Below are 55,201 nucleotides of genomic sequence, written 5' to 3'. Positions count from 1 at the left end.
GGCGCCAGCAGCGGCCCGTGTTCATCACGCTCGCCGTCGGCCTCGTCGTCAGCGTCGCCGCCATCCTGCTGTGGCGGGCGGGAATGCTCGCGGACCTCCGCGCGGGCAACCTCGAGGGCTGCGTCGTGAGGATCTTCGACGGCTGCGGGGGCAAGGCCGCCGACGAGTTCCAGGACGCCTGGTTCGACAAGCTGCACATCGCCATGGGCACGGTGCTCGCCGCGCCCGTCCTGATCGGCGTCTTCGTCGGCGCCCCGCTGTTCGCGCGGGAGTTCGAGCAGGGCACGCACGCGCTGGCGTTCACGCAGTCGGTCAGCCGGACGCGCTGGATGGCGACCAAGTTCCTCGTCGCGGCACTGCCCGCGCTGGCCGTGGTGCTCGTCTACCAGCTGGCCGTGCAGAGCTGGGTGGCCGTGGCGGGTGATCTCGGGCCGCTCTCGACGGGGAGGTTCTACTTCACGAGCTTCGAGTCGCAGGGCGTGTCACCGGTCGCCTACACGCTCTTCGCCTACACGCTCGGCATGTTCGCTGGTGCGTTGTTCCGCCGGACGCTCGTCGCGATGACGCTGACCCTCGGCCTGTTCGTCGCGGCACGGGTCGCGCTCAACGGCACGCGCGAGTCGCTGATCACGCCGACCCGCCGGATCACGGACGACCTGGACGGCAACGGCGTCATCCCCGGCCGCCCGCTCGTGGTGGAGTCGGGGTTCCTGGACGCCAAGGGTGCCGTGGTCGCCGATCCGACGCCGATGATGAACTGCGCCGACAAGGCGAACCCGCAGAAGATCCCGGACTGGGCCACCTGTTACCGGGAGAACGGCCTCGCGCAGCGGTACGCGGACATCATCCCCACCGAGCAGGCGACGACGCTGCACCTGCTGGAGGGGGCGATCTTCGCCGGGTTCGCGGTGCTCTTCGTGCTGGGCACGGTGTGGGCCGTGCGCAGGCAGGTGTGACCGGGAGTGGACGGGTGGGCACCTATGCTGGGCGGCGTGATCGAGTTTCGCATCGATCGGCACTCCGGGGTGTCCACCTATCTCCAGATCGCCGCACAGGTCAAGCAGGCCATGAGGATGGGGCTGCTCGGACCCGGCGACAAGCTGCCGACGGCACGGGAGGTCGTGGAGGCCACCAGGGTCAACCCCAACACCGTGCTGAAGGCGTACCGCGAGCTCGAGCACGAGGGGCTCGTGGAGGGCCGGCGGGGCATGGGCACGTTCGTCACGGCCTCGCTCGCCACCGACGCGGCGAAGGCGGACGCGCCGCTGCGGCAGGACCTGGAGCAGTGGATGGACCGCGCGGTCGACGAGGGGCTCAGCGGCGACGAGGTCGACGCGATCTACACCGACGTGCGGGGCACGCACTACTGATGTCCACTGTGGACGTGGGAGCACGATGAACGCCAGTCCCGTGCAGGCTCGCGACGTCGCGAAGCACTTCGGGCGCACGAAGGCCCTCGACGGGTGCTCGTTCACGTTGCCGGAGGGCAGCGTGACCGGGCTGGTCGGACCGAACGGCGCGGGCAAGACCACGCTGCTGTCGTTGATCGCGGGTCTTGCGAGGCCCACCGCCGGCGAGATCGCCGTGCACGGCACGGCGGTGCGCGGGCGGATGCACCCGGACGTGTCGCTGCTGACCCAGAAGAGGCCGCTGTACGACCAGTTCACCGTCCGGGAGGTGATGCGGGCGGGCGCGGCCATGAACGACCGCTGGTCGGCCGAGCGCGCGGACGAGGTGCTCGATCTCCTTGCGAGCGTGGACAAGGACGCGAAGGTGCGCACGTTGTCCGCCGGTGCGCGCACGCAGGTCGCGATCGCGCTGGCACTCGGCCGGCTGCCGAAGGTGTTGCTGCTCGACGAACCGTTGTCGGACCTGGATCCCCTGGCACGCGACGAGACGCTGCGGATCGTCATGACCGAGGTCGCCGAACGCGGCACGACGGTCCTGCTGTCCTCGCACCTGCTCACCGACCTCGGTGACGTGTGCGACCACCTGCTGCTGCTCGACGAGGGCCGCGTGCAGGTGTCGGGCGACATCGACGACATCCTGGCCGCGCACCACGTCGTGGTCGGGCCCGCCGGTCTGGAGCTGGGAGTGGACGGCGTGGTCGACTCCTCGCGCACGCCCCGCCAGACCACGGCGCTGGTGCGGGGCGGGACGGTGCCTTCCGGTTGGGAGAGCACGCATCCCGACCTGGAGGCGCTGGTGATGGGCTACCTGCGGGCGTCTCGCACCCGCAGGGCCGCCCGCGCTCAGTAGATCGCCTTGTTCAGCCCCTGGACCAGCGTCCTGTAGACCTCGCCGGCCGCACCCCACCGCGCGAGCGCCGCCCGTGCCGCGTTCGCGCCCGCCGCGCCGTGCACACCGCCGCCCGGCCACGCCGACGAACCCGTGAGGTAGAGCCGGTCGAACGGGGTGTCCGCGCGGCCGAGACCGGGCACGGGCCGGAAGACGAGCTGCTGGTGGATCGCCGCCGTGCCGCCGTTGACCGAGCCGATCTGGTCAGGGCCGAGCACCGAGCGCCCGATGACGCGGGAGCGGAAACCGGGCGCGCGTTCCTCGATCATCAGCTCCAGGCGGTCGGCGCGGCGCTTCAACCGGTCCGGCGTCCAGTTCCCGCCCAGCGGCACGTGCGTGTAGGCCCAGGCGGCCTCGGTGCCCGCGGGGGAGCGGGACGGGTCGGTCGTCGTCATCTGGCCGATGATCATGAACGGGTTGCGCGGCACCTTGCCGCACGCCAGCTCGTGGGCCACGCCGGCCAGCCCGTTGACGTCGCCGCCGAGGTGGACGGTGCCCGCCTGCGCGGCCTCCTGGTTGGTCCACGGGATCGGGCCCGACAGCGCCCAGTCGACCTTGATCGTGTCGCCGTCCCACTGGAACCGCTTCAGGTCCTCGGCGAGCTTCGCCGGCAGCGCGTCGCCGCCGATCAGGTCCAGGTAGAGCTTCGGGGCGGGCACGTCGGCGAGGACAGCACGCCGAGCGCGCACCACGGAACCGTCTTCCAGCCGCACACCAACGGCGACACCGCGCGCGTGCAGCACGTCGGTGACGCGAGCGCCGGTCTCGATGCGACCACCGAACCGGCGGACCAGGGACGCGGTCAGTTCGATGGCCCCGCCGCGGGGGACGGGGTTGCCGACGTCCTGGGCGAGCATCGCGAGCAGCCAGCCGAAGCCCGCGCCGCCGGCCTGGTCCGGGCCGAGGTCGGAGTGCATCGTGTTGCCCGCCAGCAACACGCGGGCGCCCTCGCCGGCGAAGAGCTCCTCGCCGAGCCGCCGCACGGGCTGCGTCAGCAGGCGCGTCAGCCGCAGCGTGTCGCCGAGACCGAGCGTGCGCAGCAACGACACCCCGCCGCGCACGGGCGGGAACGGGCGCAGCAGGCCGTTCAGCACGCCGTCGCGGACCTTGCGCCAGCGCGCGTACTCGGCCTGCCAGGCCTCGGCGTCGGAATGGGCGAACGAGCCGACGGACTTCGCGGTGACGTCGACGTCGCGGGAGAGCAGCGCAACGCGGTCGTCCGGCAGCACGTGGGCGAGCACGGCCGGTGCGTGCTGCCACTGCACGTCGAGGTTCAACGCGCCGATGACCGGCGAGCCGAGACCCAGGGGGTAGAACGCGCTGTAGACGTCGTTGGTGAAGCCGGGAGCGGTGATCTCGGCCGACGTCACGGCGCCACCGGGTGTGTCGCGCTGCTCCAGCACGAGCACGTCCCAGCCCGCGTCCGCCAGCAGGGTCGCGGCGACCAGCCCGTTCGGGCCGGAGCCGATGACGACCGCGTCGACCTCGTTCACGCACGTCCTCCCGTTGCCGTGACTACCCCACGAAGCAGATCACGTACGCGGTGTTCCAGGAAGGTGTCCCGTGGTGATGTCCCCGGTGATGACAGTGCGCGCACGTCCACTTGGGCGTCCTCGAACGGCAAATGGCGGCGCAGCGCGGCGCAGGCGTTCCCAGGCGCGCCCGTGACGACGATTTTCACATCTGTGGATACCCACGATGTGAGCGATCACGCGTATCTCATTTCGTTCGGCACCGAAGAGCTAGCACACTCCGTAGTGGAACGGTAGTCACATGAACCTAACAAGCCTGTGTTCCGTAGCACATAAGGGGCCATTAAACGGGCCGCCGCTCAATACTGAGCTACCGCTTAGTATGCCGAGATCATTTGGACAAGGACTGCTGCATGCCCCTCCGCCGTGTACTGCCCACCGCCGCCTTGGCGCTCGCCGTCCTCGTGGCCGGCTGCGGTGCCGAGACAGAGAAGGCCCAGGTCAAGACCGGGCCGGGCGTTACCGACGACACGATCTCGCTCGGCATCCTCACCGACATGACCGGCCCGTTCAAAGCCTCCGCGCTCACCCGCATGAAGGGCTACGAGCTGTACCTCAAGCAGGTCAACGACCGCGGCGGGATCTGCGGGCGCCGGGTCGAGCTCAAGCAGAAGGACCACGCGTACGACGTGCAGAAGGCACTCGACGCGTACTTCGACCTCGAACCCCAGGTCCTCGGGCTGCTGGAGCTCGCGGGCACGCCCATGACCGCCGCGATCGAGCCCGACATCATGCAGACCCGCACGCTGACCGCGCCCGCCTCGTGGGCCGCGTCGCTGCTCGGCAACCCGCACATGATGATCGTCGGCACCACGTACGACCTCGACGTCATCAACGGGCTCGACCACTACAAGCGCAAGGGCGTGATCAAGGACGGGGACACCGTCGGGCACGTCTACGCCAAGGGCAGCTACGGCGACAACGCCGTCGAGGGCAGCCGGTTCGTCGGCACGCAGTGGAACATGAAGATCGTCGAGCAGCCGATCAGCGAGACCGCCGTGGACCTCTCCCAGCAGATCGGCGCCCTGAAGGCCGCGGGAGCCAAGGCCGTCGTGCTGAGCACCACCCCCGCCCAGACCGCCGCCGCCGTCGGTGTGGCCGCGGCGCTGAAGTGGGAGGTGCCGTTCATGGTCAACGTGGTCGGCTTCGACACCGCGATCCTCGAGACGCCGGTCGGCCCGGCCGTGGAGAAGCAGGTGTCCGTGGTGACGTCGGTGGCGCCGTTCACCGGCAGCCAGCCGGGCCCGCGCGAGGTCGCGGCCGCGTTCAACAAGTACTACCCGAACGACAAGCCCGCGATCTACGTCGACCACGGCTACACCGTCGCGAAGGTGTTCCTCTCGGTCATCGAGAAGGCCTGCGAGAAGGGCGACCTCACGCGTGACGGCGTTCTGGACGCGTTCCACAACACCAACGGCCTGGACACCCAGGGCCTGACCAGCGCGCTGCACTACTCGCTCGTCGGCAGGCCGTCCGCCACGCAGTCGTACATCACGAAGGTCGACTCGAAGGTGCCCGGCGGTCTGACGACCGTGGAGGAGCTGTTCGAGTCCGAGCTCGTGAAGGCCAAGGGCACTCGGGCCAAATAGGCGCCAATTGAGAAACGGCCCCTCCCGCGTTCGGGAGGGGCCGTTCTTCGTTCTCCTACTTGCCGAAACCGGCCTTGCGGAGCGCGTCCGCCATCGAGCCGCTCGCGGGCGGCGGCGCGGTGCGCTGGCCGCCACCGCGCTGCTGGCCGCCACGCTGCTGCGGGCGGCCGCCGCGGTCACGGCCACCGCCGCCCCCGCCCTGCTGCTTCGGAGCGGGCTTGCCCGGCTCGTCGGTCAGGCGCAGCGTCAGGCCGATGCGCTTGCGGGCCTCGTCGACCTCCAGCACCTTCACCCGCACCACGTCGCCGGACTTCACGACGTCGCGCGGGTCCTTCACGTAGGTGTTGGACAGGGCCGAGATGTGCACGAGACCGTCCTGGTGCACGCCGATGTCGACGAACGCGCCGAACGCGGCCACGTTCGTCACGACGCCCTCCAGCACCATGCCGGGCTTGAGGTCGGCGATCTTCTCGACGCCGTCCGCGAAGGTCGCCGTCTTGAACGCCGGACGCGGGTCGCGGCCGGGCTTCTCCAGCTCGCGGAGGATGTCCGTGACGGTCGGCAGACCGAACTGCTCGTCCACGAACTGCTCGGGCCGCACCTTCGTGAGCACCGCCGTGTTGCCGATCAGCTCGGCACCGGCGGCCTCCTGGATGCGGCGCACGACCGGGTACGCCTCGGGGTGCACCGAGGACGCGTCGAGCGGCTCCTCGCCGTCGCGGATCTTGAGGAAGCCCGCGCACTGCTCGAACGCCTTCGGGCCCAGCCGCGCGACGTTCATCAACGCCTTGCGGGACTTGAAGGGACCGTGGGAGTCGCGGTGCAGCACGATGTTCTCCGCGAGACCGGCGGTGATGCCGGAGACGCGGCTCAGCAGCGGCACGGACGCCGTGTTGAGGTCGACGCCGACCGCGTTCACGCAGTCCTCGACCACCGCGTCGAGCGAGCGCGACAGCTTCGACTCCGCCAGGTCGTGCTGGTACTGGCCGACGCCGATGGACTTCGGGTCGATCTTCACGAGCTCGGCCAGCGGGTCCTGCAGGCGGCGCGCGATCGAGACGGCGCCGCGGATCGACACGTCGAGGCCCGGCAGCTCGGACGAGGCGTAGGCCGACGCCGAGTACACCGACGCGCCCGCCTCCGACACCACGATCTTGGTGAGGTTCAGCTCGGGGTGGCGCTTGATCAGGTCGGCGGCCAGCTTGTCGGTCTCGCGCGAGGCCGTGCCGTTGCCGATCGCGATCAGGTCGACGTTGTGCTGCTTGGACCACGCGGCGAGCTTCGCGATCGACTCGTCCCAGCGGTTCGCGGGCACGTGCGGCTGGATGACGCCGTGCGCGACGACCTTGCCGGTGGCGTCGACGATCGCGACCTTCACACCCGTGCGGTAGCCGGGGTCGAGGCCCATCGTGGCGCGCGTGCCGGCCGGGGCGGCCAGCAGCAGGTCGCGCAGGTTCGAGGCGAACACCTTGACGGCCTCGTCCTCGGCGAACGAGCGCAGCCGGCCGCGCAGGTCGATGCCCAGGTGCACGAGGATGCGCGTGCGCCACGCCCAGCGGACGGTGTCGGTGAGCCACTTGTCGCCGGGACGGCCGCGGTCGTCGATGCCGAAGCGGGACGCGATGCGCACCTCGAACGTCGAGGGGCCCTCCTCACGCGGCTCCTCCGGCTCCAGGACGAGGTCGAGGACCTCCTCCTTCTCGCCGCGGAACAGCGCCAGGATGCGGTGCGACGGCAGCTTCGCGAACGGCTCGTCGAACTCGAAGTAGTCGGAGAACTTCGCGCCTTCGGTCTCCTTGCCCTCGCGGACCTTGGAGACGATCCGGCCGCGCGTCCACATCTGCTCGCGCAGGTCGCCGATCAGGTCGCCGTCCTCGCCGAAGCGCTCGACCAGGATGGCCCGCGCGCCCTGCAGGGCGGCCGCGGCGTCCGCGACCTCCTTCGCCGGGTCGACGAACTTCGCGGCTTCTTCCTGAGGGTTCAGGCCAGGATCACCCAGAAGTGCGTCGGCCAGCGGTTCGAGACCGGCCTCCTTCGCGATCTGGGCCTTCGTGCGGCGCTTCTGCTTGTACGGCAGGTAGAGGTCCTCGAGCCGCGCCTTGGAGTCGGCTGCGCGGATCTGCGCTTCGAGGGCCTCGGTGAGCTTGCCCTGCTCCTGGATGGAGTTGAGGACGGCCGCGCGGCGCTCTTCCAGTTCGCGCAGGTAGCCGAGGCGTTCCTCGAGCGTGCGCAGCTGGGCGTCGTCGAGACCGCCGGTCGCCTCCTTGCGGTAGCGGGCGACGAACGGGACGGTCGCGCCACCGTCGAGCAGTTCGACAGCAGAGCCGACCTGGCCTGCGGCCACTCCGAGCTCGTCAGCGATCTTCTGGTGGATGAGCGTTGTCACAGCGCGCCATTCTGCCCGTTGTCCGATTCGACGTGGCACGGTGTCCTTCATGACCATCGCCGAGGTCGCCCCCTCACTGCTGTCGGGCCTGGACGTGCCGGGTGCCGACAACACGCTCGGCCTGCCAGCGGCCCGGCGTGTCGTCCTGCTGCTCGTCGACGGTCTGGGCCACGAGCTGCTGCGTGCTCACGCCTCGCACGCGCCGTTTCTGTCCTCGTTGTCCGATCGGCGCATCTCCGCGGGCTTCCCGTCCTCGACGGCCACGAGCCTCGCCTCGATCGGCACCGGGCTGCAGTCCGGTGAGCACGGCATCGTCGGCTACACGTTCGCCGTCGGCGACGAGGTGCTCAACTCGCTGACCTGGACGCGCGCCGGCGATCACCACCACGACCTGCGCAAGACGCTCGTGCCCGAGGTCGTGCAACCGCACCCGACGGTGTTCGAGCGCGCGGCGGCGGCCGGGGTCGCGGTCAGCACGGTCGCGCCGATGCTGCACCGGTCGTCCGGGCTGACGAGGGCGGTGCTGCGCGGCTCGTGGTTCCGCGGCGCGGCCGGGTTCGGCGACCTGGCGCTGGGCGCGGTCGCGGCGGTCCAGCAGGACCGGTCGTTCTGCTACGCCTACCACGCCGACCTCGACACGATCGGGCACTTCTACGGGCCCGGTTCCGAGGAGTGGTTGCTGCAGCTGGAGTTCGTGGACTCGCTGGCCGCCCGGATCGCCGCGCGCCTGCCGTCCGGCGCGGTCCTCGCCGTGACGGCGGACCACGGCATGATCACCGCGGGCGAGCGGATCGACTTCGACACCGAACCGCTGCTGTGGCAGGGGGTCCGGGTCATCGCCGGTGAGCCTCGGGTGCGGTACCTGCACACCGAGAGCGACGAGGTGCTGTCCGTGTGGCGGGAGTTCCTGGGCGACCGGGCGGACGTGCTGTCGCGCGAGGACGCCGTGGAGGCGGGGTGGTTCGGGCCGGTCAGCCCGCTCGCGGTCGACCGCATCGGGGACGTCGTGGTGGCGATGAGGGACGCGCACGTGGTGGTGCGCAGCCAGGCCGAGCCCGTGCTGAGCGGGCTGACCGGGTTCCACGGCTCGCGGACCCGGGCGGAGCTGGCGATCCCGTTGCTCATCCACTCAGTGACTTCAGTGTAGACTGAAACAAGCCCTTTCCGTTGTCTCGCTTTAGGATCACCGGACGTGACGATCGAACTGCCAGGACCAGTCGGGTTCGTGCTCGGGGGCGGGGGAAGCCTCGGTGCCGCGCAGGTCGGCATGTTGCGCGCGTTGCGGGAGCACGGCGTGACGCCCGATCTGGTCGTCGGCACGTCGGTCGGGTCGGTCAACGGCTCGTTGCTCGCCCTCGACCCGGACAAGGCGTTCGAACGGCTCGCGGTGCTGTGGGAGGGCATGACGCGGCAGCGGGTGTTCCCGGGCGGGCCGATCGCGCAGCTGAGGTCGTTGCGCACCAACAAGACCTATCTCTTCCCGAACACCGGCCTGGCGCACGTGCTGGCCGAGGGCCTCGACGGGTGTGCGTCCTTCGAGGACCTGACGCTGCCGTTCGGCGCGGTGTCGGTGAACGGCGTGACCGGCGAGGCCGTGAACATCACCGAGGGCGAGCTGGTCCCCGCGATCCTCGCCAGCGCGGCGATCCCGGGCGTCTACCCGCCGGTGCGCATCGGCGACCAGGTGCTCTACGACGGCGGTGTGCTCGCGAACGTGCCGATCCGCCAGGCGCTGGCGATGGGTGCGAAGTCGTTGGTGGTGCTGGACTGCGCGTTCCCCGGCCACCTGCCGACGGTGCCGGAGACGCTCGCCGAGACGTTGCTGTTCTGGGCGACGCTGGGCATGCGCAACCAGGCCGTGCTGGAGGTCGAGCTGGCGTCGCAGAGCGCGCCGGTGCTGTACCTGCCGGGCCCGCCGGTGCAGGCCGTGACGCCGCTGGACTTCTCGCACACCGCGGAACTGGTCGAGGCCTCCTACCAGGCCTCGACCGCGTTCCTCACGACGCTGGAGTTCGCCGGCGTGGGGCTGTACGGGCACCCGTCACACGGGTAGCGCCGCGAACTGGCTGACGGGGCGCTGGAGACCGTAGTGCTCGCGCAACGTCGTGCCGGTGTACTCGCTGCGGAACAGGCCGCGCCGGCGCAGGATCGGCAGGACCTCGTCCGCGAACCGCTCCAGCCCGGACGGCAGGACCGCGGGCATGATGTTGAACCCGTCCGCGGCGCCGGCCCGGTGCCACAGTTCGAGCTGGTCCGCGACCTGGTCCGCCGTGCCGGTGAAGGTCTTGTGGCCGCGACCGCCGCCGAGCCTGCCGATGAGCTGGCGGACGGTCAGCCGTTCGCGTCGCGCCAGCTCCACGATCAGCGTGTACCGGGACTTGGCGCCCTCGATCGCGGCCTCGTCGGGGAGGTCGGCGGGCAGCTCCTCGTCCAGTTCCAGGTGGTCGACCTTGAGCAGGCCCGCGAGCTGCTTCGCCGCGTGCTCCGGGACGATCAGCCGTTCCAGTTCGGCGTCGAGCTCGTGGGCCTCCTCTTCGGTGGAGCCGATCACCGGGACCAGTCCGGGCAGGATCTTGACCTCGTTCGGGTCGCGGCCGAACTCGATCGCCCGGCGCTTCACGTCCGCGTAGAACGCGACCGCGTCCTCCAGGGTCTGGTGGGCGGTGAAGACGGCCTCGGCGTGCCTCGCGGCGAAGTCCCTGCCGTCCTCGGAGCTGCCCGCCTGGACCAGCAGCGGGTAGCCCTGCGGTGAGCGCGGCACGTTGAGCGGGCCGCGGACCTTGAAGTGCGGGCCGACGTGGTCGATGGTGTGGACGCGGTCGTCCCGCGCGTGCACACCGCTCTCCTTGTCGGCGATGATCGCGTCGTCGTCCCAGGAGTCCCAGAGCTTCTTCGACACCTCGACGAACTCGGCCGCCCGGTCGTAGCGGGTGAGGTGGGCGGGCTGCGCGTCCAGGCCGAAGTTGCGGGCCGCGTCGTCGCCGGCGGTCGTGACGATGTTCCAGCCCGCGCGGCCGCCGCTGACGTGGTCGAGGCTCGCGAACCGGCGGGCGAGGTTGAAGGGGTCGTTGTAGGTGGTGGACGCCGTCGCGATCAGGCCGATCCTCGTGGTGACGGCGGCGATCGCGGTGAGCAGGATCGTCGGTTCGATCTTGCCGGACGGGCGGCGGCTCGGGTTTCCCCACAGCACGGGGGAGTCCGCGAGGAACACCGAGTCGAACTTGGCCTCCTCGGCGATCCGCGCGATCCGCTGGTGGTAGGCGATGTCGATGTGCGCCAGGGGTTCTGACTCGGGCAGTCGCCACGACGCCTCGTGGTGGCCGGTGTCGTGCAGGAAGAGGTTGAGGTGCAGCGTCATGCGGCTACTCCGATGCCGAGAGCGGACAGCAGGTGGGTTCGGTCGGCGTCGTGCGCCGGGAGGTCGAGGCCGATGCGGCCCTCCTGCAGGACGAGCACGCGGTCGGCGAGCTCGATGGCCTCGTCGACGTCGTGCGTGACCAGCAGGACGGCGGGCCGGTGCTTGGCGCACAGCTCGCGCAGCAGGTCGTGCATCTTGATGCGGGTCAACGCGTCCAGCGCGCCGAACGGTTCGTCGGCCAGCAGCAGCCGGGGTTCGCGGACGAGGCAGCGGGCGAGTGCGACCCGTTGCTGCTCGCCGCCGGACAGCTCCGCGGGCCACGCGCGTTCGCGGCCCTTGAGGCCGACCTCCTCCAGCGCCGCCCTGCCCCTGCCGGGCTTCACGCCCAGTTCGACGTTGTCGAGGACGCGCAGCCACGGCAGCAGCCGGGAGTCCTGGAACGCGACGGCGACCTCGTGCGGCACTTCGAGATCGCCGGAGCCGGTCACGTCGTGGTCGAGGCCCGCGATGGCCTTGAGCAGCGTCGACTTGCCGGAACCGCTGCGGCCCAGCAGGGCCACGAACTCGCCGGGCGCGATGGTGAGGTCGAGGTCGTCGAGGATCTTGCGGTCCTGGAACTGCCTCGTCAGCCCGCTCACCCGGACAGCGTGCGTCGCCATGCCAGCGCCCTCCGTTCGATGATCCGCAGCAGCGCGTCGGAGACGAACCCGAAGAGGCCGTAGACGACGAGGCCGACGACGATCACGTCGGTCTGGCCGTAGTTCTGGGCCTGGAACATCAGGTAGCCGATGCCGCTGGTCGCGTTGATCTGCTCCAGCACCACGAGCGACAGCCACGACGCGGTGACGGCGAGCCGCAGCCCGAGGAAGAAGCCGGGCAGCGCGCCGGGGAAGACGACCTTGCGCACGTACCGGGTGCGGGTGAGGCCGACGGCTTCGGCCAGTTCGACGTACCGGCTGTCGATGCTCGTCAGTGCCGCGTAGGTCTGCAGGTACATGATCGTCGCGATGGTCACGGCGATCACGACGATCTTGAACTCCTCGCCGATGCCGAGCCACAGGATCAGCAGCGGGATCAGGCCGAGCGACGGGATCGCGCGCTTGACCTGGATCGTGCCGTCGATCAGTGCCTCTCCCACACGGCTGAGCCCGGAAGCGATGGCGAGCAGCGTGCCCGCCGTGGCACCGAAGAAGAAGCCGAGTGCCGCCCGTTGGAGCGAGGTGAGGACGCTCTCGGGGAGCTTGCCGTTCCCGGTCAGCTCGATTCCTGTGTGGACGATCGTCCACGGCGCGGACAGGATGCGTGGATCCAGTGCGCCGGTCGCGGACGCGATGCTCCAGACGGCGATGACCAGTGCCGGTCCGAGGAGTCGTCCGTACGGGATCGGTCTGCCGAGTCCGAGGCGCCTGCGCCGGGCCGGGGTGGCGGGTGCGGCGAGGGCCGCGGGGCGTTCGAGGACCTGGGTCATGTCCGGCTCCGGTACTTGGCGTCGACGGCCTCGGCGGCGACCTTCTCGAACCGGCGGTCGAAGAGCTCCGTCACGTCGAACCTCTCGACGAACCCGCCCTCCGCCAGCAGGTCCGCGGTCTCCTGCTCCCACTGGATCGCGCGGTCCCAGTTCGTCGGGAACGTCAGCGGTGGCTGGGACTGCACGATCCGGTCGCCGTCGGCCTTGGAGACGTTCTGGTCCTTCACGTAGTAGGCGTCGACCCACTTGTCCGGGTTCTCGTAGCTCCACACGGTTCCGCGTGCCCAGAACGGGATGAACGCCGTGATCGCGGCGAGCTTGGCCGGGTCGTTGAGGACCTCGACCGGTGCCCACAGGACCGTGAGCAGGTCGACGGAGTTCATCTCGATCGCGGTGGCGTCGGGGTACTGGCCGAGGTACTTGGTGAGCTGCGGTTCGGCGAGCACGGCGACGTCGACCTGGCCGGCCTGCACGGCGGTGAGGAACTGGTTGCTGGTCAAGGGGATCAGCTCGACGTCGGTGAGCTTCAGGCCCAGCTCCTTGAGCGTGCGCAGGACGACGACGCCCTGCGCCTGGCCCTGGCTGAACGCGATCTTCTTGCCCTTGAAGTCCTCGAGCCTCTTGATCGGTGAGCCGGGCTTCGTGGCGTAGGTGTAGAGCGGCTTGTCGCGTTCGCCGACCGCGACGATCCTGGTGGCGAGGCGGGTGGCCTGCGCCTGGATCGGCGGGATGCCCGCGTTGGCGCCGAGGTCGACGGACTTCGCGCGGAACGCCTGGATCACGTCCGGCCCGGCCTGGATGTTCGGCCAGTCGCTGACCTGGAACGGCAGCTTGGCCAGCTCGCCGTTCGCCTCCAGCTGCTTGAGCGTGGTGCGGATGGAGATCGACAGCCTGGTGTCCGGGGGAGGGGGTGTCGTGGGCAGGTCGCCGAGGACCTGCTGCGTGGTGGTGCTGCCCGCGGAGCACCCCGCGGCACCGAGAGCCGCGAGGCCGAGCAACAGGGAACGCCGGGTCAGCATCAGTCCACCACCACGGCGTGGTCGGCGGTGAAGGGGCGGCCGGCGAGCAGCGTGGACTCGCGGCCGTCCGGGCCCACCGGGGTGTCGCCGATGAGCGTGACGCGGTGCAGCGTGCGCTGGACGTCGAGGTGCTCCAGATCGCGCGGCGCGAGGTGGGCGGTGGCGCGGTTGTCCCAGAACGCGACGCTGCCCGGCTCCCAGCGGAACCGCACGGTGTACTCGGGCCGGGTGATCTCCGCGTAGAGCAGGTCGAGGACCGCCTTGCTCTCCGCCGCGGAGACGCCGACGACGTGGCTCGTGAAGCCGGGGTTGACGAACAGGCCCTTCTCGCCGGTGACGGGGTGCACGCGCACGACCGGGTGTTCGGCGACGAGCAGGTTGTCGTTGACGCGCTTGGCGTACGCGCCTTCGCTCTTGGTCGAGCCGCCGTAGCGGTGCTCGGCCCGCAGGCCGTCCACAAAGGACCTGATCGGCTCGGAGAGGCCGTTGTAGGCGGCGACGAGGTTGGTCCACGTCGTGTCGCCGCCGATCTCGGGCACCACCTCGGCGCGCAGGATCGAGGCGGCGGGCGGGTTCACCGCGGCGGTGACGTCGGTGTGCCAGCCGGAGAAGTAGCTGTACTGGCGCTTCTGGACCTGCTTGAACTCCTTGCCGTAGCGCTCCTCGTAGCGGCGCGGGTCGATCGTGAAGATCTCCGGGAACCCGGTCGGCGGGGCGTCGTCGTGCGGGTGCGCGTAGGTGAGCTCGCCGAACTGGCGGCCGAACGCGATCTGGCTCGCGTGGTCCAGGTCCTGGTTTCGGAAGAAAATCACCTTGTGCGCGTGGAGCGCCTTCTGGACTGTGTCGAGCTCGGTCGCGCGGAGTGGCCGGGAAATGTCGATGTCCGAGATTTCCGCGCCGATGTGTCCTGCGATCGGCTTGACCGTGATGGTCTTCTCCTGAACTGAGGTCATGGAAAGATCGTGCAGTTCAGGGTCTTGCCGTGTCTATTTTCCGCTCAGGAAAAATAAGTCGGACCGCCGTAGATCTCGCTGAGCACGACACTTCCGGCGGCGACGCTGAGAACCTCGCTGCCGAAACTCGTCTGAATGACGTCGCTATTACGTCCGGCGATTTCCGATGTCAATTCCTCCCAGCATCCGGGAATGAGGATCGCGCCCGCCTCCACCACCACGAGCACGTCCGGGTTGATCACGTCGAGCAGCAGCCGCGCGGCCTGCCCGACGAGCCGCGACCGTCGCCGGAACAGCCCCACCGCCCGCGGGTCGCCGCGCTGCCCGGCCTCGATCAGCAGGTCCAGCGACGGCACCGCGGTGATCCCGAGCCGCGCGGCCCGTTCCGCGAGCGTCCGGTTCGACGTCGCGGCCTCCAGGCACCCGCGCCGGCCGCAGGGGCACGGCGTGTCGTCGTCGCGCAGCCGGAGGTGCGCGATCTCGCCCGCCGCACCACCCGGCCCGCTGTGCACCGCGCCGCCGGTGACGATGGCCGCGTCGACCACGTTGCCCACGAACAGGTGCACCAGGCTGGTGCGGGCTCTGGGGTCAGCCCCGAAGAGCTGCTCGGCCCGCGCGAGAGCTCTCGAGTGCGACTCGACGTGAACTGCGGTGTCGAGCGCGGTGGTCAGGAACTCCTCGGCACGCACGTCCTTCCAGCCGAGCTGGCTGTGCTCGACGATGGTGCCGCCGTCCACGCGTCCGCCGGTGGCGACCCCGACACCGATCGGCACGCGGTCGTGCCTGCGCAGGAACGCGGGCACCCGTTCGGCGATCCTCCGCAGCGCCTTGGCCGAGCTGGGCCTGTCGTGCGGCTCGCGTTCCTCGGCGAGCACCCGCCCGCGCAGGTCCACGAGCGCCAGAGTCGTGTGTCCGTAAGCGATGTGCACCCCGCACACCACGTGCCGGTCCACGTCGATGTCCACCGGCACGTGCGGCCGCCCGATCGTCACGCGCGGGATCCGGGTGTCGACCTCGCGCACCAGCCCGCGTTCGGCCAGCTCGGCGTACTGCTTCGTGACGGTGGCGGCGCTCAGCCCGGTCAGGCGGGCGATGGTGCTGCGCGCGACGGGCCCGTGGTCCAGCACGGACCTGAGCACGGTGGCGGCGGTGCGGCTCACGCGGTCCCTCCCCTTCTCGCAGGGGGTTCGTCTGATCTCCGGTCAGGCGAAGGCGGGCACGGCACAGATCGCGCTCGCCTGCCGACGGAGGTCGACGTGGCGGCGCGTGCTGAGCACGGATGCCTGGGACATGCCCCGACTCTGGCACCTGGCCCCGTCCTGGCCAAGGGTGTTCACGTGATGGGACGGCCTAGACGGCCAGCACCCGTTCCACGTTGTGCTCGGCGATCGCCCGCATCGCGTCCCGGTGCGGGAACTCGCCGTCGAGCAGCCGCAGCGGGCCTTCCACGAGGGAGAGGTGCTGTGCCAGGCGGTACAACGACATCCGCGCCGGGTCGAGGCCGGTGACCGGCCGGTAGTGCGGGCCGAAGCGCAGCTCCAGGAACACGTGTTCCCACTCGACGTCGAAGAACATCACGCCCTCGATGTCGATCAGCACCGGGCGTCCGCCGGCGACGAGCACGTGGTCGGGGCCCAGCTCGCCGTGGATCAGCCCGTACGTGGTGCGGGGTTCGATCGCCGCATGTCGTTGGCGCAGCTGGGTTTCCAGGCGGTCGCGTTCGGCGGCTATGCGCGGGACGCGCCGGCAGCACTCGGCGAGGTGGCCGAGAGCGCGCTCCAGCACCACGTCCGGGATCGGTGGCGCGTCCGGTGGTCGCGGTGCGCTCGGGCGGCCGTAGCGCGGGCTGGTGCGCCGGTGCATGGCCTCGAGGTCGTCCCACAACCGTTCCAGGGCCTCGGTGTCCTGGTCGAGCAGCTTCTCCAGGAACTCGGCACCGAGGTCCTCGACCACGATCACGTCGGTGTCGACCAGCACCAGCCGCGGCACGCCCATGCCGGCCTCGGACAGCGCGGTGTGCGCGGTGAGGAACAGGTCGCGCCCGCTCGCGTTGCCGAACAACGGGTCCGGCTCGTGCGTGGGCCAGTAGTCCTCCGAGGCGCGCCACACGTAGGCGACGCCCGTTGTGCCGTCGTCCAGTGTCAGGCGGTAGACGCCCTTCTTGCTGCCGCCGTGCAGGCGGGCCACGTCGCTCAGCTCACGGCCGTACGCCGCCTGCGCGATGCCCGCGAGGTCGGCCACCCCCAGATGTGCCACGCCGCACGACGTTAGTGACCGGCGCGTGAAACTGGTGCCAACACTTCCGGGGTGGGCGCGACCCCGGCGCTGAACGTCACTACCGATCGGTACGTTCAAGCGACATACTGGTTGGTATGACGACTGTGGCGAACTTCGGCGGCACCAGTCACCACGCGGACCTCGACGGGCCCGTGCACTGGGTCGACTTCGGCGGACCGGCGGACGGCCCGCGCATCGTGCTCGTGCACGGGCTGGGCGGCTCGCACCTCAACTGGGTGCTGCTGGCGCCGTTGCTCGCCCGCAGGGCGCGCGTCACGGCCGTCGACCTCGCCGGGCACGGCCTGACGAACCCCGAGGGGCGCCAGACCACCGTCCAGGCCAACACGAGGCTCCTGGGCCGGTTCCTGCGCGAGGTCGTGGGGGAGCCGTCGATCCTGGTCGGCAACTCGATGGGCGGGCTGATCTCGCTCTTCCAGACCGCCCACGACCCGGAGCTGGTCACGGGGCTGGTGCTGGTCGACCCGGCGCTCCCGATGGTGCTCGGGACGCGGCCCGACCCGACGATGCTCAGCACGTTCTTCCTGTACTCGGTGCCGGGGCTCGGCGAGCGGTTCCTCGCGCGGTCGCGGGCCGTGCCCGCCCGCCGGCAGGTCGACCGCCTGCTGGAGCTGGTCTGCGCGGACCCGTCCGGCATCCCCGAGGAGCTCAAGCTGGCCAGCGAGCACCTGATCGGCGAACGCGCCAAGGTCGACGGGCTCGACACGGCGTTCCTCGCGGCCGCGCGCAGCGTCGTGTTCACGACGTCCAAGCGCGGCGCCTACTACGCGGCGATGGCGAAGGTCCGCGTGCCGGTGTTCCTGATGAGCGGTGACCGGGACCGGCTGGTCAACGTCGCCGCCGCCCGGGCCGTGGCGCGGCGGTTCCCGCACTGGCGCTACGACGAGTACGCGAACGTCGGTCACGTGCCCCAGATGGAGATCCCCGACGTCGTGTCCGAGAGGGTCTTGGCCTGGATGGACGCGAACCGCCTGAGCACGTCCGCGAGCTGACCCAGCGTGAGCCGCTCCCGCAGCACGGGGGCGGCTCCGGTCAGCACGAAGTGGTCGTCGTGCTGCTCCACACCGGTCAGCTCGATGCCGCGCGGCAGTTCCGGCACCGCGAACACACGTGCGGGCAGCCACTTGTGCAGGCGCACGTGAAGCTCGGAGCCGACCAGCTGGACGGTCAGCGGGAACCAACTGACCGGTTGTAACTCCGGAATGTCGGCGAAGTCCACTTCGACGCGGAACTCGACCGGCGACGCCACCAGGACGGCGGGCGGGTTCACGTGCACGTCGTGGCAGACGACGGTCGCGCGGCGGGCACGCCAGCGCGACCACCGCACGTCCTCCAGCTCCACGCGGACGTCGTCGAGCTGGCCGAGGGCCAGTCCCAGGGCGCCCAGCCGCGCGTCGAGACCCACGACGGTCAGGAAGACCTCGTGCGCGCCGGCCCGGACCGTCAGATCGTGTCTCAGGCCTTCTTCTCCGGCTTCACACCGTTCGTGGCGGCCTTGGAGGTCGCACGCACGGCACGGGGCTTGGGAGCGGGCTTCCTGGCCGCGGCGGGCTTGGCGGCGACCCTCTGCGCGGTCTCGGTCTTCTCCGCGGCCTCGGCGGCCAGCGCCACCATCTCGTCGAAGCCCGCGCGGATGCCGTCCGCGAGCAGCTGGACGTCCGGCACGCCGTCGAAGTCCGCGTTGATGCCGAAGGTGAAGCGGTCGAGGTAGGAGAAGATGCCGACGGTGATCCGGATCGTCGAGGCGACCGGCACGTACGGGAACATCTCCACCAGCGGGCGCCCGAGCATGTAGAGCGGGATGCGCGGGCCCGGCACGTTCGTGGTGACGGTCTGCAGGATCTGTTGCGGGAACCGCATCGCCGTCCGCGAGCCCAGCGCCATCAGCGTCGGCGCGGCGAAGTTCGACAGGTTCGTGATGACGTCGGCACCGGCGGCCTGGCGCGAGCTCTTCAGGTCGTCCATCTGCGCGCGGATCGACGCGAGGCGCTTCACCGGGTCCGCCTCGCCCACGGGCAGGTTCACCAGCACGGCGCTCACGCGGTTGTTCAGCTCGTTGTGCTGATCCGCCTTGCGCATCGACACGGGGACCATGGTCCGCACGACCATGCCCTCGGTCAGTTCGCCGCGCTTCTCCAGCAGGTCCCGGAAACCGCGCGTGATCGCCGTCAGGATGACGTCGTTGACGGTGCCCCCGGCGGCCGTGCGGATCTGCTTGATCTCGGCCAGGTTCGCGCGCGCCCACACCCAGCGGCGGTGTGGCCCGATAGGACCGTTCAAAGAGGTCGCCGCGCGCGTGACCAGACGCTTGGCCGTACCGGGAAGTGAACCGAGAACGGTCTTGCCGAAGTCGAGGATCTCGCTGAAGGAGCGCACGTTCCGCGCGACGGCGGGCAACGCGGACAGGTGTTGCACCGGCGTCACGATGGCGTCACGCACGCCGTCGACGACGAGGTCGAGCGTCGAGGGCTGCGGCTGCGGCGTCCACTCCTTCGGTTCCGGCAGCACGCTGTCCTGCCTGAAGTCCAGGATGAGCTGCAGCATGTCCGAACCGGACACTCCGTCGATCATGCAGTGGTGGACCTTGGAGATGATCGCCCAGCGACCGCCTTCGAGCCCCTCGACGAGCCACGCCTCCCACATCGGCTTGGAGTCGTCGAGCTTCTGCGCGAAGATCCGGCCCGCGAGGTTGCGCAGCTGGTCCTCCCCGCCCGGCGACGGCACCGCGGTGTGGCGCACGTGGTAGAGGATGTTGAAGTGGTCGTCGTCGACCCAGACCGGACGGCCCACGTGGAACGGCAGCGCCTTCACCTTCTGGCGGTAGCGCGGCACCTGGTCCATGCGCGCCAGGAAGAGCCGGATCACATCGCCGTAGGACGGGACCGGCCCGTCGAAGACCAGGACGGAACCGACGTGCATGGGCACGTTCTCGTCCTCGATGAAGTAGAAGCTGGCGTCCAAACTGCTCATCCGATCCACTTGAAAAAGGGTAGAGGAGCTGTCCAGGTGAATCGACGTCCATGCAGGTGAGAGGCACTGCACAGCTGTGAGGTTGCCAACGCGTTACCTGCACGTGGCGAATCGAGACTCGAAAGTACTGGCGAAAAGATCGTTCACGAAACATCATGGACTCACTGGGCAGCGCCGCCCAGGGCGCCGGCTCGGGGTTGTCGACGTGTGGGGAGGCTCCTATGTCTGCCGTTCCATCGGACGAAGTCCTCGAAGCGCCTGCCGCTTCGCCCCTGCACCTCGTGAGAGGCAGCGCTCCCGGCCTCTTCTGGTACCTCACCGAGCCCACCCGCTGCGCGCTCGACGTCAGCGAGTTCGTGGCCACCAGGGCGATGCTGCGCGGCGCGCCGTCCGGTGACGGCCACCCGGTACTCGTCTTCCCCGGCCTCGGCGCCGCCGACTCGTCGACGGTGATGCTGCGCCGGTTCCTGGCCGGTCTCGGCTACCAGGTCAACCCGTGGGGCCTCGGCCGCAACATCGGGCCGACCCGCAAGGCCGTCGACGGCATGCACGCCTTGGTGAAGAAGGTCTCCGACGACTGCGGCGCGCCCGTCTCGATCGTGGGCTGGTCGCTGGGCGGGATCTTCGCGCGTGAGATGGCGCGCGACCACCCGCACCGCGTGCGTCAGGTGATCACGCTCGGCTCGCCGTACAACATGAGCGATCCCGTGCAGTCACGGGCGATGCCGGCCTTCTCCCTGTTGTCCCGCCTGCACATCCCGAAGGACGAGTTCCCGCCGCTGGAGTCGACCCGGCCGCCGATCCCGGTGCCCGCCACGTCGATCTACTCCAAGACGGACGGCATCGTCTCGTGGGAGTCGTGCGTCGAGGAACCGGGGCCGCGCCGGGAGAACGTCCAGGTGTCGTCCTCACATCTGGGCTACGGCTTCAACTCCAGCGTCCTGTGGGTCGTGGCGGACCGGCTGGCGCAGGCGGAGGGTACGTGGGCACCCTTCGCCGCGCCTCCGGGCATGGCCCGCCTGTACCCGCGTGCCGCTTAGCGGAAGGCGTTGCGGGTGTAGGTCAGGCTGAAGTCGCCCTTGCCGGAGAAGTACCGGTCGACCAGCGCGGCCGGATCGGTGGCCATGTACCCGCGGTAGATCGCGCCGTCGTTCTGGTCGTCCCAGCCCCACGGTGCGTGGGCGGCGTTGTCCTTGCCGTTGTCACCGCGGAACGTGCCGAACGACGCGAACGTCTCGGAGTTGTTGCGGCGCGCCCACAAGCCGTTGGTCTCGAGGGTGTTCACCAGGCGGTAGCCGACGCTGCGGTCGTTGCCGCCCGACGGCACCTCGCCGGTGGTGGCGGGGCGGTAGACCACGCCGTCGCCGCCGGGGAAGTCGGTGCCGTTCCAGCGGTACAGGCCGTGGCCCTTGGCCTCCTGGAAGGTGGTGGGGCGGCCGTCGGTCAGCAGCAGCGTGCCGTCGATGGTCTCCGCGCCGTTCTGGTACGGCGACCCGGCGGGCACGTAGGAGTAGAAGTCGCTGTGCGCCACGGTGACCGCGGCTTCGAGCTTGCCGAACCCGCTGTCCCTGCGGACGGCCAGAAGCACACCCTCCAGGTCGTTCTCGTGGGTGCGCTGCCCGAACGGGTCGGGCTGGTCGTCCCAGTCGCGCGGGTGGTAGAAGCCGTAGACGACGAACCAGTGCGTCGAGGTCTCGGTCACCGAGTAGTAGGCGGCGCCGGTGAGCTTGGCGAGCTGGGGCTGGTTCTCCCAGTTGTCCAGGGTGTTCCAGTCGCCGTCGAAGTCCACAGTGGACAGGTAGTCGGCGTCGGCGTCGGACGAGTCGGTGTCCTGGTGGTGCACCGGGGCCCAGTGCAGCGCCAGGTCGAAGTCCGACACGGCGGCCTGGGCCGGGGCGGTGAGGGCCGTGGTGAAGAGAGCGACGGCCAGCAGGGAGGCGCGGATCGTTTTCACGACGGCGCAATCTAGCTGTACAAGGTGACCGTCAGGCGGGGAGTCGAGCGAAAATCTGTCGACTCGTAGGCGACGCGCGCGAGTGGCATCGAGCCCGCCGCCGCGGTCAGCGTCGTCTCGATCTCGTGGCGCTCGTCCTCGGTCAGGTACGCCCAGAACGAGCTGTGCCAGATCACCGTGTAGGTGTTCCGGTCGTCGGGTGGCACGAGGTTCTCGCGCAGCCACCGTCCGGCGGGGGAGCGCGCGACCTTCACGCCGACCTGGGCGGCGAGCTCGATGGCGTCGTCGAGGTCCCAGCGCAGCGCGTCGTGCTCGGGCGGGATGAACGACTGCAGGATCATCGCGTGCTTGGGGTCGGCGGGGTCGCGCGGCTGCAGGTCGCAGCCGGCCCGGTCGACGATCTCGAGGTTCGGCGGCTGCGGTCCCATCGCGGCCAGGCGCACCGGCGAGTCCTTGTCGCCCCACTCCCAGCCGAGGCCGAACCAGCGGTAGTGGTCGAGGATCAGGTTCAGCCCCGCGCACGCGCCGAGCTCGAGCAGCCGGACCTTCGGCGCGCCGATCATCGTCAGGCCCCGGAGCAGGTACCCGGCGGTCTTGGGCTGGTGCTGCTGCACCGTCCGGTCGAGCGCCGCGAGGATCTCGCCGGGGTTCTCGACGATCGCGGTGCGCGCCGCGAGCCACGCCAGCAGCGCCGTCGAGTCGGACTCCCCGGCCATCGCGGCGGCGTGCGCGCTGGTGAACCGCTGGCTGAGCTCCGGTGCCCTGCCCGACAGCATCAGCAGCCGCACGCCCGCGAGCGCCTGGACGCCGAACAACGGGCTGTGCACGGCACTGTGCGAGCACAGCAGGTCGGCGACCGGCCCGCCCTTGTCGAGCTCGCTCGCGAGCTCGGAGAGGATGCGCGCGGACACCGGCGCGGTGGTGCGCAACCGCACTGCGAGCGTGCGCAGCGTGGCAGCACCGATGGCAGCAGCCGTCACGTGGTCCTCCTGGTCTTCGGCCAGGGGACCTTACTAGGACGTCGGTATCGTGCGGCGGGTGAGCGAGTTCCTGGAACTGTCCGCGGCCGGCCCGGTCGCCACGTTGACGATCAACCGACCGGCCAAGCGCAACGCCATGAGCTACGAGATGTGGTCGGCCCTGCCGGGGTTGCTGGGTCGCGTTTCCGCAGATGAGAGCGTTCGGGTGCTCGTGATCCGGGGAGGGGCGCACTTCTCCGCCGGTGCCGACATCGCCGAGTTCTCGACGCTGCGGCAGGGTGCGGAGGGCGCCGCGCACTACGGCGAAGCTGTCCACAAAGGCGAGCGCGCCATCGCGGAACTGGACAAGCCGACGATCGCCGCGGTCGCCGGCTTCTGCGTCGGCGGCGGCTGCGAGATCGCGCTCGCCTGCGACATGCGGGTGGCCTCGGCCGACGCCCGGTTCGGCATCACGCCCGCGAAGCTCGGCATCGTCTACAACTTCACCTCCACCAAGGCGCTGGTGGACGCGGTGGGCCCGGCGTGGGCGAAGCAGATCCTGTTCTCGGCCGACCTGATCGACGCGCCGACGGCGTTGCGGATCGGCCTGGTCAACGAGGTCGTGGAGTCGCTGGACGCTCGCGTGAAGGAGCTGTCCGAGCAGATCGCGGGCCGCGCGCAGGTCTCCGTGCGGGGCGCGAAGAAGATCATCAACTCGATCACGGACGGCGGGCACGAGGACGACTTCGTGCGCGCGCTGTACGCGGAGGCCGCCTCCAGCGCCGACTACGCCGAGGGCGTGACGGCGTTCCTGGAGAAGCGGCCTCCGCGGTTCTGACGCGTCAGAAGACCTCGGCGGCGATCGTCGTGTCGTCGCCGTGGCCCGTGTGCACCACGGTCTCGCCGGGCAGCGTCAGCAGCTTCTCCCGGATCGACGCCTCGATGGTCGGCCGGTCCGAGAACGAGCGGCCGGTCGCGCCGGGCCCGCCCTGGAACAGCGTGTCCCCGGTGAACACCGCGCCCAGCGACGGCACGTAGAAGCACACGGCGCCGGGCGAGTGGCCCGGCGTGTGCAGCACGTGGATCTCCTCGCCGGCGACGGTGATGACCTGGCCGTCCTCGAGCGCCTGGTGCGGGATGACGCCGGTGTGCGTCAGGTTCCACACCACGTGGTCGGCCTGGTGCAGGGCGAGCGGAGCGCCCGTCGCGTGCGCTAGGTCCGGTGCGACGCGGACGTGGTCGTCGTGGGCGTGCGTCAGCAGGATCGCCACGACCTTGCGGCCGTCGACGACCTTGAGGATCGCGTCCACGTCGTGCGGGGCGTCGATGACGACGCACTCACTGCTGTCACCGATCACCCAGACGTTGTTGTCGACGTCGAACGTCTCGCCGTCGAGCGAGAACGTGCCGGACGTGACGGCGTGGTCGACGCGAAGAGTCATCAGAACACCACCACCGAACGCAGGACGTCGCCGTGGTGCATCTTCTCGAACGCGCCCTCGACGCCGTCCAGCGCGATCTCCTCGGTGACGAACGCGTCGAGGTCGAAGCGGCCCTGCTGGTACAGGTCCACGAGCATCGGGAAGTCGCGCGAGGGCAGGCAGTCGCCGTACCACGAGGACTTCAGCGACCCGCCGCGGGAGAAGAAGTCGATCAGCGGCATCTCGAGCTTCATGTCCGGCGTCGGAACACCCACCAGGACAACGGTTCCGGCGAGGTCGCGGGCGTAGAACGCCTGCTTCCACGTCTCCGGGCGGCCGACCGCGTCGATCACGACGTCCGCGCCGAACGAGTCCGTCAGGTCCTGGATCGCCGTCACCACGTCGTCGACCTCGCGGGCGTTGACGGTGTGCGTGGCGCCGAAACCCTTGGCCCACTCCAGCTTCCGCGGGTCGGTGTCGACGGCGATGATCTTCGCGGCACCGGCGATGCGGGCGCCCGCGATGGCGCCGTCACCGACACCGCCGCAGCCGATCACGGCCACCGAGTCGCCACGGCCCACACCGCCGGTGTTGATGGCGGCACCGACGCCGGCCATCACGCCGCAACCCAGCAGGCCGACGGCCGCCGCGCGGGCGGACGGGTCGACCTTCGTGCACTGTCCGGAGTGGACCAGCGTCTTCTCGACGAACGCTCCGATGCCCAGCGCGGGCGAGAGCTTCGTGCCGTCCAGCAACGTCATCGGCTGCGAGGCGTTGAACGTCGAGAAGCAGTACCACGGCTTGCCGCGCTTGCAGGCGCGGCACGTGCCGCAGACCGCGCGCCAGTTCAGCACGACGAAGTCGCCGGGCTCCAGGTCCGTGACACCGGCGCCGACCGACTCCACGACACCCGCGGCCTCGTGGCCCAGCAGGAACGGGAACTCGTCGTTGATGCCGCCCTCGCGGTAGTGCAGGTCGGTGTGGCAGACGCCGCACGCCTGGATCTTCACCACTGCCTCGCCGGGGCCGGGATCGGGCACCAGCACCGAGGTCAGCTCGACGGGTTGTCCCTTGCCCCGGGCGACGATGCCCTTGACCTCTTGCGCCACTGCGACTCCGCTCTAGTTGATCAGTGTCGTGCCTTCGAACTCACCGAGGACCTCCCGGTAGAACTCAATCCCTACACCGTTGGGGTCGCGGATGTACAGGCTGTCCTCGACGCCGCGGTCGGGCCCCAGGTAGTCGATCCCGGCGTCGTCCAGCTTGGACTTGATCTCGTCGAACCGCTCGGGTGAGGTCGAGAGGGCGAGGTGCTGAACGGCACCGATCGTCTCGGAGAACGCCGGGTGGTCGTGGCCCGGGAAGTCGAAGAACCCCAGCAGGTTCTTGGCGCCGAGGTCGAAGAAGAAGTGGCTCGAGCCGTTGTAGTCGCGGTTCTCCACGAGCTCGACGAGCGGGAAGCCGAGGAACTCCTGGTAGAACTTGATCGTCTCCTCGACGTCCTTGCAGATCAGCGCGATGTGGTGGACCCCGCGGGTCGGCGAGCCGCCGCGCTGCGCGAGCGGCTTCACGTAGCGTTCGCGCAGCTCGTCTCGCTTCGAGCGGATGGCGGCGAGCTCTTCACCCTCTGGCTGTGGCATGCCGTCAGGGTAGTTGAGGGTTCAAAGATCCGCAGGGTCCGCCGCGTCAGTCTTCCTCGTCACCGGGCCATTCGCCGGTGAGCTTCTGGAAGCCCTTGGCGCCACCGCGGTCGATCGCGGCCTTGACCAGGCCGAAGATGGCGCCCTGGATGGCGGCGGCCGCCAGCACCTCGGTCCACGCCCGGTTGCGCATCGTGGCGCTGGGGGCTTCCTTGTCGCCCGCGACGAGCTTCCAGATCTGGCCGAAGATCGCGGTGGCGAGGAAACCGCCGAGCGCGCCGAACAGCATTCCCAGGGGACGGTAGAGCAGCTTCATCGGTTCCTCCGTGAGATCGCCCAGATCGCGACGATCAGCGCGATCAGCGCCGCCGCGATGGCACCGGGGTGGCGGCGCGCCTTCTCGACCTGCTCCGCGACGGGATCGGGCAGCGAGTCGATCGCCTGGTTGGTCGCGGCGGTCATCCTCAGCCGCGTCTCCTGCGCCTGCTCCTTGACCCGCCCGGGCACGTCCACCTTGTGCGCCAGCGCTTCCACGGTCTCGCCGAGCTCACGCCGGGTGCGCTCGACGTCGCGCTGCAGCTGGTCCTTGGGGTCGCTCATCGGTGCGCACTCTCCTTGATCGTGGCGATGTCCTGCTGGACGTTGTCCATGGCCTGCCTCGGCACCGGGGGAGCGGCCTGCTTGACCTGCCCCTTGCCCACGAGCGCGAAGACGCCCGCGAACAGCAGAAGGGCGGCCGCGACGATCAGCGCGGCCGCCCACGGCGGTACTACGAGAGCCAGGAGCAGGATGAGGCCCGCGACGACGCTGAGCCCACCCCACCACGCGAACACGCCGGCCACGCCGAACATCCCGGCGCCGACACCGGCGTGCTTGCCCTTGTCCTTGAGCTCCACGACGGCGAGACGGATCTCATCGCGTGCGAGCCTGCTCACCTGCTCGGACAGCTGGCTCACCAGCTGTGCGGTCGACGTGTCGGTGTTCATGCACGTCAGTTACCCACAGGTGCGTTAGGTCAATCAGCCCTGCTGGGCCTGCGCCTCCGCGACCTTCGCGTGGACCTCTTCCATGTTCACGTCGCGGGCCTGCTGGATCAGGCCGTCGAGGGCCGGTCCGGGCAGTGCGCCCGGCTGCGAGAACAGCACGACGCCCTCGCGCACGATCATCAGCGTCGGGATCGACCGGATGCCGAACGTGGCCGCGAGCTCCTGCTGCGCCTCGGTGTCGACCTTGCCGAACACGATGTCCTCGTTCTTGTCCGACGCGGCCTCGTAGGTGGGTCCGAACGCGCGGCACGGGCCGCACCACTCGGCCCAGAAGTCGACCAGGACGATGCCGGAGCCGTCGGAGTCACCGACCACCTCGTCGAAGTTCTCCTTGGTCAGCTCGACCGTCGCCATGTTGGTCCTCCTAGTTCGCTGGGGGCTTCCCGTCCAACGAAGCGGCCCTCGGTGGAATTCCCAGGGTGCCCCCGGTCACGCCTGGCTTCAACTTTTTGTGGACGTCTTCAACTCAGCGTTGTACCGTCCCCGCCATGATGCCGCGCCTGCTCGTGACTTCGCTGCTCGTACTGGGGCTCGCCGCCTGCGGGTCCACGTCTGACACGACTCAGACGTCCACGCCTCCGTCGTCCGACCTGGGCTCGGTCAAGAAGGACGACGCGCTGGCCGCGCTGCTGCCGCCCGAGATCGCCTCGGCCGGCACGTTGAAGGTCGGGTCGAACATCCAGAACCCGCCGAACAACTTCTACGACCAGGACGGCAAGACCCCGATGGGGTCCGAGGTCGACCTGATCAAGGCGATCGCCGCCAAGCTCGGGCTCAAGGCCGAGCACAGCGACATGGCGTTCAGCTCGCTGATCACGAGCCTCGAGACCGGCCGCGTCGACGTGACCATGGCCGCGATGAACGACACCGCCGAGCGCCAGCAGAAGATCGACTTCGTCGACTACTTCACCTCCGGCATCACGATCATGGTGCAGAAGGGCAACCCGCAGGGCGTCAAGTCCGTCGAGGACCTGTGCGGCAAGGGCATCGCGGTGAACCTGGGCAGCTCGCAGGAGCAGTTCGGCAAGGAGCAGAGCGCCAAGTGCGTGGCCGCGGGCAAGCCCGAGGTGACGCTGAGCGTGACCGACAGCGACACCGGCAACCAGAACCAGCTGCGCACCGGCCGCGTCGCCGCGATCCTCAACGACCTGCCGACCGCCGTCTACGTCGCGAAGACCGCCGGTGACGGCCAGTACTTCGAGGTCGTGCCGCTCGCGCCGATCAACGGTGGCCCGTACGGCATCGGCGTCGCGAAGAAGAACGCCAAGCTGTCCGAGGCGATCAAGGGCGCGCTGCAGTCGCTGATCGACGACGGCACCTACGAGAAGATCGTCACCACCTGGGACATCAAGCAGGGTGCGATCACGAAGGCCGCCATCAATGGCAAGTGACACCCGCGTGAACGACGTCAGGGAAGAACTGGTCGTCGTGCCGCTGAGCCACCCGTGGCGGTGGATCAGCGGTGCGGTGATCGTGCTGATCATCGCGGGCCTGGGCTGGTCGATGTCCGAGGCCCAGATCCAGTGGGAGGACGTGCCGGGGTTCTTCACGCACCCCGTGATGCTCGAAGGTCTGCTCAACACCATCGTGCTGGCGCTGGCCGCGCAGGGCGGCGCGATCGTCCTCGGCGTGGTCGTCGCGTTGATGCGGCTGTCGGCGAACCCCGTCGCGCGGTGGTTCGCGGTCGGCTACATCTGGCTCTTCCGCGGCCTGCCGGTCCTGCTGCAGATCCTGATCTGGTTCAACCTCGCGCTGGTGTTCCAGAACATCAGCATCCCGGGGCTGTTCTCGGTGCCCACCAACGTGGTCATGACGGCGTTCGTCGCGGCGCTGCTCGGCCTGGGGCTCAACGAGAGCGCCTACATGGCCGAGATCGTCCGGGCGGGCCTGAGCAGCGTCGACGAGGGGCAGACCGAGGCCGCCAAGTCGATCGGCATGACCCCGCTGACGACCCTGCGGCGCGTGGTGCTGCCGCAGGCGATGCGGGTGATCATCCCGCCCACGGGCAACAACTTCATCAACATGATCAAGGGCACCTCGATGGCGTCGGTGATCGCCTTCACGGAGCTCATCCACGCCGCGAACAACATCTCGTCGCGGAACCTGGAGATCATGGAGACCCTGTTCGCCGCCGCGGCCTGGTACCTCGTGATGGTCTCCCTCGCGTCGATCGGGCAGCACTACCTGGAGCGTGCTTATGGCCCTCGTTGAGGCGGTTGGGGTCCGCAAGTCGTTCGGCCACGCGGAGGTCCTCAAGGGCATCGACCTGGAGGTCGAGCGCGGCGAGGTCGTGTGCCTGCTCGGCCCCTCGGGCGCGGGCAAGAGCACGTTCCTGCGCTGCGTGAACCACCTGGAGACCATCGACGCCGGCCGCATCTGGGTCGACGGCGTGCCCGTCGGGTTCCGGGCGGCCGGCGGCAAGCTCTACGAGCTGCGCGAACGCGACGCCGCCCACCAGCGGCGCGACGTCGGGATGGTGTTCCAGCGGTTCAACCTGTTCCCGCACCGCACGGCGCTGGAGAACATCATGGAGGGCCCGGTCCAGGTTCTCGGCCGCCGGAAGGCCGAGGTGGGGGCGGAGGCGTTGGCGCTGCTGGAAAGGGTGGGACTGGCCGAGAAGGCCGGTGCGTACCCGGCCCAGCTCTCGGGCGGTCAGCAGCAACGTGTCGCGATCGCGCGCGCTCTGGCGATGAAGCCCAAGCTGATGCTGTTCGACGAGCCCACGTCCGCGTTGGACCCGGAACTGGTCGGCGAGGTGCTCGACGTGATGACCTCGCTGGCCCGCGACGGCATGACGATGATCGTGGTCACCCACGAGATCGGCTTCGCCCGCTCGGTCGCCGACCGCGTGGTGTTCCTCGTCGACGGCGCGGTGGTCGAGTCCGGTACACCGTCCGACGTGCTGGACAATCCGCAGCAGCCGCGCACGCAACAGTTCCTCGCAAAGGTGCTCTGAGTTGATCGACGCCTCGTACCTCGCCCAGTTCCGCGAACCGGAGGGGTATCTCGACTTCGCCCGCTTCGGCCCGCCTTCGCTCCCGGTGGTCACGGCCACCGCGCGGCTGATGGAACAGGCCTCGCTGGCCGGTCCGTCCACCGTGGACACCTTGATGCGCGAGGAACAGCGGGTGAAGGCCGCCGTGGCGCGCCTTTGCCGTTCGGACACCGACCACGTCGCGCTGGTGCCGAACACCTCGATCGGCCTGTTCCAGGCGGCGTTCGGCCTGTCCGGCACGGTCATGTACTCGGCCGCGGAGTTCCCGTCCAACACCTATCCGTGGGTGCGGGCGGGCCTCCCGTCGGTCGTGCTGGACGGCCCGGTGCACCCCGCGGCCGTGGCATCGGGTCTCACCCCCGAGGTGTCCGCGCTGTCGGTGTCCGCTGTGGACTTCCGCACCGGCTACCGCGCGGACCTGGCGGCGTTGCGGGAAGTGGTCGGGGACCGGCTGCTGGTCGTGGACGGCATCCAGGGCTTCGGCGTGGTCGACGAACCGTGGGAACTGGCCGACGTACTGGTGGTGGGCGGCCAGAAGTGGCTGCGCGCGGGATGGAGCACCGGTTTCGTGGTGCTGTCGGACCGTGCGCTGGAACGTCTCCAGCCCGTGCTCTCGGGATGGACCGGCGCTCTGGACGCGGGCCTGTTCGACGACTCGGTCCACGACGCGGCCCCGGACGCCGCCTCCTGGAACATCACGAACCTCTCCCCGGTCGTCTCCGGCGCCTTCGCCGAAGCGCTGGAACTGGTGGAGCTGGCAGGCATCTCCTCCCTGGACGCGGCCGTGGCCGAGATCGTCGCCGACGTCGAGGAGATCGTCCTGTCGAGCGGCGGCAAGATCGTCTCCGCCCGCGAACGCCGCGCGGGGATCCTGGCGTTCACCATGCCCGAGGCCGCCTCGGTCGTCGGCGAGGCGTTGAACGCCTTCGGGATCACGGCGACGGTGAGGCCGGAGCACGTTCGCCTCTCCCCGCACGCCACCACCTCGCGGGGAACCCTGGAACGCCTGCGGGCCGCGCTGAAGTCGTTGTCCGGCTCGGCTTCCTCCCCGATCCCGGCCGCGCTGTCGGCGCTGGTGCCGACCATCGACAGCCTCGCCTCCGCCCTCGGCCCGGACACCGAGGTCGTGGTGCACGACCTGTCCCGGCTGCCCAACTCGATCATCGCGATCGCGGGCTCCCTGACGGGCCGTCAGGTGGGCGGCCCGATGACGGACCTGTTGCTGGGCTTGGTGAGGCGCGGCACGACCACCGACATGCCGGGCTACGAGACCTACGCCCCGGACGGCCGCGCGATCTGGTCGTCCACGACCTTCGTGCGCGACGCGGCCGGCATCGCCGTGGGGTGCTTGTGCGTCAACAAACTCGCCGCGCACGAGGCGTCCGGCCCGGTCTCGGTGGAGTCGTTCCCCCAGGACGTGGACACGCTGCAGCGCGTGCTGGTGGAGAAGGCGATCGCCGACGTGGGCGTGCCGGTCGAGCTGATGAAGAAGGTGCACAAGTCGCAGGTCGTCCGAGTGCTGGACGAGGCGGGGTTCTTCCTCATCCGCGACTCGGTCGACCACCTGGCGGGCGTCCTGGAGGTCACCCGCTACACGATCTACAACTACCTCAACGAGAACCGAGGGACCTGAGCAGGCTCTGCCAGGCAGGTGCCGAGAACGCGAGCACGTCGCCGCTCGCGTTCTTCGAGTCCCGGACGAGGGCGCCGCGGGCCAGCGACACCTCGACGCACTCGCCATCCTCGGTTCCGTCGCTGTAGCTGCTCTTACGCCAGGTGCGGTCCTGAGTCATCGAGGTCCTCTCGCGGTCGGCTGACGTACTCCGCCAGCTTGCTCCGCGATTGTTCCGCACTCAAGGCGACCTGATCCAAGCGGTCGAAGAGGAGCCGGGTCCGCGCGATCGCGCCTGGATCCTGCACGAACACCTTCGCGAGGTTGGTCTCGCTGAAGACGATCGGCCGCGACTTCTCGTATTCCCACAGCACACACCCGGTCGCGGCCATCGGCGCGTTCGCGGGCACCAGCCGGATGGTGTGCGTGTCGAACAGCAGCCGGGCGTACTGGTCTTCCATGACCTCGCTGCTCCCAACCTGGAGTTGGAGCGCGTGTTCATGGATGTAGAACAAGCAAGTCGGCCGATCGTGTCGGCGGAGGATCGCCTGGCGGTCAGTTCGGAACTGGACGAGGGTCGGGATGCGTTTCTCGGTCACGACTCCGGTCATCCGGTAGAGCCCATCGGCGTACTCCGGAGTCTGCACCAAGCCCGGTATCGACTGCGGTGAGTAGCTGGTGATCATCAGCGCGGTCGACTCGGCCATCGCCACGGTGCGCAGGTTGCCGGACACCTGGACGAAGTACTCGTCAAAAGCGCGCTCGTAGCGGCGCTTGAAGTCGTTCAGGAAGTCGATGTCCTTGCCGCACATGGACAAGAACTGGATGAGGTCGACTTCGCTGGCCCGTGCCTTGCCATGTTCTATGGTCGAGACCTTGCTCGGGTCCCAGCCCAGCTTCACGGCGAGCTTGTTGCCGCTCAGGCCCGTGCAGGTCTCACGCAGGCTCCGGAGTTCGTCACCCAGATCCCGGCTGTACGCGGTGGAGGGAGTCATACGCCGACGCTATGGGTTGTATCCAATGCAATCAGGTACTCGTTCGGGTGAAAACAATGCGCGATGCTCCGTTCGTGTTTCGCTGGAGCCGCGGACCTTTCCTGAAACTTACGTCTTCCCTCCACGTCATCTCGGCTTTACCGTTCCAGGTGTGAGAGCGCTCTCAAAGGTGAGATGGCGGCGTGGACTCGCCGCCGTAGCGATTGCCCTGTCGTCATTGGCGACGGTCGAGGCCGCCTATGCGGCCGACGACTACACGCAGAACGTGACCGCGATCGACGCGACTCAGGCCCGGATCAACTTCACGCCGACGACCCCTGCGAACTACGTCGACGTGCACTACCTGATCTCCGGCCAAACGCAGCAGAACTTCCGGATGACCAACAACGCCGGGACCTGGCAGAAGACCGTCGGGTCGCTGTCCTCCGGCACGGTCATCGACTACTGGTTCACCTACGAGAAGAGCGGCCCGCAGTACGACACGCCGCACTTCTCGTACACCCACCAGGGTGCGGCGCAGCCGGTGGCGACGCCGACGTTCAGCCCGCCCGGTGGCACGTACTCGACGGCGCAGTCGGTCAGCATCTCCACGAGCACGTCCGGCGCGACGATCCGCTACACGACCGACGGGTCGACGCCGACCAGCAGCTCGCCGGTGTACAGCGGGCCGATCTCGGTGTCCGGCAACAGGACCATCAACGCGATCGGCATCAAGTCCGGGCAGCCGAACTCGGCGGTCGGCAGCGCGTCGTACGTGATCGGCACGCCGGTCGCGACGCCGACGTTCAGCCCGCCGGGTGGTGCTTACGCGTCCGCGCAGACGGTGACGATCTCGACGTCCACGTCCGGCGCGACGATCCGGTACACAGTGGACGGTTCGACGCCGACCGGCAGCAGTCCGGTCTACAGCGGGCCGATCTCCGTGTCCAGCAACAGGACCGTCAGCGCGATCGGCATCAAGTCCGGTCTCGCGAACTCGGCCGTGGCCAGCGCGACCTACACGATCGGGACGCAGCAGGGGTGTGTGCAGTCCGACAATCCCAACTTCGGGCCCAACACGCGCGTCTTCGACCCGAGCATGTCGGCGACGAGCATCCAGACGCAGCTCGACATCGACTTCAACAACCAGAAGGACACGCTGACCGCGCAGATGGCGCCGCGGCGGGTCGCGCACCTGTTCAAGCCCGGTACCTACAGCGGTATCCACGACGACGTCGGCTACTACACGTCGGTCTCGGGATTGGGCAAGAACCCTGGTGACGTCGTGATCAACGGTGACATCACCGTGGACGCGTTCAACGAGTCGGACAAGGGTGTGGCGCTGCAGAACTTCTGGCGCTCCGCCGAGAACATGGCCGTGGTCCCGAGCAGCGGCACCAACCGGTGGGCCGTCGCGCAGGCCGCGCCGTTCCGGCGCATGGACGTCCGCGGCAACCTGGCGCTCTACCCGGCCAGCTACGGGTTCGCGTCCGGCGGTTACACGGCCGACAGCCGCGTCTCCGGGCAGACCGCGTCGGTCTCGCAGCAGCAGTGGTACACGCGGGACACGAACTACGGCAGCTGGAACGGCGGCGTGTGGAACATGGTGTTCTCCGGAACGCCCGGTGCTCCCGCGAACACGTTCCCGTCGCCTCCGTCGACGAACCTCGCGACGACGCCGATCTCGCGCGACGTGCCGTACCTCTACCTCGAGGGCAACCAGTACCGGGTGTTCCTGCCCTCGTTGCGCACCAACGCCTCCGGGGCGTCGTGGCTCAACGGCGGCACGCCCGGCACCTCGCTGCCGATGAGCCAGTTCTACGTCGTGAAGTCCGGTGACACGGCCGCCACGATCAACGCGGCGCTGGGTCAGGGCTGCAACCTGTTCTTCACGCCCGGCATCTACAACGTCAACCAGACGATCAACATCACGCGGCCCAACACCGTCGTGCTGGGCATCGGCTACGCGACGATCGTGCCGCAGAACGGCGTCACCGCGATGCAGGTCGCGGACGTCGACGGCGTGCGGATCAAGGGCATCCTGTTCGACGCCGGCACCACGCTCTCCCCGTCGCTGCTGACGGTCGGGCCCGCGGGCTCGTCGGCGTCGCACGCGTCCAACCCGACGACGCTGCAGGACGTGTTCTTCCGCGTCGGCGGCGCCATCGCGGGCAAGGCGACGAACAGCCTCGTCGTCAACAGCCACAACACGATCATCGACCACAGCTGGATCTGGCGCGCCGACCACGGCAACGCCGGGACCTGGGGCTGGGACGAGGCGATCGGGGACACCGGCCTGGTGGTGAACGGCAACGACGTGCTGGCCACCGGCCTGTTCGTCGAGCACTACCAGAAGTACCAGGTCATCTGGAACGGCGAGCGCGGACGGACGATCTTCTTCCAGAACGAGATGCCGTACGACGTGCCGAACCAGGCGACCTGGAACAGGCCGAACGGGCAGGCCGGATACGCGGCCTACAAGGTCGGCGACAACGTCACCACGCACGAGGCGTGGGGGCTCGGCAGCTACTGCTTCTTCAACGTCAACCCGTCCGTGAGGGCCGAGAACGCGTTCGAGGTGCCCAACCGGTCCGGCGTGAGGCTGCACAACCTGCTGACCGTGTCGCTCAACTACCAGGGCACGATCACCCACGTGGTGAACAACGTGGGTGCGGTGACACCGCCGGGCACCGTGCCGGTGAACGTCGTCAACTACCCGTAGTGAACCGCCTGTAGTGCTGCTCTGAAGTGCGGCCCGTCACCTCCTCCTGGTGACGGGCCGCACCGCTGCCGCCACCTATGATTCGGGCCATGTCGATCGACCGGGGTGCCGAGTTCGCCGAGTTCTGGACTGAACGGCACCTGTGCACGTTGTCCACCGTCCGTCCCGACGGGACCCCGCACGTGGTGCCGGTCGGCGTCACGCTCGACGCCGAGGCGGGTGTCGCGCGGATCATCACGAGCGGCGCGTCGTGGAAGGTCAAGCACGTGCGCAACGCCGGGTACGCCGCCGTGTGCCAGGTGGACGGTCGGCGTTGGTCCACGTTGGAGGGTTCGGCCGTCGTGCTCGACGACGTGGAATCCGTGCGCGAGGCCGAGCGGCGGTATGCGTTGCGGTACAGGCAGCCGCGGGTGAACCCGGCTCGGGTCGTGATCGAGATCCAGGTGAAGCGTGTCACCGGCACCGTCTGACGTCGTGGTCGTCGGCATCGGTGCCGACGGGTGGGACGGGCTTTCTCCTGCCGCCCAGCAGGCAGTTTCCCGCTCGCGTGTCCTGATGGGCTCTCGCCGGCAGCTCGACCTGGTGCCGGGGGAGTTCGACCGGGTCGCGTGGCCGTCGCCGCTGGTACCGGCGTTGCCCGCGTTGTTCGAGAAGTACCGGGACGTGTGCGTGCTGGCGTCGGGCGACCCGATGTTCCACGGCATCGGCACGACCCTCGTGCGGTTGCTGGGCGACCGGGTGACGGTGATCCCGCACCCGTCCTCCGTGTCTCTCGCCTGTGCGCGGCTCGGGTGGGCGTTGAACGAGGTCGAGGTCGTGTCACTGGTGGCGCGGTCGGCCGACCTGCTACGCCCCGTGCTGACTCCGGGACAGCGCGTGCTCGTGCTCGGTGGTGACCCCGCAACCGTTGCGGCACTGGCCGGGGACATCACCGTGCTCGAACAGCTAGGTGGTCCCGCCGAGCGGGTTTACCCTTGGTCCGGGCAGGACTCGGACCCGCTCTGCGTGATCGCGGTCGAGTACCGCGGGAGCGCTCTCTCACGGGTCCCCGGACTGCCCGACGACGCTTATGAATCCGATGGCCAGCTGACGAAGCGAGAGGTGCGGGCTATTTCGCTGTCGAGATTGGCGCCGCTGCCCGGGCAGCTGCTGTGGGACGTCGGGGCCGGTTCGGGTTCCATCGCGATCGAGTGGGCGCGCACGCACCCGACGTGCCGCGCGATCGCCATAGAGCAGTCAGCCGAACGCGCAGAGCGAATCACCGGTAACGCTGCGTCTCTGGGTGTGCCCGGGGTGGAGGTCCACATCGGACGGGCGCCGGACGCGTTGGAGGGGCTGGAGAAGCCCGACGCGATCTTCATCGGCGGCGGCGTGACGGTGCCCGGCCTGCTGCAGGCCTGCTGGGACTCGCTGGCGGCAGGCGGTCGTTTGGTCGTCAACGCCGTGACGCTCGAGTCCGAGGCCGTGGTGGCGCAGTGGTACGCGCGGCTCGGCGGTGACCTGGTGCGGATCGCGGTGAACCGCGGCTCGTCGGTCGGCCGGTTCACCGGCTGGCGGCCGCACATGCCCGTGACGACGTGGAGCGTGACGAAGTGACCGTGCACTTCATCGGGGCCGGGCCCGGAGCGGCCGACCTGATCACGGTGCGGGGCCGCTCGCTGATCGAGTCGTCGCCGGTGTGCCTGTACGCGGGCGCGCTGGTGCCGGCGGACCTGCTCGCGTTCTGCCCGCCCGGCGCGCGCAAGGTCGACACGGCCCTGCTGACGCTCGACGAGATCGTCGCCGAGCTGGTCGCGGCCTCGGAGCAGGGACTCGACGTGGCCCGGCTGCACTCCGGCGACCCGTCGGTGTTCAGCGCGATGGCCGAGCAGATGCGCCGGCTGGACGCGCTGGGGATCTCCTACGACGTGACGCCCGGGGTGCCCGCGTTCGCGGCCGCCGCGGCGTCGTTGCAGCGCGAGCTGACGGTGCCCGGGGTCGGGCAGACGGTCATCCTGACGCGGACCTCGCAGCGCGCCACGCCGATGCCCGAGGGCGAGGACCTGGACACGCTGGGCCGCAGCCACGCGACGTTGGTGCTGCACCTCGCCGTGCAGCGGATCGCGGACGTCGTCGCGGAGCTCGTGCCGAACTACGGGCTCGACTGCCCGGTCGCGGTCGTCGCCTACGCCTCCCGCGAGGACGAGGTCGTGCTGCGCGGGACGCTGGACGACATCGCCGCCCAGGTCGAGGCCGCCGGGATCAAGCGGACCGCGGTGATCGTCGTGGGGCAGGTGCTGGGCGCGACGCAGTTCCCGGACAGCCACCTGTACTCGGCCACGCGCGTTCGATGATCCTGATCCTCGGTGGCACGGGGGAGGCGCGGGAGCTCGCGTCCCGCGTGCCGGCCGTGTCGTCCTTGGCGGGCAGGGTCAGCAACCCCGCGCTCCCCGTCGGCGAGGTGCGCGTCGGTGGGTTCGGCGGTGTCGACGGGCTCGCACAGTGGTTGCGGGACAACGATGTCAGCGCCGTGGTCGACGCGACCCACCCGTTCGCTCGACAGATCACGTCGAACGCCTTCGAGGCTTGTGAGCGGGTCGGCGTGCCGCTGCTCATCTTGCGGAGGCCTGGGTTCACGCCGCAACCGGGCTGGCGCTGGGTGGACAGCGTGGCCGACGCCGCGCGGGAGCTGCCGGGGGAGCGTGTCTTCCTGACCACCGGGCGGCAGGACCTGGCCGAGTTCGCCGGGTGCCCGCAGTGGTTCCTGGCGCGCATGGTCGAACCGCCGGAACCGCCGATGCCCCAACGGATCGAGGTGCTGCTCTCGCGCGGTCCGTTCACTGTGGACGGTGAGCTGGAGCTGATGCGGTCGCGGGAGGTCGACGTGCTCGTCACCAAGGACAGCGGTGGCGAGATGACGTCGGCCAAGCTGGAGGCCGCCCGCCGGCTCGGTGTGCCGGTCGTGATCGTGCGCCGGCCACCGCTCCCGCCCGCGGAGACGGTGGCCGACGTCGACTCGGCCGTCAGGTGGTTGGGTACCGCCGGGGCGTGAAGACGACGCCCTGGGGCGTCACGACCGTCTGCGACGAGCCGATGATCAGCAGGCAGCGCATGTCGATCGTGGCCGGGTCGAGGGCGCCGAGCGTGAGGACGCGGATCTCCTCCTCCGGGCCGCCCACGTCGCGTCCGACGACGATCGGGGTCTCCGGGTCGCGGTGCTTCAGCAGCAGGTCGCGCATGTCCGCCACCTGGTGCGTGCGGGCCTTGGACGCCGGGTTGTAGATCGCGATCACCAGGTCTGCCCTGGCGGTGGCTTCGAGGCGTTCGGCGATGACGTCCCACGGCTTGAGCCTGTCGCTCAACGAGATCACCGCGTAGTCGTGCCCGAGCGGCGCTCCCGCCTTGGCCGCCACGGCGTTCGCGGCCGTGACACCGGGGATGACGCGGACCGGCACGTCCGGTGACTCCGCCGCGACCTCCAGGACCGCGGTGGCCATCGCGAAGACACCGGGGTCACCGGACGACACGACGGCGACGCGGGCGCCCTTGCGGGCCAGGTCCAGGGCGAAGGCGGCGCGTTCGGACTCGACCTGGTTGTGCGAGGAGTGCCGCTGCTGGCCGGGGCGCTGCGGGACGCGGTTCAGGTAGGTGCTGTAGCCGACCAGCTCGTCGGCCGCCTCCAGCTCCTGACGGGCTTCCGGGGTGAGCCAGTCCCGCGAGCCGGGGCCGAGGCCGACGACGACGACCTCGCCCTTCGGCTTCGCGGGCCGGGACTGGCTCGGCAGCACGGCGATGGAGAAGTACGGCACGGTCGCGGGGTCGACGTCCGCCAGCGGCGCCATCTTCTGACGGCTGGTGGTGGCGCGCTCGACGTACCAGGCGCCGTCGAGCCGGCCGGCCTTCTCGAGTGCCTCGCGGACGTTGCCGAAAGTGCGGCCCAGCTTGAGGATCGCGGCGCAGTCGGTGTCGGCGAGGCGGGCCGCGAGCTCGTCGGGCGGCAGCGTGCCGGGCAGGATCGTGAGCACCTCGTCGCGTTCCACCAGCGGGGTGCCGAGGACGGCGGAAGCGCCGCTCACGGACGTGACGCCGGGGACGACCTCCCACTCGTAGCGGTCGGCCAGCCGCTTGTGCATGTGCATGTAGGAGCCGTAGAAGAACGGGTCTCCCGCGGCCAGCAAGACGACGTCGCGGCCCGCGTCGAGGTGCGCGGCCAGCTTGGCGGCGGCCTCCTCGTAGAACGCGTCGATCTCGCCCTGGTAGTCGTCCGTGTCCTCGGTCGTCACCGGGTAGACGAGCTGTTCCAGCACCTGGCCGTCGCGGAAGTACGGCGCGGCGATGGTCTTGGCGACCGACTTGCCGTGCCGGGCGCTGTGGAACGCCACCACGTCGGCTTCGTTGATGAGTCGCGCGGCCTTGACCGTCACGAGTTCCGGGTCGCCCGGACCCAGGCCGACGCCGTAGAGCTTGCCCGTCATTCCACTTCGCTCGCAATCGCGTTGATAGCCGCCGCCGTCATGGCACTGCCGCCGCGCCGGCCGCGCACCACGAGGTGCTCCAGATCCGTTGCGGCCAAAGCTTCCTTGGACTCCGCGGCCCCGATGAACCCGACCGGGATGCCGAGGATCGCGGCGGGCCTCGGGGCTCCGGCGGCGATCAGGTCGAGGAGGTGGAACAACGCGGTGGGGGCGTTGCCGATCGCGATCACCGCGCCACCGAACCGGTCCGCGAGCAGCTCCAGCGCGGCCGCGCTGCGCGTGTTGCCGATCGTCTCGGCGAGCCCCGGTGTGCGCGGGTCCTGCAGGTAGCACAGGACCTCGTTGTCCTTCGGCAGGCGCCGGCGGGTCACGCCGGACGCGACCATGTTGGCGTCGCACAGGATCGGGGCGCCGTCGCGGAGTGCCGCGCGGGCGTCACGCACGACGTTCGCGGAGAACGCGACGTCGCGGGGAAGGTCGGTCATGCCGCACGCGTGGATCATGCGGACGACGACCTGGGCGACATCGGCGGGGAACCCGGTGAGGTCCGACTCCGCGCGGATGGTGGCGAAGGACTGGCGGTAGATCTCCGCCCCGTCCTTGATGTACTGCGTCAACGGATCTCCTCGTAGCCGTCGCCGGTCGCGACGAACTCGATCACTTCGCCCGCGGGCCGGCCGCAGCGGCGGGCGCATCCCGACCAGTGGACCGGACGGCGGTGCGGGGTTCCGAGCCAGGCACGGGCGTCGGCGCGCACGTCGGAGAGCGACTTCGCGCAGCCGGGACGGCCGGTGCAGGCGCTGACGCCGTGCCAGGGGGAGTCCGAGTCGGTGATGAGACCGGACGTGTCGGTGCCGGCGGGCACGACGAGACTGCGCCACGGGGTCAGGCGCAGGGCCACGCCGGGTAGCTGGCCGGCGTCGAGCCGGCCCAGTGGAACCCCTGGGGTCAACGGTGAAGGTGCGACAGGAGTCACAGCGGGGGTGACGCGCGGGCCGTCGGAGGTGCCGAAGTGCGCGGTGATCTTTCGCACACCGTCGTCCACTTCGGACAGGCGCCAGGCCGCTCCGCGCAGCCGCTGGAAGAGGCGGGCGGCGGTCACCACGGCGTCGGCGGGGTCGGTGACGCGGACGCCCGTGTCCGTTCCCGCGAGGAGGAGGGCCCACGTCGCCGCATCGGCTCTGACCAGGCCGAAGTCGCCACCCAGCCCGCTCACCGCGTGCCCCACCGTCAGCAGGAACCGGCCCGGCAGCGACGCCAGCTCCGGGTCCGCGCACAGCACTGCATCGATCTCGTCGACCAGCGCCTGGTCGTTCTCCAGAGGCGCCGCGATGATGTTGCGGATCCGCTCGTGCGAGGCCGACGGCAGCAGGCCCGCCGCAGACAGCCGCGCGCCCAGTTCGACACCGTCCGCGAGGCCCCTGATCTGGAGGTTCGCCCGCGAGGTCAGTTCCACTGAACCGTTCCCGAGCTCCGCGGCCGCGGAGCGCACGACGTCCCACTGAGCAGCGGAAAGAGTGCCGCCAGGCACCCGGATGCGCGCCAGCCCGCCGTCCGCCGCCTGGTGCAGCTCGACGGCGCCGGGGCAGGCGTCCGGGTGACTACGCATAGGTCGGACTGTAACCCGCCGGTTAGGGTGAGCCCGAACGACGAAGCGCAGGAGGAAGCCGGTGTGAATCCGGCGCGGTCCCGCCACTGTGACCAGCGGACAACCGCTGGGAGTCAGGAACTCTGCTTCGCCAGTCACCCGCAACCTGGGGCGCGGACCCCACGAGGGATGGAGCCTGCGTGATCCTTCTGCTGTCGACCTCCGACACCGACCTGCTGTCGGCGCGCGCGAGCGGTGCCGAGTACCGGCTCGGCAACCCCGCGCGACTCACGACCGACGACCTGCCCGCGCTCGTCGAGGGCGTGGACCTGGTCCTCGTGCGCATCCTCGGCGGCCGCCGGATGTGGGAGGAGGGCCTCGACTGGCTGCTGGCCTGTGGGCTGCCCGTGGTGGTGCTCGGCGGTGAGATGCAGCCCGACGCGGCGCTGATGGAGCTGTCGACGGTGGCCGGTGGCGTGTGCGCCGAGGCGCACCTCTACCTCGCGCACGGCGGTCCGGCGAACCTCACCGAGCTGCACAAGTTCCTCTCCGACACCGTGCTGCTGACCGGCCACGGCTTCGAGGCCCCCACCGCCACCCCCACCTGGGGTGTGCTGGAGCGCGAGGCCTCGCAGGCCGAAGGTCCGACGGTCGCGGTGCTCTACTACCGCGCCCACCACGTCGCCGGGAACACCGCGTTCATCCACGCGCTGTGCGATGCGATCGAGGCCAAGGGTGGCAAGGCCCTGCCCGTCTTCTGCTCCTCGCTGCGCACCGCCGAACCCGAGCTGCTCGACACGCTGCGGCAGGCCGACGCGCTCGTCGTGACGGTGCTCGCGGCCGGTGGCACGAACCCCGCGAAGGCGTCCGCCGGTGGCGACGACGACGCGTGGGACGTCGGTGCGCTGGCCGCCCTCGACGTGCCGATCCTGCAGGGGTTGTGCCTCACGTCGAGCCGTGCGACGTGGGACGAGAACGACGACGGACTGTCTCCTTTGGACACCGCGACGCAGGTCGCGATCCCCGAGTTCGACGGCCGGATCATCACGGTCCCGTTCTCCTTCAAGGAGATCGACTCCGACGGTCTCACGATCTACGTCGCCGACCCGGAACGGGCGCTGCGCGTCGCGGGCATCGCCGTGCGGCACGGCCGGTTGCGCCACATCCCGGTCGGCGAGCGCAAGGTCGTCGTCATGCTGTCGGCGTACCCGACCAAGCACTCGCGCATCGGCAACGCGGTCGGGCTCGACACGCCCGCGTCGACCGTCCGGCTGCTGAAGGCCATGCGCGAGCACGGGTACGACATCGGCGACGAGCTGCCGGGCGTCGACGAGCTCGACGGCGACAAGCTGATCCACGCGCTGATCGCCGCCGGCGGCCAGGACGCGGACTGGCTCACGCAGGAGCAGTTCGAGAGCAACCCGATCCGCATCGCCGCGGCCGACTACCGCGAGTTCTACGAGACGCTGCCCGACGACTTCCGCGAGTCGATGCAGGAGCACTGGGGCGAGGCTCCCGGCACGCTCTTCGTCGACCACTCGAAGTCGAAGGACGGCGAGATCGTGCTGGCCGCGCTGAGGTCCGGCAACGTGGCGGTGATCGTGCAGCCGCCGCGCGGGTTCGGCGAGAACCCGATCGCGATCTACCACGACCCGGACCTGCCGCCGTCGCACCACTACCTCGCGGCGTACCGGTGGGTCGAGTCGAACTTCGGCGCGGACGCGGTGGTGCACGTCGGCAAGCACGGCAACCTGGAGTGGTTGCCCGGCAAGACCGTCGGCATGTCGGCGTCCTGCGGCACGGACGCGGCGCTCGGCGACCTGCCGCTGATCTACCCGTTCCTCGTCAACGACCCCGGTGAGGGCACGCAGGCGAAGCGGCGTGCGCACGCCACGCTGGTCGACCACCTCGTGCCGCCGATGGCCCGCGCCGACAGCTACGGCGACATCGCGCGCCTGGAGCAGTTGCTCGACGAGTACGGGAACATCTCCGCGATGGACCCGGCCAAGGTGCCGGCGATCCGCGCGCAGATCTGGACGCTGATCAAGGCCGCGAAGCTCGACCACGACCTGGGGCTCGACGACCGGCCGCACGACGCGGAGTTCGACGAGTTCATCCTGCACGTCGACGGCTGGCTGTGCGAGGTCAAGGACGTCCAGATCCGCGACGGCCTGCACATCCTCGGTGAGGCGCCGATCGGCAGCGTTCGCGTCAACCTCGTGCTCGCCATGTTGCAGGCGCGGCAGATGTGGGGCGGTCAGGTCGCCGCGCTGCCCGGCCTGCGCGAGGCCCTCGGGCTCGTCGGCACGGCCCGCGAAGACGTCGACGCGATCGAGGAAGAGGCTCGCGTGCTCGTCCAGGCGATGGAGGACGCGGGCTGGGACCGTGCCGCCGCAGCGGGTCTGCACGAGTCGGTGGACGTGCAGAAGATCCTGGAGTTCGCGGCCGTCGAGGTCGTGCCCAGGCTCGCGCGCACCACGGACGAGATGACGAACGTCCTGCACGCCCTGGACGGCGGCTACATCCCGGCCGGCCCGTCGGGTTCTCCGTTGCGCGGCCTGGTGAACGTGCTGCCGACCGGACGCAACTTCTACTCGGTCGACCCGAAGGCCATCCCGTCGCGGCTCGCGTGGGAGACCGGCCAGGCGATGGCCGACTCGCTGCTGGAGCGGTACCGCGCCGAGAACGACGGCGAGTGGCCGCCCTCGGTCGGTCTGTCGGTCTGGGGCACGTCCGCGATGCGCACCGCCGGTGACGACATCGCCGAGGTGTTCTCGCTGCTCGGCGTGCGGCCGGTGTGGGACGACCAGTCCCGTCGCGTGACGGGCCTCGAAGTGGTGCCGCTGGAGGAGCTCGGCCGGCCGCGCGTCGACGTGACGATCCGCATCTCGGGCTTCTTCCGGGACGCCTTCCCGCACGTCGTGTCCATGTTGGACGATGCAGTGCAGCTCGTGGCCGCGCTGGACGAGCCCGCGGAGCAGAACTTCGTGCGGGCGCACATGCTTCGCGACCTCGAGGAGCACGGCGACCAGCGCCGCGCCACGTTGCGCGTCTTCGGTTCCAAGCCGGGCGCGTACGGCGCGGGGGTGCTGCCGTTGATCGACAGCCGCAACTGGCGCGACTCGTCCGACATCGCCGAGGTCTACGCGGTGTGGGGCGGGTACGCGTACGGCCGCGGGGTCGACGGCATCGCCGCGCGTGCGGACATGGAGTCGGCGTACCGGCGGATCGCGGTGGCGGCCAAGAACATCGACACCCGCGAGCACGACATCGCCGACTCGGACGACTACTTCCAGTACCACGGCGGCATGGTCACGATGGTGAAGGCGCTGACGGGCAAGGCACCCGCCGCGTACGTCGGTGACAGCACGCGCCCGGAGGCGGTCCGCACCCGCACGCTGACCGAGGAGACCTCGCGGATCTTCCGCGCCCGCGTGGTGAACCCGCGCTGGATCGGGGCGATGCGCAACCACGGGTACAAGGGCGCGTTCGAGCTGCAGGCGACGGTCGAGTACCTGTTCGGCTACGACGCCACCACCGGCGTCGTCGCGGACTGGATGTACGAGAAGCTGACCGAGAGCTACGTGCTCGACCCGGAGACCCGCAAGTTCCTGCAGACGTCGAACCCGTGGGCGTTGCACGGCATCGCCGAGCGTCTGCTGGAGGCGGCCGAGCGCAAGATGTGGGAGCACCCGGAGGAGTCCACTCTGGACGCCCTGCGCGCTGCCTACCTGGAGACCGAGGGTGAGCTGGAGGACGGCGCCTGATCGAGCCGGACGCAGCAGTGACCTGGTGAGGGGGCGAGGCGAGCGGACACACCGCTCGCCCCGATCCCGTCCAGCAAACCGCTGACCAGGCACAGGTTCATCCCGCACACCAGCTGCGCGTGCCGCTTCGCCAGGCTGTGGAACGGGCAGTTGCCCAGCAGGATCGAGCCCGCTTCGGCTCGTGGCTCGAAACCGGAGCCCGCAAGGGCTTCCGTCACGTCACCCGAGGACCGCGCAGCGAGGGCCGAGCCCCACTCGTAGGCGCGCCGGTTCAGGATCTCGCGCGCCGGTTCACCCGTGCTCTGCGACTCCGTCAACGCGTCGGCGAGCAGGTGGCTCGCGGCCTCGTAGCGCCGGTCGGGCAGCGAGACCTCGATCTGCTCCGCCGAGCGCCGGTAGAGCTTCGCCGGGCGGCCCGCGCCGGGCCCGCCGCGACCGGTCCGCCGCTCGTGCACCACTGTGAGAAGGCCCATGTCGACGAGCTTGTCGAGGTGGAACGCGGCCGTCGTGCGCGGCAGGCCGACGGCCTGCGCGACCTCGTCCTTGCTGGTAGGAGCGGTCTGGCGGGCCACGAAGTCGTACAGTCTGCGGCGGTTCGGTTCGTCGAGGGCCGCGACGGCGGCGACGGGGTCGGCCATCTCTAAAACCTACTCTTGTTGTCTAAATTCGGCTACCGTGGCCGGCATGGACGTCGAGGCGGCACAGCAGGCGGTCACGGATCTGCTGAAGGCACTGGGCAAGGACCCGTACTCGGTGCATCTCACCGACACCCCGCGGCGTGTGGCGCAGGCGTACGCGGAGATGCTGACCCCGCGCGAGTTCACCATGACGACGTTCCCCAACGACGAGGGCTACGACGAGCTCGTGCTGGCGCGGAGCATCCCCGTGCAGTCGTTGTGCGAGCACCACATGCTGCCGTTCCACGGCGTCGCGCACGTCGGATACCTGCCGGGGGAGCGGATCCTGGGCCTGTCGAAGCTCGCGCGGGTCGTCGAGATGTTCGCCCGCGACCTCCAGGTCCAGGAACGGCTGACCAAGCAGGTCGCCGACTGGTTGCAGGAACAGTTGCGGCCCAAGGGGGTCGGCGTCGTGATCGAGGCCGAGCACATGTGCATGGCGCTGAGGGGCGTGCGGGTCACCGGATCGAGCACGGTCACGTCGGCGTTGAAGGGCGTGCTGCGCTCGGATCCCGCGTCACGTCAGGAGTTCTTCACCCTCGTTCACGCCGCCTGAACGGGACCGAAGACGTAGGAACCGGCGGCCTCCGGGTCGTCGCCGGCCCAGAACTCGGCCCACAGCGTCGCGAACTCGTTGCGCGACAACTTTCCGTCGCCGTCGAGGTCGAGCCTCGCGAAGTCGGTCGTCTCGACGTGGCCGAGCCAGGCCTCGATCATCATCCGGTACTCCGCCTCGGACACGTAGTCGTCGCTGTCCGCGTCCACGGCGCCGAACATGGCGTCCGCCGTGCCGAGCACCGGTTCGATGTTGTCCGGCAGCACGTCGACGACGTTCAGGACGTCCTGCAGCGTCACCTGGTCCGCGCCTCCCGCGGCCGACTGCAGGGTGGTCCACCAGCCCAGCATCACCTGCGTCAGCAACGCTTCGTCGCTGCCGCGCAACGCCGCCCAGCGCTGGGCGAGCAGCTCGAAGTCCTCCCTGTTCAGCCGTCCGTTGCCGTCGGAGTCCATCGCGCCGAAGACCAGATCCACCTTGCTCCGCTGAAAGTCGCTCGCCATGCGCAGGACGATAGGGCCGAAGGTCGCAACGCACCTATCGGCCGAACGGGTCCGAACTAGTCCACGAACAGAGCATCGGCCAGGTGCAAACGGCCGCCCACGCCCAGCTTGCGGTAGATCCCGGACAACACGCCTTCGACCGCTGCCGGTGCCATGAGCAGCGTGGACGCGATCTCGTCATCCGAACGGCCGCGTGCCGCCAGCTCCGCCACCTGGTGCTCCGTCGGGGTGAGTGCGGTCGGTCCGGTCTGGCGCATCCGCCGGGGTCCGGAGCTCGTCGCCACCAGTTCGGAGTAGGCGCGGGCGGCCATCGCGGTGGATCCGCACTTCTGTGCCAGGTCGACTGCGTCACGCAGCAGCGTGCGCGCGGACGCCGTATCGCCCTGACGCCGCACCACCACGCCGAGGTCCACCAACGCCCGTGCCAGTTCCAGGCGGCCGGGGGAGGCGCGCAACACCCGCACCGCCTCCTCCAGCAACGTCCGCCCGGCCGCGCCCGCGGTCACCCGGCCCTCCGCGCGCAACGCCATGCCCAACGCCCTGGGCGCGCCCCAGACCCGCGCGAGCGCGACCTCCTCCTGGGCGAGTTCGCGCGCTCGTTCGCCGTCGCCCATCGCCGCGCAGGCCAGTGCCGCGCCGGAGCGCCACGACAGCGCCGCGGGGTTGCGGTACGGCCACGCGGCGCAGTGCCGTCCGGCGGCCAGAAACGCTTCCAGGGCCTCATGATCGTCGCCCCGCGCTGTCAGCACCCGTCCGCGCACGGTCAGCACGCCGCCGAACGACCACGTGCGCCGCGCCTCGTCCGTCGAGGCCTCGGCGATCACCACGGCGGCCTCGTCGAGACGGCCCTCCTCGAGCAGGATGTCGGCGAGCAACGCCGCGTGCCAGGTGGAGACGGCGTGCCAGCGCCGGTCCTGCCTCAGGTGGTCGGACGCCACCGCGAGATCGGCGCGGGCGGAGGTGAGATCTCCCTTGCGGCGCTGGACGTTCGCGCGCATCACGTTCGTCAGCGCGCGCAACGCCGGGGCCTGCGCGCGGTCGACCTCGTCCAGCACGGCCAGTGCCTCGTCCAGGGAGTCGGCCAGGTTCAACGTCATCGCGGACGTCAGCGAGGCGAGCACACCGCCGCGTGCCGAGACGAGCCTGATCGCCTCCTCCGCGGCGATGTCCCCGACCATCACCCGGTGCAGCACACCGGCGGGAGTGCCGAGCGAGACCGACGACGGGACGGCCTCCTGCCACACGAGTCCGTGCACCGCGAGATGTGCCTGCGCCGACGGCGAGTCGCCCAGCACCGCGGGGATCTCGGCCGGGGCGCCCTCGGCGTGCAGGGCGTAGGACAGCGCGATCGCGGACTCGGCATCGTCCACATCGGACTTCCAGGCCTCGCGCAGCCGGGCGGTCGCGCCGGGCAGGTTGCCGACCAGCTCGGCGATTCCCAGCAGCCGCAACGCCCGGGACGGGTTCGCCACCGGTTCGCGCAGCGCTCGCCACAGAAGCCGGGCCGCACCGGCCGTGTCGCCGTGGTTCACCGCCTCCTGCGCGGCCCGGTCGAGCACCTCGCCCGCCCACGGTTCCAGGCCGGGCGACGTTTCCAGCAGGTGGTCCGCGACCGCCCGGTCCGAAGCGCCGTGCGTGCGCAACGCCTGGGCGGCCCGCAGGTGCAGCGCCGCGCGTGCGGGGGCGGGCATGTCGTCGAGCACCGCGGGCCCTGTCACACCGAGGAGCTCGACGGTGCGCAGGGCCTCGGCGAGCTCCACCGGGCTCAGCCGCGTGAGCTCGGCCAGCACACCGGGATGCGGCGAGGAGCCCAGTGCCGCCAGGCAGTGCGCGGTCGTGACGACGGACGCGGGGCGGCGGCGCAACCGGGCCGCCATGATCTCGCCGGACACCTCCGCGCCGCGCTGGGTCACCCGCCACGCGGCCTCCGCGGTCGGTGGGACCTCGTCCTCCGCCAACGCCTTGACCAGTCGCGTGACGGCCAGGGGGTTCCCGCCCGTCGCGTCGAAGCACGCGGCCGCGAACTCCGGCGCGGCCTCACCGAGCGCGGCCGAGACGAGGCGTCGCGTCTCGGCGGGGGTGAGGTCGTCCAGCGTGACCCGCTGGCACGCCGCCATGATCTCGCCGAACGACGGGTCGTCGCACCGCTCGCCCAGGCCCACGGTCAGGACGAGCGCGATCGGCAGCCGGCGCACGCGCAACGCCAGATAGGCGAGCCAGCGCAGGGAAGCGGCGTCGGCCCAGTGCGCGTCGTCGACGACGACCAGCAGGTCCGCCCGCGCGGCCAGGGCGGCCGTCAGCCGGTAGACGCCGTGCAGCACCGAGAAATCGGCGGTCGTCGCGGTGAGTCGCAACGCCCCGGCGGCCTCGTCGGGCACGAGATCCGAGTCGACCAGGTCGAACAACTGGGCCACGATCCCAAAAGGAAGATCGCTTTCCAATGCGCTTCCCCGTGCCCGCACCACTTGCCGGCCGGACGCGTCCCAGCGCGCGGCGAGGTCGTCCAGCGCCGCCGTCTTGCCCGTGCCGGGTGCGCCTTCCACCACCGTGGTCGTGCCCGGCGCCGCCTGATCGCCGATTCCGGCGCACCACACTTTCAGCCGGTTTTCCAAGATCTCTCCACAATCCGCCGCTGAAAGCTCAGCAGAATTGATGCTAGGAGAAAGCGGTCCACTTGCCCAGGTAAAGCTTCCTGCGCTATGGGCGTCTCAACAGGAGTACGGCCCGTATGATCCCGCGGGCTACTACTCGAATGGGTAGAGGCAGCCTGGCGGCGGCTTGTCAAGGTCATCCCAACGGCGCAGGGGGCGCCGCTCGGCTCTGGTCGTGGTGCAGGTCCTTGTGGTAATGCAACGCTTGTTCTCCGCCGCCGCGGAGCGAAAGGAAGAATGGTGTCGGGGAATCGGGACTGGATGTTCCGCGGCCGTGAGGGGGAACGGGAGCTCCTGAACGGCGTGCTGGACGCGGGCACCGGGGTGGTGCTGGTGGACGGCGCCGCGGGCACCGGGAAGACGCGGCTGCTGGCCGAGACCGCCGCCGTCGCCGCCGGCAGGGGCTTCGAGGTCGCGACGGCGCGGGACGAGCTCGACCAGCCGTTCCTGTTGGCCCGCCTGGCAGAACGCCGTCCGGACGGCCCGTTGCTGGTCGTGCTGGACGATCTCCACCTGGCCGAGCCGGGCACCCTGGCCGCCCTGCGCGCACTGTTGCCCGCCTCCGCCCACGAGAAGGTGGTGTGGCTGCTCGCCCGCCGTCGTGGCGAGGCCACCGACCGCCTGGTCGCCGCCGCCGCACAGCGCGGTGCCACCAGGATCGAGCTGCTGCCGCTGGCCGACGACGTGGTCACCGACCTCGTCGCCGACCTCACCGGAGGTGCCCCCGACCAGGACCTGAAAGCGCTTGCTTCCACGGCACAGGGCAATCCGGCCGACGTGACCAGGCTGGTCGAGGCCCTGCGCGCGGACGACCAGGTACTTCTCACCGCCGGGCACGCCACGATCAGGACCGGCAGGTCACCGCGGCACACCGAGGCGTTGCTGCGCGACCGCGTGAACGCGGTGAGCGGCAGGGCGAGGCACCTGCTGCAGGTCGCCGCCGTGCTCGGGCAGCACTTCGAACCCGGTGACGTCGCGGAGATGCTGGCGTCGAGCACCGCGATCCTGTTGCCCGCCTTGGACGAGGTCATCGCCGCGGGCGTCGTGACGGCCCTGGACGACAGGCTGGCGTTCCGGCACGAGCTGCTCTGGCGCCTGGTCTCCGACTCCGTGCCCCCACCCGTGCGGCGCGCGTTGCACCGCGAGGCCGGCGAGATGCTGCTGAGCCGCGGGGACAGCGCCGTCACCGCCGCCAAACACCTGCTGCACGGCGCTCAGCGCGGTGACGCCCGGTCGATCGACGGACTGGTCACCGCCGCGAAAGCCGTGCTGTGGAACGCTCCCGAGGCCGCCGCCGAACTCGCGGTGCGCGCCCTCGAACTGACCGACCAAGCGTCTGCTTCGCTGGTCCACCGCACGGTCATGGCGGTCAGAGCCCTCACCGCCGCCGGCAAGCTGACCGCCGCGCAGGCGCTCGCGCAGGACGCGTTGTCCCGTCAGGTCTCCCCGGAACCCGCCGCCAAGCTCCGGCACTGCGTGGCCACGACGACGTTGCTCGGCGCCCGGCACGCGGAGTCGCTGGAGATCTCCGAGGCGTTGCTGCGCGAACCCGACCTGGCGCCGGAACTCGCGCCCTGGGTGGAGATCACGCGGCTGATGGCGTTGCTCGGCCACGACCGCGACCGGGCGCGGGAGCTGGCCGAGGCCGTCGTGCGCACCCGTTCTGGAGCACCGGACGACGTGCTGGCAACGGCTTTGGCCGTGCTGGCCGCGATCGCGCGGGACACCGGACGGCCCGGCGCCGCGCTGGAGCTGGCCCGCGAGGCCGCCGGGGTGAGCACGTCGCACGACCTCAGCGCGTACCCGCAGCTGTTGCTCGCGACCCTGCTCGCGGGGCTGCGGGAGTTCGCCGACGCCGCCACCGTGGTGCGGCGGGTCCGCGGCGGGCCGTCCGCGGTGGTGACCAGGGAGGTCATGACCGCGGTCGTGCAGGCCCGGATCCTGTTGCAGGCCGGGCGGATCGAGGAGGCCGCCCTGGAGGCGCGCGCCGCGCTGACCGTGGCGGAGGAGACCGGGCACGCGACCGTGGTCGCGCCCGCTCTCGCGGTGCTGGCCATGGTCGCGATCCACACCGGCGACCTGCCCGCGGCGATCGAGCACGTCGAACGCTGCCGCGACGAGGTCCCGGCCGACGGGCTCATCTTCTCCCACGCCTACTACCAGTGGGCCGACGTGCTCGTCACCTACGTCGGTTCCGGGCTCGAGAAGGCGATGGCGCTGCTCAGCGACTCCTACCCGGACCTGGTCTCGTCGGGGCTCTTCGCGGAGGAACCGCGCGCCGCCGGGTGGTTCGTGCGCAGGGCACTGGAAGCGGGGGACGACGGGCTGGCGAAGGCCGTCGTGGACCGCGCGGAACGGCTGGCCGAGGAACACCCCGGCTTCGCGGCGGTGGCGGCGGCCGCCGTGCACGCGCGCGGTCTGCTCGACTCCGACGCCCGGTCGCTGGAGCTCGCCGCCCGCGACCACCGCGACCTATGGGCACGGGCGAACGCGGCCGAGGACCTCGGAGTGCTGCTCGCCGGGTCACCGGACCGCGCGGAGTCGGTGAAGGCGCTGGAGAACGCGCTCGGTCTCTACCGGGAGATCGGCGCGTCCCGCGACAGCGCGCGGGTCCTGGGCCGGCTGCGCAAACTGGGCCGCCGCCGCAGGGCCGCGCCCACCAGGCCCGAGTCCGGATGGTCCAGTCTGGACGACACTGAACGGGCCATCGCGAACCTGGTGGCCAAGGGTCAGACGAACCGGCAGATCTCCACGCAGCTGTTCATGTCACCGCACACGGTGAACTTCCACCTGCGCAAGATCTTCCGCAAGCTCGGGATCAGCTCGCGCGTCGAGCTGGTGATGAGGTCACGGGACGACCGGTGACCTGCTTGGCCTGACGCCGCAGCTGCAGGATGCGGGCCGCGCCGACGACCGCGACCAGCAGCGCGCCGCCGATCGCGCCGAACAGCAGCGCCACGCCCAGGGGCAGGCTGAACTCGCCCCACAGGAAGTGGATCGTGGCGTTGGCGCTGTTCTGCAGGATGAAGACCAGCAGGAAGATCAGCACGACGATCGCCACCAGCACGGCGATCCAGGTGCCGCTGATCCGGGTCGGCCGCAGCTTCTTCGGTGCGGCCGCCGGGACGGACGGTGCAGCAGCCGGCGGGGCCGTCGGGATCGGTTCCGTGACCGGCGTCTTCGGGGTCTCGTCGCTGGAGGTCGCCACGGGATGATTATCGGCGACCAGGCGTGATCTCGCGCGCTGGCGAACGGGTTACAGCCTGCGCAACCCGGACAGCACGCGTTCGAGCAGAGCCACGTTCGGCTTGTCGGCCGGCTCGTGCACCGCGACCAGGTTCAGCGTGATCAGGTCGCTCAGCAACACCCGCGTCACACCGAGCGGGATCTTCATGAGCGCCGAGATCTCGGCGACCGACCGCGGCTGCAGGCACAGCCGCATCATCGCCGCCTGGTCGTTGGTCGCGCGGTAGAGCCGGTCCTCGTCGGTGGAGAGCAGCGTCTCCAGGCGCAGGTCGTGGCGGGCCGTGGTGCGGCCGCCGGTGCGGGCGTAGGGACGGATGAGCGAGCTGTCCCTGGCGGGGGTCTGGCTCGGTTCGTCTTCTTGCACAGGCCACTCCGGTAGCGGTTCCGGTGGGCGTTGGCGCAACGGTTCCTGACGGGGCAGTTGTTGCGTCTCCGCGCCGTTGAAGGCTCCACTTCCTTCGTTGCGCAGCCGTCCGCGGGTTGCCGGAGACCCGAATCGAGCCCCCGTGTAACCGATTTCCGTCGCTTCCTCGTCGTGCACGTGCTCAAGCTATAACGAAGTCGCCCAAATGTGAGTGGATCACGTTGCCTTTTTGTCAGTCAGATCGAATCTGACTTGGATTGCGGTGCCGTTTGACGTCGTTTGGGTGCGCACGAGGTCCGCCAAACGGTTGACAAGCAACAGACCGCGACCGCCTGGTTCGTTTGCGTGAACAGGGGTGCGTCCAGCCAGAACATCGGTGATGTGCCCGTTGTCGTTGACTTGGCAAACAATACTTCTGCTTTCCGCCCAGACGCGGACCGTGCTCTCGCCGCCGCCGTGCCGCACGCTGTTCGTCGCGAGCTCGGTCACCGCGAGCGCGAAGTCGTCGACGCGCCCGTGGGTCAGCCCGAGCTTGACGGCCTGCTCGCGCGCGAACGCCCGCACCGCCGCCATGGCCCCGGCGCCGACGGACGTGCTCGCCGCGTCGGACGGGATGGCCAGCGGCATCGAGTGGGCGGCGACGACCACCCGCGCGGGGTGGAAGTGGTCGCTGGGGCGATGGCCGCTCGCGTCGATGACGACCGGGTGGGTCTTCTCGGCGTCGGCCAGGATGTCATGGGTGAGGGAGGTGGTGCTGTAGGGGCACAGGATGCTCAGGTCACGACCGCTGAACGCGTAGTTGACCAGTGCCTCGTGCAGCGTGCACGCCGGGTACTCGACGTCGGTGCGCAGGTCCCACACCGGCTCGCTGATGATGCGGACGGCCCCGCGGTGCCGGTCGGCGAACGCGCGGAGGTCCGGGATGATCCGGCCGGGGTTGCGGCCGGTGTCCTCCATGTCGATGAACGTCACGAGATGGGCGAACCCGCTGAGCGCCTCCCGGAGCAGCCGCAGGTTCCTGCCCGGCACCGCCACGGCGACCGGTTCGGCGCTCGCGAGGCCCTCCACGACGAACGGGACCGTTCCGTCGATGTAGGAGTCCTCGTCCGAGTAGAAGAGCGCCGGATGTGCGAACGTCATGAGCCACCTCTCGTCAACGTCCCAGGGTGCGCACTCCGGGCGTTGTTCAAACCATCATTTCTTGACCCTCACACCGTGTCAGCCCCTACACAGGAGCAGTCATGTTCACCATCGGAGACTTCGCCCATCTGGGGCGTGTGTCGGTGCGGATGCTGCGCCATTACGACGCGGTCGGTCTGCTCCTGCCGGCGCACGTCGACCCGTCCAGCGGCTACCGCTACTACACGGCCGCCCAGCTGCAACGACTGAACCGCCTGATCGCGCTGAAGGACCTCGGTCTGACGCTCGACCAGGTGCGTGTGGTGCTCGACGAAAAGCTTTCCGTCGAACAGTTGCACGGCATGCTCTCGTTGCGGCGGGCCGAGCTGCGGCAGCAGATCCTCGCGGACACCTCGCGGCTGCGCCGGGTCGAGGCACGTCTCCGCGCCATCGAGAGGGAAGGCGCCATGCCCACCGACGAGATCGTCCTGAAGTCCGTCCCCGCCGTCCGGGTCGCCCGCTTGACGGCGACCGCCGCGTCCTACGGGCCCGAGGACATCGGCCCGGTCATCCAGCCGCTGTACCCGCAGCTCTTCGAACGCCTCGGCCGCGCGGGGGTCACGCCGGCGGGCCACGGCATCGCCACCTACGAGTCGATCGCCGGGGACGAGGTGCTCGTGCGGGCCGGCGTGACCGTGGCCGTCGACCCGTCCCCGGCCTACGACTTCGAGGTCGTCGACCTCCCCGCGCTGGCGGAGGCGGCGACGATCGTGCACCGCGGCACGATGGACGACGTCGACACCTCGTACCAGGCCGTGGCGGCGTGGATCGAGGCGCACGGGTACAGGCAGAACGGGCTCGCCCGGGAGGTGTACCTGAACTACGGCGAGGGTGACCCGGCGGACTGGGTGACGGAGCTGCAGCTGGAGATCACCAAGGTCTAGGCGCTGTCCTGCAAGTCTCGTTGGGCGGCAGTAGCGGCCGAGGGACCCGGAGGCGGCACCGCCGCAACGCCCGAATACGCCCGGTATGAGGGCGTCGCGGCGGCACCGCCTCCGGGTCTCTCGCCCGCGCCTGTCACCGAA

At 70.0% G+C, this 55,201-nt stretch carries 54 protein-coding genes and 1 riboswitch (1 of these 55 cut by a window edge); of the genes, 22 read left to right on the top strand and 32 right to left on the bottom strand.

Features of this window, described 5'->3' with window-relative positions:
• The 3 genes in view from ACWF7A_RS34910 to ACWF7A_RS34900 are tightly spaced (at most 36 nt apart) and all read left to right on the top strand, a layout consistent with a single transcriptional unit that may run on beyond the window.
• A protein-coding gene (locus ACWF7A_RS34910) for an ABC transporter permease (RefSeq protein ID WP_452254775.1) crosses the window boundary here: on the top strand, window positions 1–956 show its 3' portion. The gene continues 16 nt to the left of window position 1, outside the view; the window shows 956 of its 972 coding nt (coding positions 17–972); the start codon falls outside the window, past its left edge; its stop codon occupies window positions 954–956.
• Between the two features lie 36 nt (window positions 957–992).
• A complete protein-coding gene (locus ACWF7A_RS34905) occupies window positions 993–1,370 on the top strand; it encodes a GntR family transcriptional regulator (protein WP_229904953.1) in 378 nt (125 codons plus the stop codon).
• Window positions 1,371–1,395: 25 nt separating this feature from the next.
• Window positions 1,396–2,259 carry an ABC transporter ATP-binding protein gene (locus tag ACWF7A_RS34900; protein ID WP_452254774.1) on the top strand — a complete coding sequence of 288 codons (864 nt, stop codon included), beginning with the start codon at window positions 1,396–1,398 and terminating at the stop codon, window positions 2,257–2,259.
• Here the strand turns inward: ACWF7A_RS34900 and ACWF7A_RS34895 are convergent.
• On the bottom strand, window positions 2,253–3,791 hold the full coding sequence (locus ACWF7A_RS34895) for a phytoene desaturase family protein (protein WP_452254773.1): 1,539 nt from the start codon (window positions 3,789–3,791) through the stop codon (window positions 2,253–2,255). The genes ACWF7A_RS34900 and ACWF7A_RS34895 overlap by 7 nt on opposite strands.
• A 392-nt stretch (window positions 3,792–4,183) precedes the next feature.
• Between ACWF7A_RS34895 and ACWF7A_RS34890 the strand changes: the two genes are divergently transcribed.
• The gene (locus ACWF7A_RS34890) at window positions 4,184–5,419 is read left to right on the top strand and encodes an ABC transporter substrate-binding protein (protein ID WP_452254772.1); all 1,236 of its coding nucleotides are present in this window, start codon (window positions 4,184–4,186) and stop codon (window positions 5,417–5,419) included.
• A gap of 55 nt (window positions 5,420–5,474) precedes the next feature.
• On the opposite strand, the gene ACWF7A_RS34885 is transcribed toward ACWF7A_RS34890, so the two are convergent.
• The gene (locus ACWF7A_RS34885; RefSeq protein ID WP_452254771.1) at window positions 5,475–7,805 is read right to left on the bottom strand and encodes a Tex family protein; all 2,331 of its coding nucleotides are present in this window, start codon (window positions 7,803–7,805) and stop codon (window positions 5,475–5,477) included.
• 49 nt (window positions 7,806–7,854) lie between these two features.
• On the opposite strand from ACWF7A_RS34885, the gene ACWF7A_RS34880 reads away from it, so the two are divergent.
• Entirely contained in the window at window positions 7,855–8,952 is a 1,098-nt protein-coding gene (locus ACWF7A_RS34880; protein WP_452254770.1) for an alkaline phosphatase family protein, read from the top strand.
• A gap of 45 nt (window positions 8,953–8,997) precedes the next feature.
• Complete coding sequence (locus ACWF7A_RS34875; RefSeq protein WP_452254769.1) at window positions 8,998–9,858, top strand: patatin-like phospholipase family protein; 861 nt, start codon at window positions 8,998–9,000, stop codon at window positions 9,856–9,858.
• Here the strand turns inward: ACWF7A_RS34875 and ACWF7A_RS34870 are convergent.
• Genes ACWF7A_RS34870 through ACWF7A_RS34835 form a run of 8 tightly spaced genes read right to left on the bottom strand, consistent with a single transcriptional unit; the run spans window position 9,847 to window position 16,859 of the window.
• Window positions 9,847–11,163, bottom strand: coding sequence for an LLM class flavin-dependent oxidoreductase (locus tag ACWF7A_RS34870; RefSeq protein WP_452254768.1), 1,317 nt, complete (start codon window positions 11,161–11,163; stop codon window positions 9,847–9,849). The two genes, ACWF7A_RS34875 and ACWF7A_RS34870, sit on opposite strands and share 12 nt — an antisense overlap.
• The gene (locus ACWF7A_RS34865) at window positions 11,160–11,822 is read right to left on the bottom strand and encodes an ABC transporter ATP-binding protein (RefSeq protein WP_452254767.1); all 663 of its coding nucleotides are present in this window, start codon (window positions 11,820–11,822) and stop codon (window positions 11,160–11,162) included. Before ACWF7A_RS34865 ends, ACWF7A_RS34870 begins: the two co-directional genes overlap by 4 nt.
• Window positions 11,798–12,631 (bottom strand): ABC transporter permease, encoded by an 834-nt coding sequence (locus ACWF7A_RS34860; RefSeq protein ID WP_452254766.1) that lies wholly within the window; start codon window positions 12,629–12,631, stop codon window positions 11,798–11,800. Before ACWF7A_RS34860 ends, ACWF7A_RS34865 begins: the two co-directional genes overlap by 25 nt.
• Window positions 12,628–13,650 (bottom strand): ABC transporter substrate-binding protein, encoded by a 1,023-nt coding sequence (locus ACWF7A_RS34855; RefSeq protein WP_452254765.1) that lies wholly within the window; start codon window positions 13,648–13,650, stop codon window positions 12,628–12,630. The genes ACWF7A_RS34860 and ACWF7A_RS34855 overlap by 4 nt, the downstream gene beginning before the upstream one ends.
• Complete coding sequence (locus tag ACWF7A_RS34850) at window positions 13,650–14,603, bottom strand: TauD/TfdA dioxygenase family protein (protein WP_452254764.1); 954 nt, start codon at window positions 14,601–14,603, stop codon at window positions 13,650–13,652. The genes ACWF7A_RS34855 and ACWF7A_RS34850 overlap by 1 nt, the downstream gene beginning before the upstream one ends.
• 44 nt (window positions 14,604–14,647) lie before the next feature.
• Window positions 14,648–15,763 carry an ROK family protein gene (locus ACWF7A_RS34845; protein ID WP_452254763.1) on the bottom strand — a complete coding sequence of 372 codons (1,116 nt, stop codon included), beginning with the start codon at window positions 15,761–15,763 and terminating at the stop codon, window positions 14,648–14,650.
• Window positions 15,764–15,805: 42 nt separating this feature from the next.
• Window positions 15,806–15,895 carry a putative leader peptide gene (locus ACWF7A_RS34840; RefSeq protein ID WP_322789012.1) on the bottom strand — a complete coding sequence of 30 codons (90 nt, stop codon included), beginning with the start codon at window positions 15,893–15,895 and terminating at the stop codon, window positions 15,806–15,808.
• 58 nt (window positions 15,896–15,953) lie between these two features.
• Window positions 15,954–16,859, bottom strand: coding sequence for a phosphotransferase (locus ACWF7A_RS34835; protein ID WP_452254762.1), 906 nt, complete (start codon window positions 16,857–16,859; stop codon window positions 15,954–15,956).
• Window positions 16,860–16,975: 116 nt separating this feature from the next.
• Here ACWF7A_RS34835 and ACWF7A_RS34830 point away from each other — a divergent pair, with 116 nt between their 5' ends.
• Window positions 16,976–17,890, top strand: coding sequence for an alpha/beta fold hydrolase (locus tag ACWF7A_RS34830; RefSeq protein WP_452254761.1), 915 nt, complete (start codon window positions 16,976–16,978; stop codon window positions 17,888–17,890).
• Here ACWF7A_RS34830 and ACWF7A_RS34825 read toward each other — a convergent pair.
• Together ACWF7A_RS34825 and ACWF7A_RS34820 are read right to left on the bottom strand one after the other, a co-directional pair.
• Entirely contained in the window at window positions 17,800–18,303 is a 504-nt protein-coding gene (locus ACWF7A_RS34825) for a hypothetical protein (RefSeq protein ID WP_452254760.1), read from the bottom strand. The two genes, ACWF7A_RS34830 and ACWF7A_RS34825, sit on opposite strands and share 91 nt — an antisense overlap.
• A gap of 50 nt (window positions 18,304–18,353) precedes the next feature.
• The gene (locus tag ACWF7A_RS34820; protein ID WP_452254759.1) at window positions 18,354–19,868 is read right to left on the bottom strand and encodes a WS/DGAT/MGAT family O-acyltransferase; all 1,515 of its coding nucleotides are present in this window, start codon (window positions 19,866–19,868) and stop codon (window positions 18,354–18,356) included.
• A 221-nt stretch (window positions 19,869–20,089) separates the two neighbouring features.
• Between ACWF7A_RS34820 and ACWF7A_RS34815 the strand changes: the two genes are divergently transcribed.
• On the top strand, window positions 20,090–20,908 hold the full coding sequence (locus ACWF7A_RS34815) for an esterase/lipase family protein (RefSeq protein WP_452254758.1): 819 nt from the start codon (window positions 20,090–20,092) through the stop codon (window positions 20,906–20,908).
• Here ACWF7A_RS34815 and ACWF7A_RS34810 read toward each other — a convergent pair.
• Window positions 20,905–21,822, bottom strand: coding sequence for a hypothetical protein (locus tag ACWF7A_RS34810; protein WP_452254757.1), 918 nt, complete (start codon window positions 21,820–21,822; stop codon window positions 20,905–20,907). The genes ACWF7A_RS34815 and ACWF7A_RS34810 overlap by 4 nt on opposite strands.
• 11 nt (window positions 21,823–21,833) lie before the next feature.
• On the bottom strand, window positions 21,834–22,802 hold the full coding sequence (locus ACWF7A_RS34805) for a DUF2332 family protein (RefSeq protein WP_452254756.1): 969 nt from the start codon (window positions 22,800–22,802) through the stop codon (window positions 21,834–21,836).
• A gap of 58 nt (window positions 22,803–22,860) precedes the next feature.
• Between ACWF7A_RS34805 and ACWF7A_RS34800 the strand changes: the two genes are divergently transcribed.
• On the top strand, window positions 22,861–23,619 hold the full coding sequence (locus ACWF7A_RS34800) for an enoyl-CoA hydratase/isomerase family protein (protein WP_452254755.1): 759 nt from the start codon (window positions 22,861–22,863) through the stop codon (window positions 23,617–23,619).
• 4 nt (window positions 23,620–23,623) lie between these two features.
• Here the strand turns inward: ACWF7A_RS34800 and ACWF7A_RS34795 are convergent, their stop codons facing one another.
• The 7 genes from ACWF7A_RS34795 to ACWF7A_RS34765 are packed head-to-tail and all read right to left on the bottom strand — an operon-like array spanning window position 23,624 to window position 27,242.
• The gene (locus tag ACWF7A_RS34795) at window positions 23,624–24,223 is read right to left on the bottom strand and encodes an MBL fold metallo-hydrolase (protein WP_452254754.1); all 600 of its coding nucleotides are present in this window, start codon (window positions 24,221–24,223) and stop codon (window positions 23,624–23,626) included.
• Window positions 24,223–25,311 (bottom strand): S-(hydroxymethyl)mycothiol dehydrogenase, encoded by a 1,089-nt coding sequence (locus ACWF7A_RS34790; protein ID WP_452254753.1) that lies wholly within the window; start codon window positions 25,309–25,311, stop codon window positions 24,223–24,225. The genes ACWF7A_RS34795 and ACWF7A_RS34790 overlap by 1 nt, the downstream gene beginning before the upstream one ends.
• A 12-nt stretch (window positions 25,312–25,323) precedes the next feature.
• Window positions 25,324–25,842, bottom strand: coding sequence for a VOC family protein (locus tag ACWF7A_RS34785; protein WP_452254752.1), 519 nt, complete (start codon window positions 25,840–25,842; stop codon window positions 25,324–25,326).
• 46 nt (window positions 25,843–25,888) lie between these two features.
• Window positions 25,889–26,158: a DUF4235 domain-containing protein gene (locus tag ACWF7A_RS34780; protein ID WP_452254751.1), complete on the bottom strand. Its 270-nt coding sequence runs from the start codon at window positions 26,156–26,158 to the stop codon at window positions 25,889–25,891.
• Entirely contained in the window at window positions 26,155–26,442 is a 288-nt protein-coding gene (locus ACWF7A_RS34775) for a DUF3618 domain-containing protein (protein WP_452254750.1), read from the bottom strand. The genes ACWF7A_RS34780 and ACWF7A_RS34775 overlap by 4 nt, the downstream gene beginning before the upstream one ends.
• Entirely contained in the window at window positions 26,439–26,828 is a 390-nt protein-coding gene (locus tag ACWF7A_RS34770) for a phage holin family protein (RefSeq protein WP_452254749.1), read from the bottom strand. Before ACWF7A_RS34770 ends, ACWF7A_RS34775 begins: the two co-directional genes overlap by 4 nt.
• 33 nt (window positions 26,829–26,861) lie before the next feature.
• Window positions 26,862–27,242: a thioredoxin family protein gene (locus ACWF7A_RS34765; RefSeq protein ID WP_258953378.1), complete on the bottom strand. Its 381-nt coding sequence runs from the start codon at window positions 27,240–27,242 to the stop codon at window positions 26,862–26,864.
• Between the two features lie 134 nt (window positions 27,243–27,376).
• Here ACWF7A_RS34765 and ACWF7A_RS34760 point away from each other — a divergent pair, with 134 nt between their 5' ends.
• From ACWF7A_RS34760 to ACWF7A_RS34745, 4 genes are read left to right on the top strand one after another with little or no spacing between them, the layout of a single operon-like run.
• On the top strand, window positions 27,377–28,279 hold the full coding sequence (locus ACWF7A_RS34760) for an ABC transporter substrate-binding protein (RefSeq protein WP_452254748.1): 903 nt from the start codon (window positions 27,377–27,379) through the stop codon (window positions 28,277–28,279).
• Window positions 28,280–28,286: 7 nt separating this feature from the next.
• Window positions 28,287–29,099, top strand: coding sequence for an amino acid ABC transporter permease (locus ACWF7A_RS34755; protein WP_452254747.1), 813 nt, complete (start codon window positions 28,287–28,289; stop codon window positions 29,097–29,099).
• A complete protein-coding gene (locus tag ACWF7A_RS34750; RefSeq protein ID WP_452254746.1) occupies window positions 29,086–29,844 on the top strand; it encodes an amino acid ABC transporter ATP-binding protein in 759 nt (252 codons plus the stop codon). Before ACWF7A_RS34755 ends, ACWF7A_RS34750 begins: the two co-directional genes overlap by 14 nt.
• A 1-nt stretch (window position 29,845) precedes the next feature.
• Window positions 29,846–31,516, top strand: coding sequence for an aminotransferase class V-fold PLP-dependent enzyme (locus ACWF7A_RS34745; RefSeq protein WP_452254745.1), 1,671 nt, complete (start codon window positions 29,846–29,848; stop codon window positions 31,514–31,516).
• Here the strand turns inward: ACWF7A_RS34745 and ACWF7A_RS34740 are convergent.
• Window positions 31,494–31,676, bottom strand: coding sequence for a DUF397 domain-containing protein (locus ACWF7A_RS34740; protein WP_452254744.1), 183 nt, complete (start codon window positions 31,674–31,676; stop codon window positions 31,494–31,496). The genes ACWF7A_RS34745 and ACWF7A_RS34740 overlap by 23 nt on opposite strands.
• The gene (locus ACWF7A_RS34735; RefSeq protein WP_452254743.1) at window positions 31,651–32,490 is read right to left on the bottom strand and encodes a helix-turn-helix domain-containing protein; all 840 of its coding nucleotides are present in this window, start codon (window positions 32,488–32,490) and stop codon (window positions 31,651–31,653) included. The genes ACWF7A_RS34740 and ACWF7A_RS34735 overlap by 26 nt, the downstream gene beginning before the upstream one ends.
• A 151-nt stretch (window positions 32,491–32,641) precedes the next feature.
• Here ACWF7A_RS34735 and ACWF7A_RS34730 point away from each other — a divergent pair, with 151 nt between their 5' ends.
• The 5 genes from ACWF7A_RS34730 (at window position 32,642) to ACWF7A_RS34710 (ending at window position 38,222) form a co-directional block, all read left to right on the top strand.
• Entirely contained in the window at window positions 32,642–35,191 is a 2,550-nt protein-coding gene (locus ACWF7A_RS34730; protein WP_452254742.1) for a chitobiase/beta-hexosaminidase C-terminal domain-containing protein, read from the top strand.
• 89 nt (window positions 35,192–35,280) lie between these two features.
• The gene (locus tag ACWF7A_RS34725; protein ID WP_452254741.1) at window positions 35,281–35,661 is read left to right on the top strand and encodes a TIGR03618 family F420-dependent PPOX class oxidoreductase; all 381 of its coding nucleotides are present in this window, start codon (window positions 35,281–35,283) and stop codon (window positions 35,659–35,661) included.
• A complete protein-coding gene (gene cbiE, locus ACWF7A_RS34720) occupies window positions 35,642–36,787 on the top strand; it encodes a precorrin-6y C5,15-methyltransferase (decarboxylating) subunit CbiE (RefSeq protein WP_452254740.1) in 1,146 nt (381 codons plus the stop codon). Before ACWF7A_RS34725 ends, cbiE begins: the two co-directional genes overlap by 20 nt.
• Window positions 36,784–37,524, top strand: coding sequence for a precorrin-4 C(11)-methyltransferase (cobM, locus tag ACWF7A_RS34715; protein ID WP_452254739.1), 741 nt, complete (start codon window positions 36,784–36,786; stop codon window positions 37,522–37,524). Before cbiE ends, cobM begins: the two co-directional genes overlap by 4 nt.
• Window positions 37,521–38,222 carry a cobalt-precorrin-6A reductase gene (locus ACWF7A_RS34710; protein ID WP_452254738.1) on the top strand — a complete coding sequence of 234 codons (702 nt, stop codon included), beginning with the start codon at window positions 37,521–37,523 and terminating at the stop codon, window positions 38,220–38,222. Before cobM ends, ACWF7A_RS34710 begins: the two co-directional genes overlap by 4 nt.
• Here ACWF7A_RS34710 and ACWF7A_RS34705 read toward each other — a convergent pair.
• The 3 genes from ACWF7A_RS34705 to ACWF7A_RS34695 are packed head-to-tail and all read right to left on the bottom strand — an operon-like array spanning window position 38,194 to window position 41,254.
• Window positions 38,194–39,645 carry a precorrin-2 C(20)-methyltransferase gene (locus ACWF7A_RS34705; protein WP_452254737.1) on the bottom strand — a complete coding sequence of 484 codons (1,452 nt, stop codon included), beginning with the start codon at window positions 39,643–39,645 and terminating at the stop codon, window positions 38,194–38,196. The genes ACWF7A_RS34710 and ACWF7A_RS34705 overlap by 29 nt on opposite strands.
• On the bottom strand, window positions 39,642–40,262 hold the full coding sequence (locus ACWF7A_RS34700; RefSeq protein WP_452254736.1) for a precorrin-8X methylmutase: 621 nt from the start codon (window positions 40,260–40,262) through the stop codon (window positions 39,642–39,644). Before ACWF7A_RS34700 ends, ACWF7A_RS34705 begins: the two co-directional genes overlap by 4 nt.
• Entirely contained in the window at window positions 40,259–41,254 is a 996-nt protein-coding gene (locus ACWF7A_RS34695) for a hypothetical protein (protein ID WP_452254735.1), read from the bottom strand. The genes ACWF7A_RS34700 and ACWF7A_RS34695 overlap by 4 nt, the downstream gene beginning before the upstream one ends.
• Window positions 41,255–41,262: 8 nt before the next feature.
• A riboswitch (cobalamin riboswitch) is annotated at window positions 41,263–41,398 on the top strand.
• Window positions 41,399–41,433: 35 nt separating this feature from the next.
• Here ACWF7A_RS34695 and cobN point away from each other — a divergent pair.
• Complete coding sequence (gene cobN / locus ACWF7A_RS34690; RefSeq protein WP_452254734.1) at window positions 41,434–45,000, top strand: cobaltochelatase subunit CobN; 3,567 nt, start codon at window positions 41,434–41,436, stop codon at window positions 44,998–45,000.
• Here the strand turns inward: cobN and ACWF7A_RS34685 are convergent.
• Window positions 44,961–45,638 carry a helix-turn-helix transcriptional regulator gene (locus ACWF7A_RS34685; protein ID WP_452254733.1) on the bottom strand — a complete coding sequence of 226 codons (678 nt, stop codon included), beginning with the start codon at window positions 45,636–45,638 and terminating at the stop codon, window positions 44,961–44,963. The two genes, cobN and ACWF7A_RS34685, sit on opposite strands and share 40 nt — an antisense overlap.
• A gap of 46 nt (window positions 45,639–45,684) precedes the next feature.
• Between ACWF7A_RS34685 and folE the strand changes: the two genes are divergently transcribed.
• Window positions 45,685–46,233, top strand: coding sequence for a GTP cyclohydrolase I FolE (folE, locus tag ACWF7A_RS34680; protein WP_452254732.1), 549 nt, complete (start codon window positions 45,685–45,687; stop codon window positions 46,231–46,233).
• On the opposite strand, the gene ACWF7A_RS34675 is transcribed toward folE, so the two are convergent.
• Both ACWF7A_RS34675 and ACWF7A_RS34670 read right to left on the bottom strand, forming a co-directional pair.
• The gene (locus tag ACWF7A_RS34675; RefSeq protein WP_452254731.1) at window positions 46,221–46,736 is read right to left on the bottom strand and encodes an EF-hand domain-containing protein; all 516 of its coding nucleotides are present in this window, start codon (window positions 46,734–46,736) and stop codon (window positions 46,221–46,223) included. The genes folE and ACWF7A_RS34675 overlap by 13 nt on opposite strands.
• A gap of 56 nt (window positions 46,737–46,792) precedes the next feature.
• The gene (locus tag ACWF7A_RS34670; protein ID WP_452254730.1) at window positions 46,793–49,348 is read right to left on the bottom strand and encodes an AAA family ATPase; all 2,556 of its coding nucleotides are present in this window, start codon (window positions 49,346–49,348) and stop codon (window positions 46,793–46,795) included.
• A 279-nt stretch (window positions 49,349–49,627) separates the two neighbouring features.
• Between ACWF7A_RS34670 and ACWF7A_RS34665 the strand changes: the two genes are divergently transcribed.
• Window positions 49,628–52,252 carry a LuxR C-terminal-related transcriptional regulator gene (locus tag ACWF7A_RS34665; protein ID WP_452254729.1) on the top strand — a complete coding sequence of 875 codons (2,625 nt, stop codon included), beginning with the start codon at window positions 49,628–49,630 and terminating at the stop codon, window positions 52,250–52,252.
• Here the strand turns inward: ACWF7A_RS34665 and ACWF7A_RS34660 are convergent.
• The 3 genes from ACWF7A_RS34660 to ACWF7A_RS34650 all read right to left on the bottom strand — a co-directional run bounded on the left by ACWF7A_RS34660 (window position 52,206) and on the right by ACWF7A_RS34650 (window position 54,137).
• Entirely contained in the window at window positions 52,206–52,595 is a 390-nt protein-coding gene (locus tag ACWF7A_RS34660) for a LapA family protein (protein ID WP_452254728.1), read from the bottom strand. The two genes, ACWF7A_RS34665 and ACWF7A_RS34660, sit on opposite strands and share 47 nt — an antisense overlap.
• A 48-nt stretch (window positions 52,596–52,643) precedes the next feature.
• A complete protein-coding gene (locus tag ACWF7A_RS34655; protein ID WP_452254727.1) occupies window positions 52,644–52,997 on the bottom strand; it encodes a DUF742 domain-containing protein in 354 nt (117 codons plus the stop codon).
• A gap of 216 nt (window positions 52,998–53,213) precedes the next feature.
• Complete coding sequence (locus ACWF7A_RS34650) at window positions 53,214–54,137, bottom strand: anti-sigma factor RsbA family regulatory protein (RefSeq protein WP_452254726.1); 924 nt, start codon at window positions 54,135–54,137, stop codon at window positions 53,214–53,216.
• A gap of 101 nt (window positions 54,138–54,238) precedes the next feature.
• Between ACWF7A_RS34650 and ACWF7A_RS34645 the strand changes: the two genes are divergently transcribed.
• The gene (locus ACWF7A_RS34645) at window positions 54,239–55,060 is read left to right on the top strand and encodes a MerR family transcriptional regulator (protein WP_452254725.1); all 822 of its coding nucleotides are present in this window, start codon (window positions 54,239–54,241) and stop codon (window positions 55,058–55,060) included.
• The last annotated feature ends 141 nt before the right edge of the window (window positions 55,061–55,201 follow it).

The organism is Lentzea sp. NPDC055074 (assembly GCF_053608005.1).
Note: the sequence above shows the minus strand (reverse complement) of the source record. Positions and strands in the feature narration are given on the sequence as shown.

What these genes read in the sequence shown, in the direction of transcription:
- ACWF7A_RS34795 (WP_452254754.1), bottom strand. Translation starts at nt 24,223, where the DNA reads ATGACTCTTCGCGTCGACCACGCCGTCACGTCCGGCACGTTCTCGCTC.
- ACWF7A_RS34770 (WP_452254749.1), bottom strand. Translation starts at nt 26,828, where the DNA reads ATGAACACCGACACGTCGACCGCACAGCTGGTGAGCCAGCTGTCCGAG.
- ACWF7A_RS34775 (WP_452254750.1), bottom strand. Translation starts at nt 26,442, where the DNA reads ATGAGCGACCCCAAGGACCAGCTGCAGCGCGACGTCGAGCGCACCCGG.
- ACWF7A_RS34815 (WP_452254758.1), top strand. Translation starts at nt 20,090, where the DNA reads ATGTCTGCCGTTCCATCGGACGAAGTCCTCGAAGCGCCTGCCGCTTCG.
- ACWF7A_RS34650 (WP_452254726.1), bottom strand. Translation starts at nt 54,137, where the DNA reads ATGACGTTCGCACATCCGGCGCTCTTCTACTCGGACGAGGACTCCTAC.
- ACWF7A_RS34750 (WP_452254746.1), top strand. Translation starts at nt 29,086, where the DNA reads ATGGCCCTCGTTGAGGCGGTTGGGGTCCGCAAGTCGTTCGGCCACGCG.
- ACWF7A_RS34780 (WP_452254751.1), bottom strand. Translation starts at nt 26,158, where the DNA reads ATGAAGCTGCTCTACCGTCCCCTGGGAATGCTGTTCGGCGCGCTCGGC.
- ACWF7A_RS34865 (WP_452254767.1), bottom strand. Translation starts at nt 11,822, where the DNA reads ATGGCGACGCACGCTGTCCGGGTGAGCGGGCTGACGAGGCAGTTCCAG.
- ACWF7A_RS34710 (WP_452254738.1), top strand. Translation starts at nt 37,521, where the DNA reads ATGATCCTGATCCTCGGTGGCACGGGGGAGGCGCGGGAGCTCGCGTCC.
- ACWF7A_RS34870 (WP_452254768.1), bottom strand. Translation starts at nt 11,163, where the DNA reads ATGACGCTGCACCTCAACCTCTTCCTGCACGACACCGGCCACCACGAG.
- ACWF7A_RS34705 (WP_452254737.1), bottom strand. Translation starts at nt 39,645, where the DNA reads ATGACGGGCAAGCTCTACGGCGTCGGCCTGGGTCCGGGCGACCCGGAA.
- ACWF7A_RS34765 (WP_258953378.1), bottom strand. Translation starts at nt 27,242, where the DNA reads ATGGCGACGGTCGAGCTGACCAAGGAGAACTTCGACGAGGTGGTCGGT.
- ACWF7A_RS34695 (WP_452254735.1), bottom strand. Translation starts at nt 41,254, where the DNA reads ATGCGTAGTCACCCGGACGCCTGCCCCGGCGCCGTCGAGCTGCACCAG.
- ACWF7A_RS34840 (WP_322789012.1), bottom strand. Translation starts at nt 15,895, where the DNA reads ATGTCCCAGGCATCCGTGCTCAGCACGCGCCGCCACGTCGACCTCCGT.
- ACWF7A_RS34685 (WP_452254733.1), bottom strand. Translation starts at nt 45,638, where the DNA reads ATGGCCGACCCCGTCGCCGCCGTCGCGGCCCTCGACGAACCGAACCGC.
- ACWF7A_RS34860 (WP_452254766.1), bottom strand. Translation starts at nt 12,631, where the DNA reads ATGACCCAGGTCCTCGAACGCCCCGCGGCCCTCGCCGCACCCGCCACC.
- ACWF7A_RS34675 (WP_452254731.1), bottom strand. Translation starts at nt 46,736, where the DNA reads ATGGCGAGCGACTTTCAGCGGAGCAAGGTGGATCTGGTCTTCGGCGCG.
- ACWF7A_RS34855 (WP_452254765.1), bottom strand. Translation starts at nt 13,650, where the DNA reads ATGCTGACCCGGCGTTCCCTGTTGCTCGGCCTCGCGGCTCTCGGTGCC.
- ACWF7A_RS34830 (WP_452254761.1), top strand. Translation starts at nt 16,976, where the DNA reads ATGACGACTGTGGCGAACTTCGGCGGCACCAGTCACCACGCGGACCTC.
- ACWF7A_RS34890 (WP_452254772.1), top strand. Translation starts at nt 4,184, where the DNA reads ATGCCCCTCCGCCGTGTACTGCCCACCGCCGCCTTGGCGCTCGCCGTC.
- ACWF7A_RS34820 (WP_452254759.1), bottom strand. Translation starts at nt 19,868, where the DNA reads ATGAGCAGTTTGGACGCCAGCTTCTACTTCATCGAGGACGAGAACGTG.
- ACWF7A_RS34880 (WP_452254770.1), top strand. Translation starts at nt 7,855, where the DNA reads ATGACCATCGCCGAGGTCGCCCCCTCACTGCTGTCGGGCCTGGACGTG.
- ACWF7A_RS34735 (WP_452254743.1), bottom strand. Translation starts at nt 32,490, where the DNA reads ATGACTCCCTCCACCGCGTACAGCCGGGATCTGGGTGACGAACTCCGG.
- ACWF7A_RS34850 (WP_452254764.1), bottom strand. Translation starts at nt 14,603, where the DNA reads ATGACCTCAGTTCAGGAGAAGACCATCACGGTCAAGCCGATCGCAGGA.
- folE (WP_452254732.1), top strand. Translation starts at nt 45,685, where the DNA reads ATGGACGTCGAGGCGGCACAGCAGGCGGTCACGGATCTGCTGAAGGCA.
- ACWF7A_RS34760 (WP_452254748.1), top strand. Translation starts at nt 27,377, where the DNA reads ATGATGCCGCGCCTGCTCGTGACTTCGCTGCTCGTACTGGGGCTCGCC.
- ACWF7A_RS34645 (WP_452254725.1), top strand. Translation starts at nt 54,239, where the DNA reads ATGTTCACCATCGGAGACTTCGCCCATCTGGGGCGTGTGTCGGTGCGG.
- ACWF7A_RS34740 (WP_452254744.1), bottom strand. Translation starts at nt 31,676, where the DNA reads ATGACTCAGGACCGCACCTGGCGTAAGAGCAGCTACAGCGACGGAACC.
- ACWF7A_RS34725 (WP_452254741.1), top strand. Translation starts at nt 35,281, where the DNA reads ATGTCGATCGACCGGGGTGCCGAGTTCGCCGAGTTCTGGACTGAACGG.
- ACWF7A_RS34785 (WP_452254752.1), bottom strand. Translation starts at nt 25,842, where the DNA reads ATGCCACAGCCAGAGGGTGAAGAGCTCGCCGCCATCCGCTCGAAGCGA.
- ACWF7A_RS34900 (WP_452254774.1), top strand. Translation starts at nt 1,396, where the DNA reads ATGAACGCCAGTCCCGTGCAGGCTCGCGACGTCGCGAAGCACTTCGGG.